General features: G+C 37.1%; 59 protein-coding genes (1 of these 59 only partly in view). 40 read left to right on the top strand and 19 right to left on the bottom strand.

Annotation, left to right across the window (positions count from 1 at the left end; translation table 11 throughout):
- Positions 1-177: 177 nt before the first annotated feature.
- Positions 178-480: a hypothetical protein gene (locus J576_RS06790; RefSeq protein ID WP_002049983.1), complete on the bottom strand. Its 303-nt coding sequence runs from the start codon at positions 478-480 to the stop codon at positions 178-180.
- A 190-nt stretch (positions 481-670) separates the two neighbouring features.
- Between J576_RS06790 and ybaK the strand changes: the two genes are divergently transcribed.
- The 8 genes from ybaK to J576_RS06830 all read left to right on the top strand — a co-directional run bounded on the left by ybaK (position 671) and on the right by J576_RS06830 (position 9,144).
- A complete protein-coding gene (gene ybaK, locus J576_RS06795) occupies positions 671-1,135 on the top strand; it encodes a Cys-tRNA(Pro) deacylase (RefSeq protein ID WP_002050177.1) in 465 nt (154 codons plus the stop codon).
- Positions 1,136-1,564: 429 nt separating this feature from the next.
- Positions 1,565-3,703: a bifunctional mannitol-1-phosphate dehydrogenase/phosphatase gene (mtlD, locus tag J576_RS06800; protein ID WP_031951103.1), complete on the top strand. Its 2,139-nt coding sequence runs from the start codon at positions 1,565-1,567 to the stop codon at positions 3,701-3,703.
- A gap of 113 nt (positions 3,704-3,816) precedes the next feature.
- The gene (locus J576_RS06805) at positions 3,817-4,443 is read left to right on the top strand and encodes a 2'-5' RNA ligase family protein (RefSeq protein ID WP_025467818.1); all 627 of its coding nucleotides are present in this window, start codon (positions 3,817-3,819) and stop codon (positions 4,441-4,443) included.
- Complete coding sequence (cobU, locus tag J576_RS06810) at positions 4,431-4,949, top strand: bifunctional adenosylcobinamide kinase/adenosylcobinamide-phosphate guanylyltransferase (protein WP_002050208.1); 519 nt, start codon at positions 4,431-4,433, stop codon at positions 4,947-4,949. The genes J576_RS06805 and cobU overlap by 13 nt, the downstream gene beginning before the upstream one ends.
- A 2-nt stretch (positions 4,950-4,951) precedes the next feature.
- On the top strand, positions 4,952-6,007 hold the full coding sequence (gene cobT / locus J576_RS06815) for a nicotinate-nucleotide--dimethylbenzimidazole phosphoribosyltransferase (protein ID WP_002050222.1): 1,056 nt from the start codon (positions 4,952-4,954) through the stop codon (positions 6,005-6,007).
- A complete protein-coding gene (locus J576_RS06820) occupies positions 6,000-6,599 on the top strand; it encodes a histidine phosphatase family protein (RefSeq protein WP_025467819.1) in 600 nt (199 codons plus the stop codon). The genes cobT and J576_RS06820 overlap by 8 nt, the downstream gene beginning before the upstream one ends.
- Positions 6,600-6,726: 127 nt before the next feature.
- A complete protein-coding gene (locus tag J576_RS06825) occupies positions 6,727-8,295 on the top strand; it encodes a histidine-type phosphatase (RefSeq protein WP_033855536.1) in 1,569 nt (522 codons plus the stop codon).
- Positions 8,296-8,403: 108 nt separating this feature from the next.
- On the top strand, positions 8,404-9,144 hold the full coding sequence (locus J576_RS06830) for an adenosylcobinamide-GDP ribazoletransferase (protein WP_002049817.1): 741 nt from the start codon (positions 8,404-8,406) through the stop codon (positions 9,142-9,144).
- A gap of 47 nt (positions 9,145-9,191) precedes the next feature.
- Here the strand turns inward: J576_RS06830 and J576_RS06835 are convergent, their stop codons facing one another.
- From J576_RS06835 to J576_RS06870, 8 genes are all read right to left on the bottom strand, one after another.
- Positions 9,192-11,312, bottom strand: coding sequence for a TonB-dependent receptor (locus tag J576_RS06835; RefSeq protein WP_002050135.1), 2,121 nt, complete (start codon positions 11,310-11,312; stop codon positions 9,192-9,194).
- Positions 11,313-11,378: 66 nt separating this feature from the next.
- Entirely contained in the window at positions 11,379-11,870 is a 492-nt protein-coding gene (locus J576_RS06840) for a hypothetical protein (protein WP_033855537.1), read from the bottom strand.
- A 136-nt stretch (positions 11,871-12,006) separates the two neighbouring features.
- Entirely contained in the window at positions 12,007-13,116 is a 1,110-nt protein-coding gene (locus tag J576_RS06845) for a 3-deoxy-7-phosphoheptulonate synthase (RefSeq protein ID WP_002049778.1), read from the bottom strand.
- A 96-nt stretch (positions 13,117-13,212) separates the two neighbouring features.
- Entirely contained in the window at positions 13,213-14,097 is an 885-nt protein-coding gene (locus J576_RS06850) for a sulfite exporter TauE/SafE family protein (RefSeq protein WP_002049910.1), read from the bottom strand.
- Between the two features lie 138 nt (positions 14,098-14,235).
- Complete coding sequence (locus J576_RS06855; protein ID WP_004709004.1) at positions 14,236-14,532, bottom strand: hypothetical protein; 297 nt, start codon at positions 14,530-14,532, stop codon at positions 14,236-14,238.
- On the bottom strand, positions 14,529-16,085 hold the full coding sequence (locus J576_RS06860) for a PepSY-associated TM helix domain-containing protein (protein ID WP_025467821.1): 1,557 nt from the start codon (positions 16,083-16,085) through the stop codon (positions 14,529-14,531). The genes J576_RS06855 and J576_RS06860 overlap by 4 nt, the downstream gene beginning before the upstream one ends.
- On the bottom strand, positions 16,078-16,377 hold the full coding sequence (locus tag J576_RS06865) for a hypothetical protein (RefSeq protein WP_025467822.1): 300 nt from the start codon (positions 16,375-16,377) through the stop codon (positions 16,078-16,080). The genes J576_RS06860 and J576_RS06865 overlap by 8 nt, the downstream gene beginning before the upstream one ends.
- A gap of 60 nt (positions 16,378-16,437) precedes the next feature.
- The gene (locus J576_RS06870) at positions 16,438-18,573 is read right to left on the bottom strand and encodes a TonB-dependent siderophore receptor (RefSeq protein WP_002050173.1); all 2,136 of its coding nucleotides are present in this window, start codon (positions 18,571-18,573) and stop codon (positions 16,438-16,440) included.
- 220 nt (positions 18,574-18,793) lie between these two features.
- Between J576_RS06870 and lpxB the strand changes: the two genes are divergently transcribed.
- Positions 18,794-19,969, top strand: a complete 1,176-nt coding sequence (gene lpxB, locus J576_RS06875) for a lipid-A-disaccharide synthase (RefSeq protein WP_002049887.1) — start codon at positions 18,794-18,796, stop codon at positions 19,967-19,969.
- A gap of 3 nt (positions 19,970-19,972) precedes the next feature.
- Here lpxB and eppR read toward each other — a convergent pair whose 3' ends face one another.
- Positions 19,973-20,614, bottom strand: a complete 642-nt coding sequence (gene eppR / locus J576_RS06880) for an error-prone polymerase regulator EppR (RefSeq protein ID WP_032047540.1) — start codon at positions 20,612-20,614, stop codon at positions 19,973-19,975.
- A gap of 116 nt (positions 20,615-20,730) precedes the next feature.
- Here eppR and J576_RS06885 point away from each other — a divergent pair, with 116 nt between their 5' ends.
- Genes J576_RS06885 through J576_RS06900 form a run of 4 tightly spaced genes read left to right on the top strand, consistent with a single transcriptional unit; the run spans position 20,731 to position 25,764 of the window.
- On the top strand, positions 20,731-21,750 hold the full coding sequence (locus tag J576_RS06885) for an HlyD family secretion protein (protein ID WP_002050169.1): 1,020 nt from the start codon (positions 20,731-20,733) through the stop codon (positions 21,748-21,750).
- On the top strand, positions 21,743-23,506 hold the full coding sequence (locus J576_RS06890) for an ATP-binding cassette domain-containing protein (RefSeq protein ID WP_002050036.1): 1,764 nt from the start codon (positions 21,743-21,745) through the stop codon (positions 23,504-23,506). The genes J576_RS06885 and J576_RS06890 overlap by 8 nt, the downstream gene beginning before the upstream one ends.
- Positions 23,507-23,516: 10 nt before the next feature.
- Positions 23,517-24,641, top strand: coding sequence for an ABC transporter permease (locus J576_RS06895; RefSeq protein ID WP_002049915.1), 1,125 nt, complete (start codon positions 23,517-23,519; stop codon positions 24,639-24,641).
- A 4-nt stretch (positions 24,642-24,645) separates the two neighbouring features.
- Positions 24,646-25,764: an ABC transporter permease gene (locus J576_RS06900; RefSeq protein ID WP_002049788.1), complete on the top strand. Its 1,119-nt coding sequence runs from the start codon at positions 24,646-24,648 to the stop codon at positions 25,762-25,764.
- Positions 25,765-25,808: 44 nt separating this feature from the next.
- On the opposite strand, the gene J576_RS06905 is transcribed toward J576_RS06900, so the two are convergent.
- The gene (locus tag J576_RS06905; RefSeq protein WP_002049907.1) at positions 25,809-26,678 is read right to left on the bottom strand and encodes a DUF2797 domain-containing protein; all 870 of its coding nucleotides are present in this window, start codon (positions 26,676-26,678) and stop codon (positions 25,809-25,811) included.
- 39 nt (positions 26,679-26,717) lie between these two features.
- Here J576_RS06905 and J576_RS06910 point away from each other — a divergent pair, with 39 nt between their 5' ends.
- Positions 26,718-27,179 (top strand): DUF6231 family protein, encoded by a 462-nt coding sequence (locus J576_RS06910; RefSeq protein WP_002049924.1) that lies wholly within the window; start codon positions 26,718-26,720, stop codon positions 27,177-27,179.
- 99 nt (positions 27,180-27,278) lie between these two features.
- Positions 27,279-27,869 carry a YidB family protein gene (locus J576_RS06915; RefSeq protein ID WP_002049833.1) on the top strand — a complete coding sequence of 197 codons (591 nt, stop codon included), beginning with the start codon at positions 27,279-27,281 and terminating at the stop codon, positions 27,867-27,869.
- Positions 27,870-27,973: 104 nt separating this feature from the next.
- Here the strand turns inward: J576_RS06915 and J576_RS06920 are convergent, their stop codons facing one another.
- The 3 genes from J576_RS06920 to J576_RS06930 form a co-directional block, all read right to left on the bottom strand.
- Entirely contained in the window at positions 27,974-29,035 is a 1,062-nt protein-coding gene (locus J576_RS06920; RefSeq protein WP_002050241.1) for a porin, read from the bottom strand.
- A 253-nt stretch (positions 29,036-29,288) separates the two neighbouring features.
- Positions 29,289-29,702, bottom strand: coding sequence for an HIT family protein (locus J576_RS06925; protein ID WP_000312749.1), 414 nt, complete (start codon positions 29,700-29,702; stop codon positions 29,289-29,291).
- 18 nt (positions 29,703-29,720) lie between these two features.
- Positions 29,721-29,990, bottom strand: a complete 270-nt coding sequence (locus tag J576_RS06930) for a YARHG domain-containing protein (RefSeq protein ID WP_002049864.1) — start codon at positions 29,988-29,990, stop codon at positions 29,721-29,723.
- Positions 29,991-30,254: 264 nt separating this feature from the next.
- On the opposite strand from J576_RS06930, the gene J576_RS06935 reads away from it, so the two are divergent.
- From J576_RS06935 to J576_RS06955, 5 genes are all read left to right on the top strand, one after another.
- Positions 30,255-30,680, top strand: coding sequence for a GFA family protein (locus J576_RS06935; protein WP_017392813.1), 426 nt, complete (start codon positions 30,255-30,257; stop codon positions 30,678-30,680).
- A 128-nt stretch (positions 30,681-30,808) separates the two neighbouring features.
- On the top strand, positions 30,809-31,009 hold the full coding sequence (locus J576_RS06940) for a hypothetical protein (protein ID WP_033855538.1): 201 nt from the start codon (positions 30,809-30,811) through the stop codon (positions 31,007-31,009).
- Between the two features lie 501 nt (positions 31,010-31,510).
- On the top strand, positions 31,511-31,735 hold the full coding sequence (locus J576_RS06945; protein WP_002049917.1) for a hypothetical protein: 225 nt from the start codon (positions 31,511-31,513) through the stop codon (positions 31,733-31,735).
- A gap of 177 nt (positions 31,736-31,912) precedes the next feature.
- Complete coding sequence (locus J576_RS06950; RefSeq protein ID WP_002050056.1) at positions 31,913-32,287, top strand: TonB C-terminal domain-containing protein; 375 nt, start codon at positions 31,913-31,915, stop codon at positions 32,285-32,287.
- Between the two features lie 241 nt (positions 32,288-32,528).
- Positions 32,529-33,296, top strand: coding sequence for a class I SAM-dependent methyltransferase (locus J576_RS06955; protein WP_002050163.1), 768 nt, complete (start codon positions 32,529-32,531; stop codon positions 33,294-33,296).
- 122 nt (positions 33,297-33,418) lie between these two features.
- Here J576_RS06955 and J576_RS06960 read toward each other — a convergent pair whose 3' ends face one another.
- A complete protein-coding gene (locus tag J576_RS06960) occupies positions 33,419-34,504 on the bottom strand; it encodes an alpha/beta fold hydrolase (protein WP_002050091.1) in 1,086 nt (361 codons plus the stop codon).
- Between the two features lie 134 nt (positions 34,505-34,638).
- On the opposite strand from J576_RS06960, the gene J576_RS06965 reads away from it, so the two are divergent.
- The 7 genes from J576_RS06965 (at position 34,639) to J576_RS06995 (ending at position 40,099) form a co-directional block, all read left to right on the top strand.
- Entirely contained in the window at positions 34,639-35,826 is a 1,188-nt protein-coding gene (locus J576_RS06965; protein WP_004887364.1) for an O-succinylhomoserine sulfhydrylase, read from the top strand.
- 178 nt (positions 35,827-36,004) lie between these two features.
- A complete protein-coding gene (locus tag J576_RS06970; protein ID WP_002050238.1) occupies positions 36,005-36,241 on the top strand; it encodes a hypothetical protein in 237 nt (78 codons plus the stop codon).
- A 256-nt stretch (positions 36,242-36,497) separates the two neighbouring features.
- Entirely contained in the window at positions 36,498-36,827 is a 330-nt protein-coding gene (locus tag J576_RS06975) for a YbaB/EbfC family nucleoid-associated protein (protein ID WP_001024697.1), read from the top strand.
- 9 nt (positions 36,828-36,836) lie between these two features.
- The gene (recR, locus tag J576_RS06980) at positions 36,837-37,433 is read left to right on the top strand and encodes a recombination mediator RecR (RefSeq protein WP_000490551.1); all 597 of its coding nucleotides are present in this window, start codon (positions 36,837-36,839) and stop codon (positions 37,431-37,433) included.
- 307 nt (positions 37,434-37,740) lie between these two features.
- Entirely contained in the window at positions 37,741-38,865 is a 1,125-nt protein-coding gene (locus J576_RS06985; RefSeq protein ID WP_002049871.1) for a ribonuclease D, read from the top strand.
- A gap of 496 nt (positions 38,866-39,361) precedes the next feature.
- Positions 39,362-39,628, top strand: a complete 267-nt coding sequence (locus J576_RS06990) for a hypothetical protein (RefSeq protein WP_002050225.1) — start codon at positions 39,362-39,364, stop codon at positions 39,626-39,628.
- 129 nt (positions 39,629-39,757) lie between these two features.
- The gene (locus J576_RS06995) at positions 39,758-40,099 is read left to right on the top strand and encodes a hypothetical protein (protein ID WP_025467823.1); all 342 of its coding nucleotides are present in this window, start codon (positions 39,758-39,760) and stop codon (positions 40,097-40,099) included.
- Positions 40,100-40,172: 73 nt separating this feature from the next.
- On the opposite strand, the gene J576_RS19610 is transcribed toward J576_RS06995, so the two are convergent.
- A complete protein-coding gene (locus tag J576_RS19610; RefSeq protein WP_000086293.1) occupies positions 40,173-40,337 on the bottom strand; it encodes a hypothetical protein in 165 nt (54 codons plus the stop codon).
- A 440-nt stretch (positions 40,338-40,777) separates the two neighbouring features.
- Here J576_RS19610 and J576_RS07005 point away from each other — a divergent pair, with 440 nt between their 5' ends.
- The 7 genes from J576_RS07005 to aroC all read left to right on the top strand — a co-directional run bounded on the left by J576_RS07005 (position 40,778) and on the right by aroC (position 47,132).
- Complete coding sequence (locus tag J576_RS07005; protein WP_002049830.1) at positions 40,778-41,083, top strand: YcgL domain-containing protein; 306 nt, start codon at positions 40,778-40,780, stop codon at positions 41,081-41,083.
- Positions 41,076-41,462 (top strand): hypothetical protein, encoded by a 387-nt coding sequence (locus J576_RS07010; protein WP_002050047.1) that lies wholly within the window; start codon positions 41,076-41,078, stop codon positions 41,460-41,462. Before J576_RS07005 ends, J576_RS07010 begins: the two co-directional genes overlap by 8 nt.
- A gap of 29 nt (positions 41,463-41,491) precedes the next feature.
- Positions 41,492-42,343: an AAA family ATPase gene (locus tag J576_RS07015; RefSeq protein WP_002049937.1), complete on the top strand. Its 852-nt coding sequence runs from the start codon at positions 41,492-41,494 to the stop codon at positions 42,341-42,343.
- 15 nt (positions 42,344-42,358) lie between these two features.
- Positions 42,359-43,546, top strand: a complete 1,188-nt coding sequence (locus J576_RS07020; protein ID WP_002049806.1) for a vWA domain-containing protein — start codon at positions 42,359-42,361, stop codon at positions 43,544-43,546.
- Positions 43,547-43,582: 36 nt separating this feature from the next.
- The gene (gene trpB / locus J576_RS07025; RefSeq protein ID WP_002049824.1) at positions 43,583-44,788 is read left to right on the top strand and encodes a tryptophan synthase subunit beta; all 1,206 of its coding nucleotides are present in this window, start codon (positions 43,583-43,585) and stop codon (positions 44,786-44,788) included.
- Positions 44,789-45,023: 235 nt separating this feature from the next.
- Positions 45,024-46,028, top strand: a complete 1,005-nt coding sequence (prmB, locus tag J576_RS07030) for a 50S ribosomal protein L3 N(5)-glutamine methyltransferase (RefSeq protein ID WP_002049811.1) — start codon at positions 45,024-45,026, stop codon at positions 46,026-46,028.
- A 12-nt stretch (positions 46,029-46,040) separates the two neighbouring features.
- Entirely contained in the window at positions 46,041-47,132 is a 1,092-nt protein-coding gene (gene aroC / locus J576_RS07035; RefSeq protein WP_002049848.1) for a chorismate synthase, read from the top strand.
- A 100-nt stretch (positions 47,133-47,232) separates the two neighbouring features.
- On the opposite strand, the gene J576_RS07040 is transcribed toward aroC, so the two are convergent.
- Positions 47,233-48,462, bottom strand: a complete 1,230-nt coding sequence (locus J576_RS07040; protein WP_002050016.1) for a GGDEF domain-containing protein — start codon at positions 48,460-48,462, stop codon at positions 47,233-47,235.
- 320 nt (positions 48,463-48,782) lie between these two features.
- On the opposite strand from J576_RS07040, the gene J576_RS07045 reads away from it, so the two are divergent.
- Positions 48,783-49,535, top strand: coding sequence for an iron-containing redox enzyme family protein (locus tag J576_RS07045; protein ID WP_002050092.1), 753 nt, complete (start codon positions 48,783-48,785; stop codon positions 49,533-49,535).
- Between the two features lie 47 nt (positions 49,536-49,582).
- On the opposite strand, the gene J576_RS07050 is transcribed toward J576_RS07045, so the two are convergent.
- Together J576_RS07050 and lipA are read right to left on the bottom strand one after the other, a co-directional pair.
- Positions 49,583-50,722 carry a helix-turn-helix domain-containing protein gene (locus J576_RS07050; protein WP_000367581.1) on the bottom strand — a complete coding sequence of 380 codons (1,140 nt, stop codon included), beginning with the start codon at positions 50,720-50,722 and terminating at the stop codon, positions 49,583-49,585.
- A 157-nt stretch (positions 50,723-50,879) separates the two neighbouring features.
- Positions 50,880-51,866 carry a lipoyl synthase gene (lipA, locus tag J576_RS07055; RefSeq protein ID WP_002049956.1) on the bottom strand — a complete coding sequence of 329 codons (987 nt, stop codon included), beginning with the start codon at positions 51,864-51,866 and terminating at the stop codon, positions 50,880-50,882.
- Between the two features lie 364 nt (positions 51,867-52,230).
- Between lipA and J576_RS07060 the strand changes: the two genes are divergently transcribed.
- The 5 genes in view from J576_RS07060 to J576_RS07080 are tightly spaced (at most 26 nt apart) and all read left to right on the top strand, a layout consistent with a single transcriptional unit that may run on beyond the window.
- Positions 52,231-53,193 (top strand): thiamine pyrophosphate-dependent dehydrogenase E1 component subunit alpha, encoded by a 963-nt coding sequence (locus J576_RS07060; protein WP_001177517.1) that lies wholly within the window; start codon positions 52,231-52,233, stop codon positions 53,191-53,193.
- A gap of 13 nt (positions 53,194-53,206) precedes the next feature.
- Positions 53,207-54,226, top strand: a complete 1,020-nt coding sequence (locus J576_RS07065) for an alpha-ketoacid dehydrogenase subunit beta (RefSeq protein WP_002050012.1) — start codon at positions 53,207-53,209, stop codon at positions 54,224-54,226.
- Between the two features lies 1 nt (position 54,227).
- Positions 54,228-55,754, top strand: coding sequence for a dihydrolipoamide acetyltransferase family protein (locus J576_RS07070; RefSeq protein ID WP_025467824.1), 1,527 nt, complete (start codon positions 54,228-54,230; stop codon positions 55,752-55,754).
- Positions 55,755-55,764: 10 nt separating this feature from the next.
- Complete coding sequence (gene lpdA, locus J576_RS07075; protein WP_002050226.1) at positions 55,765-57,168, top strand: dihydrolipoyl dehydrogenase; 1,404 nt, start codon at positions 55,765-55,767, stop codon at positions 57,166-57,168.
- A 26-nt stretch (positions 57,169-57,194) separates the two neighbouring features.
- Positions 57,195-57,671: the 5' portion of an acetoin reductase gene (locus J576_RS07080; RefSeq protein WP_002050086.1), read on the top strand. 309 nt of this gene lie beyond the right edge of the window; only the first 477 of its 786 coding nucleotides appear in the window; it begins with the start codon at positions 57,195-57,197; its stop codon lies beyond the right edge, outside the window.

Consider the following 57,671-nt stretch of genomic DNA (forward strand, 5'->3'; position numbering starts at 1 on the left):
TATTACATGTTTTGAACGTATTAAAATAGTTCCCTCAGACTGAATGGTGAGTTGAAAGTCTCATTTGGGATTTTAATTTTCTAAAAATAGCCTAAGCATTAATAAGAAAATCAAAATATCCGTCATTCAGAAAAAATAAACCACTATAAAACGCCGTATCAGATACTAACCGGCAAATTACATTTTAAACTGAATTTTCAATTCAGCCTTTTGCATTAAGTGCATACGATTAGCTTGAATATGTTGAATAACCATTTGCTTGACGGAATCATGCATAAAACCAAGTGCATGAGCCTTTACAATAATGATGCTAGGCAGTGTATAGAAAAAGTACTTAACATCATCAAAAGTCGCATTATTAAAAATGCCTTGTTCGATTAAGGTCTGCTGTAAAAATTGCTTTTCATTTAATACATGATCTGAAGCCTCATCCCAAAAACGGTGACGCATTGCCATCAGATTATTGTGTTTGTAACTCATAAATTCGCCAGTTCAGACTTTAAATCTCAACTAAATATATTGGAGTCATCTACCCAATATCAAGTTTAGATTGTTTTTTGTTCGGTGTTCGTTTGATTTTTCATGTAAAGGATGTAAATAGCCTAAGTAAATTTTAAACTTTTTTTAAAATAAATATAATCAAGCTCATTTCATTAAAATCTAAAATCCTATGACTCCTGCATGTAGATTGTTAAAAAGTAACAAAATCGAATTTTCTATCCATGAGTACGAACATGACGTAAATGCTAAAAGTTTTGGTTTGGAAGCCGCAGAAAAGTTAAACCTTGATGTAAACGAGGTATTTAAAACACTTCTTGTTACCGATGAGAAAAATTATTTTGTTGCGGTTATACCAGTTAACCATCAACTCAATTTAAAAAAAGTAGCTACGGCAGTGGGCTGTAAAAAATTACAGATGGCAAATCCTAAAGATGCCGAACGTTTGACAGGGTACTTAGTGGGTGGAATTAGTCCATTAGGTCAAAAGAAACGCTTAAAGACAGTGATTGATGCCTCTGCACAAGAGTTAAGCAAAATTTATGTAAGTGGTGGTAAAAGAGGGTTAGATATTGGTTTAAATCCTAAAGACTTGGCACACATATTAACGGCGCAATTTGTAGATGTACTTGATTGATTAAAAAAAGGGCATAGCAAGTTGACACATTAAATGAAAATGATTATCATTATTATGTATTGTTTAGTTCTACCAGAAAATAACAAAAATTATATGAGTTTCTGGTATTGGTAGACCTGCAAGACATAATAAAAACAATGCAGGTTTGTTTAGCAGTAAATGGACCTAAGAAAAATAAACATGATCAGCGCATAAAAAGAACAAGCAAAAGTAGTAAGCGAGGAAGGCTTGCTACTTTTGTGCTTAAACTCAGTTTCAGAATTATCTATATTGTTCAACCTTTTTGAGTGTTTAACTCTTCTCAGTAACAGATTACTTATATTTTTGATTAAAAAATAACCACTAATGTTTCATTTATTATCATCCTGCCTTTTTTAGCAATTTTTTGTATACCCTGAATAAAACATGATCAAAAAAAGAGGTAAAAACGTGCTTATTTTTCATGGAAAACCTGTTCATGGAGCTATCTTCGATATGGATGGGACAATGTTTGATACTGAAAGGTTACGGTTTCAAACATTGCAACAGGCATCTCAAGAACTCATTGGGCAGGAGTTTTCACACGAATATTTAATGCAATGTTTGGGGTTAAGTGCGACTACAGCGGAAAATCTTGCACAACGTTTATACGGAGTAGATGTTCCATATAAGGAAATTCGAAAACGTGCTGACGAAATGGAACTAGAACATATTCGAAAACACGGTGTGCCTATTAAAAAAGGTTTGGTTCAAGTTCTAGAGCGTTTAAGAAAATCTGGTTTAAGAATGGCGGTGGCTACTTCAAGCCGTAGAGCAATTGCCGAAGAATATTTAATTAATGCAAATGTATATAAATTTTTTGATGTTATTACTTGTGGGGATGAAGTAGAACAAGGGAAGCCACATCCAGAAATCTTTTTAAAAGCGGCTAGTCAACTTCATTTAGACGCTAACCAATGTTTAATGTTTGAAGATTCGGAAAATGGTTTAACTTCAGCTCATACATCGAAAGGACTAACAATTTTATTAAAAGATATTAAAGAACCCAATGACGAAATGCTGGAAAAAGCGCATTTTTATTATGACCAGATGTATGATTTTTTAACCGACCTCGACCAATTTATTCCTGTTATGGATATGCCTGAGATACAGGAACCTTTTCCGCAAAGTCTGAATCAGCTTACTGTTGGAATACATGGTTTTGGTGCTATTGGTGGCGGTTATATAGCGCAAATCTTGTCGCATTGGGATGGTTATACGAAACCAAAACGTATTATTGCGTCAACACGAAATAGTCTTTTCCGCGAAGCTGTAAATGCGTTTGGTACCTATAGTATTCGCTATGGGCAATTTTCTTATGATGAACGTATTGAGAATATGACCATTGTTGACTCTGACAATGAACAACAAATGTTAGAGATGTACACTCACTCAAGTTTGATTGCATTATGTTTGCCCGAGCAAGCAATTGAAACTGAATCAAAGATAATTGCAAAAGGGTTATATGCGCGTTTTAATTCGCAACTTGAAACATGTATACAACCGTTAACCTTTCTAATTATTTTAAATAAGGTTGGTGCGAAATATTTGGTGATGAAGCATCTTAAAGAAGCTATGCTCGAGTTAACTAACGATGAAGATGTCACCGAGCATATTTTAAAAGAGCATTACTTTTGCGACACCGTAGTTAATCGCATGGTTTCAAAACTTTCTAATCAGAATTTATATCGTCAACTTCGTATTAAACATAATTTTCTTGAACAGCATTTAGAAGATGTGGAGCAAGAAGATCAAACCGAAATTGAAGACTGTAATAAACTGACTCAAGATCAGCAAAATCAGGCTTCTATCTATGTTGATAATATGCGCCGTAATTTCCAGCCGGGACATATCTTACAAAGCATGGATTTAATTTTATTCCATAGTGAAACTGATATGCCAATCTATGTAGAGAAAGGCAGTCCTTTACTTGAAAAGTTACGTCAGGTGGTTTTGGTTGACCAAATTACTGACATTCAACTCATTAAAAACCGTTTATGGAATGGTGTACATGCGATGCTTGCTTGGTATGCATCTTTAATGGGTTATGAATCTATTGGCGTTGCCATGGGCGATCATTCAGTTAAAGCATTTGCAGAAAACTTAATTGCAGAAGTGAAGCAGGGACTTGCAATTGTATTACCTAACTATGCAAAAGATCTGGATCGAATGTCACAAAGTTTTCTAGACTCATGTGAATATGCATTTAAAGATCCTTGTCAACGCGTAGCTAGAGATCCACTACGTAAACTCAATCATAATGAACGTGTCATGGCATCAATTGCAGTGAATATTCGTCATGATTTGCCTTATAAAAATTTATTAAAAGGTGCTGCTTTAGGTTATGCCTATGCAATTCAATTTTTAGAAATTGAAGAGACTAAAGCAGTTGAACATCTGCAGCAGCAAATTCAGAACCTAGACTTGAGTACAACTCAAAGAAGACAGCTTGAAGTTAAGTTGGTTCAACTTATCCAATATTTGTTTTCTGAACAAGATAAACAACCTTTGGACATTAAGTTGAACAATGCCAAAACTACACTCACTTAATATGTTTGAGTTTGCTTATTGAATTAACCTCAACAATTGAAAGGCAAACATGTTTTAATACGAAATTTGAATGATTTTGAATTAAAACTGTGCTGTTAAAACCCTCCACACTCATGGTGCCGACGTCTATGCGGGATTATCCTGAATGGCACCTTGGGCGTCAAAGTTACGCTTTATGGTATCTAGAAATTAATGATCAGAAATTAGTTCATTATCTAGATCAATTGCGTGCGCATTTTTCAGAATTTCTAGTAGAGCCTAATCACCGTCAATATCATGTCACGCTGTTTATATGCGGTTTTTTGACTTATGAAACTAAAGTTCACTGTGATGATTTTAGTTTTACTGAATTTGAGCAGCATAAGAAAGTTCTAATACAAGAAAACTTTGTCCCATTTCAATTAAAAATTGGATCAGTTGATAGCTTTAGTAGTGCTTTATTTATAGAAGTCCAAGACACCGAAAATATCTTATCTCTCATACGGCAAAAATTAGGCACAGTTTCTAATGAAATTGCCGCTTTAGATTACTATCCGCACATTACATTGGGTTTGTATAAAAAAGACTATAGTAGTGATTTGATTTTACAAAAAATTTCTCAATTACCTGTACAATACGATCAGGCTGAATTTGATCTTAAAGTTGAGCATTTAACCTTTGGTTATTATGAGGCTCAAATTTTACAAGGGCAGCTGTATCCGTATCAGCATTTGTTTTTAGGTGAGCCATGTTGCAATTGATTTTAGGTGGTGCTCGTTCTGGTAAAAGCCGACTGGCTGAACAAACGGCCATATCTATGCAATTAGCTGTCACTTATGTGGCGACGGCGCAAGCACTTGACTCTGAAATGCAAAGTCGAATTGCACATCATCAAAATCAGCGACCTATTCACTGGGCATTGGTTGAGGAACCATTATTTTTAGCAAAAGCTCTGCAAGAAATTGATCGACCTAACCAAATTATTCTGGTGGATTGTTTAACACTTTGGCTAACCAATTTGTTACTTTTAGAAGATAAAAACGTTCAACAATTTGAGTGTGAACAGCTGTTAAAAGTTTTACCTACACTCCAGTCAGAAATTATTTTAGTAAGTAATGAAACGGGTTTAGGCATTGTGCCACTCGGTGAGATAAGCCGCCGTTTTGTCGACGAAGCAGGAAGGCTACATCAAGCCTTAGGGCAAATTGCAGATAAGGTTGTGTTTTGTGTGGCGGGGTTTCCAATGATTTTAAAAGGTGATAAATAAAAATGAACTGGTGGTTAGAATCTGTACAGAAACCTAATCTGGACGCAAAACAACAAGCGGAGCAACACCAACTCCAGCTTACTAAACCTACAGGTGCCTTAGGAGATTTAGAGCAGATTGCAATTACACTTGCTAGTTTACAGTCAAATGCACATCCACAAGTTAACCATCCCTGGATTACAATTTTTGCAGGTGATCATGGTGTAGTTGAAGAAAATATCTCTGCATACCCTCAAGCTGTTACCCGTCAAATGTTGCAAAATTTCACAACTGGCGGTGCAGCAATCAGTGTCATTGCTAAATATCATCAAGCCCATTTACAAGTCATTGACTGTGGCACAGTAGGCGAAACATACGAATATGCAGGTGTTGAACGTCACTGTATTCGTGCCGGCACAGCAAATTTTGCCAAACAAGCTGCAATGAATGCTGATGAGTGCCGTGCTGCCTTAGAGTTAGGGAAAAAAAGTGTAGATACTGCTAAAGCGAATGGTGCAGATATTTATATTGCGGGTGAAATGGGTATTGGAAATACCTGTTCAGCTTCTGCGTTAGCCTGTCTTTTACTAAATGATACGGCTGAGCAATTAACGGGAGTTGGTACAGGAATTGGTGCCGATCAGTTAAGACATAAAATTGAAGTAATTGAAAAGGCAATTGAACTTCACCATAAACATGTCATTGGTGATGTCTTTAAAACACTATGTGCTGTAGGTGGTTTGGAAATTGCGGCAATTACAGGTGCTTATATTCGCTGTGCGCAAGTGGGTTTACCTGTGATTGTGGATGGTTTTATTAGTTCTGTAGCCGCTTTATGTGCGGTACGAATGAACCCTAAAGTACGTGACTGGATGTTATTTGGTCATCAATCGGCTGAGTATGGACACCTACGTATTTTACAAGAACTTAATGCTGACCCGATTTTGAAGATGAACTTGCGTTTAGGCGAAGGTAGTGGGGCTGGTACTGCCTTGGCATTAGTTAACATGGCATGTGTCTTACATAACCAAATGGCTACCTTTGCTCAAGCTGCTGTAAGCGGGGATAAAATTGGGTAAATTTAGGATCGATTTGCTCAGACATGGTGAAAGTCAGTATAGCCATACTTTACGTGGGCATTTAGATGATGAGTTAACAGCAAAAGGTTGGCAGCAAATGCAGTCAACCATTGAGCAAGTCACAGACCAGTCATGGGAGATTATTGTAAGTTCCTCATTAAAACGATGTGCTTGTTTTGCTGAGGAACTTGCCAAAACAGCAGAACTCCCTTTACTTATAAATCATGACTTAAAAGAAATGTATTTTGGGGAATGGGAAGGTATCTCAACTCAGCAAATTTATGAAACTTCACCTGAATTACTTGCAAACTTTTGGCAAAAACCAAGTCAATATTGTCCACCTCGCGCTGAAACATTAAACCAGTTTCAAAAAAGGGTTCTGAAAGGGTTTCAGGATTTGGTTACGCATATGCAAAAACATAATTTACAGCATGCGTTAGTTGTTACTCATGGGGGGGTGATTAAACTATTGGCTTGTTTAGCCGAGCAGCAACCTTTAGATGACTTACTTAAAATATCGGCAGAGCTTGGGAAATTATATTCTTTTGAATTTTCTGAAGCAGATGGTCAATTAACTTTTATGTTGAGATAGATGAATTTTATATTTTTATACACTTGTAAGTTATTATTTTTATAAAGATATTTTAAACTATGTAATAGAACTGTCATTACTAAAAATTAAGCTATTGGCATTTATTAATTAATTACTTATTTGGCTTATGAATATTTTATTTAAAACTAGTGTGCTTGCAGCTTCATTATTGCTCGTGGCTTGTAATAATAATGATGATCAAGAAGTTCAAACTCCACCATCTACAAATTCATCAAAATATTATCAAACCAAAACACCTTATCAACCACAGCAAGATCTAAAAAATTATGAGCAAGCTCCAAATGGGTTCCAGCCAGTTTTTACAGAATTGGTTGCGCGACACGGTTCGAGAGGACTATCAAGTCTTAAATATGATTTAGCACTTTATAATTTATGGAAACAGGCGAAAACAGAAAATGCTTTAACGCCTTTGGGTGAGCAATTAGGTGCTGACTTGGAAGCCACGATGAAAGCCAATATTTTATTGGGCTATGGGGTTGAAGGTATTCGCCAATACGGTTATGGAAATGAAACCATGACCGGTATTTTAGAACACCGCGGGATTGCCGATCGCTTATTACAGCGCTTGCCAACACTTGTAAACTCTCAAGCATCTATATTGGTACAAAGTTCTGGGGTAGATCGCGCAGTGGATAGTGCTAAATTCTTCACTGCTGAACTGATAAAACAACAGCCTCAGCTGAAAGATAAAATTGTTCCTGTGTCTTATACCAATTTATCGAGTTCAAGTGTTCCTAGTCTTGTAGACGGGGGTGTTGATCGTTTTAAACTTTATTTTCATAGTCTAAATGCGACTGAAGATTTAACTCAACCACTTAGTGCTAGCCAACAAAAAATTTATGATGCTAGTCAGGCCTATCAAGATTTCGAAGCAAACAATAAAGATTTAGCCCAAAAGTTGAGTGAGTTATCGAAGAATACTCAAGCAGAAAAAATTGCCCAGTCCGTACTCACTCCGATTTCTAAAGCAGACTTTATTAAAAAACTTGGTACGACAGGTTATAGTTTTAGCAATAATGGGTCTTTTACAGTAACTTCACCAAAAGGTGAGCAAATTACAGAAAAAGGTAAGGGTAAAAATACCATTGCTAGTGCAGTAGATGCTGCGGCTTATGTTTATGAGCTTTATTCAATTTCTGGTGGTATGAAAGATGAGTTAAAAGGTGTTGATTTTGATAAATATATGCCTTTGGAAGCCGCAAAATTTTATGCTGAATTTAATGATGCCAATGATTTTTATGAAAAAGGTCCAAGTTTCACAGAGTCGAACCAAGTTACAAGTGAAATTGCTCAAGGACTCAAACAAGATTTATTCCAACAAGTTGATGCTATTGTAAATAAAGCTCAACCATATAAAGCAGTTTTACGTTTTGCCCATGCTGAAATTATTATTCCTCTGGCAACTAGCTTGGATTTGCATAATATGATGCAGCCTTTACCACTACGCCAGACTTATAACTATTCAACAAGTACATGGCGTGGTGAAATAGTTTCACCTATGGCAGCCAACATACAGTGGGATGTTTATCAAAATAGTCAAGGCTCGACTTTAGTGAAGATGCTTTATAACGAAAAAGAGACTTTATTTAAATCTGCGTGTAACTATGCGCGTTACACACCAACTAGTTTTTACTACGACTACATCAAATTAAAGCAGTGCTATCAAATACAGTAGTTTTTCACAGTTTTTGAAGTGTTTAATGGGAATAGGGATTGCTATTCCCATTTTTATTTCCTCATAATTCAGTTTGTTTTTATATATAGATCAGTTAGAGAGTGGGATATGACACCTTTTTGGATTGCATTGCAATTTTTAACTGTTCTACCTATTGAGTTAAAGACTAAACCAACGGCGCAACAAAATGCTCGGGCTATTTTGTTTTATCCACTGGTTGGGATGATTATTGGTGGCATACTTTTTCTTGTTGCCTGTCTTTTAGCCAAATTACCCGTTGTTTTACTTGCCGCAATTATACTTACTTTATGGATTTGGCTGACTGGGGGATTGCATCTAGATGGACTGGCCGACACAGCTGACGCTTGGGTAGGTGGCTTTGGGGATAAACAACGTACTTTACAAATCATGAAAGATCCGAGCTGCGGCCCAATTGGAGTGCTGAGCTTAGTTATCATTTGTTTGCTTAAGTTTGCTTTGGTCTTGGTATTGATTGAACAACATCAAACGCTATTCTTAGTATTTGTTCCTACACTTGGACGTGTGGTGCCATCTATTTTGTTTTTAACTACACCATATGTTCGCGAAAAAGGCTTAGGTCGTTCTTTGACAGACCATTTGCCTAAAACTGTTTCATGGATAGTAGCTGCATTAATTTTACTGTTACCTTTGTATTGGGAATGGCAAGGGCTGATAGCGGTAATTGGTTTTTTAATAAGCCTGATTTATTTAAGATATCTGTTTATAAAACGAATTGATGGCATTACGGGAGATACCGTGGGCGCTACGATTGAAATTAGTGAAACCGTTCTGCTTTTTACTTTTGTCTTAAGTTGTTTTTATTTATAGTTAAATTAAGCGTTTGTGGCCAGTTGTGACCACAAACTTAAATTTACTTAATTACCAAAATGATAGCGTAGACCTATTAAATATGTACGTGGAGCTGCCGGTGTATAGCTCACTTCATTATTACTAAAAGAAGTGCTTTCAGCATAATGTGTATCTGCCACATTTAAAATCTGACCATATATTTCATAGGCCTTTTTAAGATAGTTTGCACGCAGGTTGAGTACCGTATGACCATCATATTTTTGAGTATTGGCGTCATTAATCCAATATGAACCTACATATACACCTTCTGCTGAGAGTAATAATTCGGGGATTGGCTTAATTTGATATTCAAGCGTACCAAAAGTTTTTGGTGCGCTCGGCATATCATTTCCACTGTAGTCAATAGTAGCTGACGGCTGGAATTGTTCATAACGATGGCGAGCCCAGCTACCTGAAATTTTCAATTTTTGGTCAAACTGATCGGAAATTTGCCAAGTTCCACCGACTTCAATACCTTCATGAAGAGTTTTACCTGCATTACGTGGTTCACGGGTATTATCGGGTTTAGTATAACTAATTACTTCATCTTCGCCATTTAAACGATAAAGCGTAATTTCACCATCTAATCGGTCATTGAATGTTTGAAAACGGACACCTGCATCAATATTGGTAAAAGTTGCTTCAGTTAAATTCGGAGTAACTAAATTTGCGCCGTAAAGGCTACTGACCTCTGGTGGAACAAAGCCTTGTGACCAGTTTGTATAGAAGTCGATTTGAGGAGTAATATTCCAAATTGCTCCTAATTTTGGACTAGCCTTATGAAAATTTCTTGTTTCATCTGGAGCGCCAGTAACATTAGAAGGGGTTAGATTATTCTGATAGTCATAACGAATCCAATCATAACGTGTGCCGCCGACTAAGTTTAAGTTAGGCAAAGCTTGCCAATTTACTTGAGCATAGATCGCTTCATTATCAACGTCGACATCAAAATCACGTAAAAGCTTTCGCTGTTTAAAACTCGTATAAATACGTGTAACAGGATCTCGAAAAACTTCAATATCATTAGTTCTGCCCTGAGTCGGTGAGTGCTCAGCCATACTACCTACGACTAACTTGAATTGGCCTAAAGTTGCTGAGTGTTGTAGGTTGACTCCATAGGACTGAAAACTATTATAAGTGGTCTGCCCGCTGTAAGTTCCTGTTGCAACTCCATCTTTCTTGTCAGTTTTTATGTTATAGCTTGGATTTTGCTCGGTTGTATTATCCCGATAATATAAAGTGATTTGACTTTGCTGTTGATCATTCCAGTCATGACTTAGTTGGGAGGATATACGTGTTGCATCTACTTCCCGGTAAGTAAATGTCTGATAGCTATAGCCAGGCCGTTGGCTATAATCTTCAGTATTTAAGCTACCCGTCATATCTACATATAAGTGGTTATAGGTAAATATATTTTTCAGTTTAGTTGAATCAGAAATTTGCCAGTCATGACGTGCTGTAATGCTTTGTTTATCCGCTTCGGCATGATCTTGCCAGCTATCACCACGATCACTGGCATAGGCAGAAACTCTTAACCCATGGGTGCCAGTACGAGTATCAAAGGTATCAGAAGCTCCCACGTCAACACGGCGATAACCTTCACTACTTGCGCTCAGACTAATATCTGCTGTTGGTGTGGCACTCGGCGCCTTGGTTAAAAAGTTGAGGGTTCCGCCAATTGCATTACTTCCATAAACACTACTTGCTGGTCCACGTAAAATCTCAATATTGTCTACACCCGCCATATTCATCTCATACAGGGCATTATGGTTAAACACACCTACAGGTCGAATTGAAAGGCCATCTTCTAGATATTGATAAACAGCAGCAGTAGTCATGGGTTGGCGTATAGACATCATGTGCTGTTCATTACCAAGATCATTCATCAAGACTCCTGGTGTTTGGTTTACAAGTTGTCCAATAAAAGTGGCATGTTTATTCTCTATTTGCTCACTATTGATTTGGCTAATTGCAGCTGGAGTTTTATTCAGTATTTCACCTTCGCGACTTGCCGTAACCACAATAGTCGCTAAGGTTTTTGTGTCATTGTTTGCTGGTGTTAAGTCTTCAGCAAAAACTAGAGAGCTAGATGAAGCAGATAAGCATGCTGCGCTTAAAACAGATAAGCGAAATTTGAGGGATGACATAGAATGACCCTATAAAAAGCAATAAATTTTGAATCCCTGCAAATAGGGATGAGAAAAGTTATGGTTTTATAGAGCAGTTGGTGGGGCGTGTTTAATCGGTAAAATATAGAAAGTAAGAGGAAGTTCTAGTTGTATGGTCCACGTATGGCACAGACATCGTACACGGTTAAACCAGCGTAAAATTAAAACAAAAATCAAAGCAATGAGTGGAATTAAAATTGCTGCATCTAGGCCATGCGTACATAACGGGCAATGCTTCATGATTTGAGTAGCTAACGCGAAAACCTCTTGAGCATGCTTGGTATGAAATTTATTCTGAATAGATTCCATATGATGATGAGCATGTGAAGGGTGATGCTGCTCCATATTAAAATTTTGCTGGTGGGTTGAATGCTCTAATACAACTGATTGGCAGTGACTAGGCATAGTATACAACTCAGGTACGATGCCAATTTGCACAAGAGTAGGCAAAAAAATGTGCCATAGTAAACACAGCAAAGTGATAGCACTTAAAAGCGTGCGCCACTTCAGCAAATGTTGACGGAAACTCAGCACCATATTTTAGGCGGTCGTAGTGGAAAAACTCGTCGAAGTATAATCAAAAACGAATAGCTGTCATAGCTGAATTCCGACCAAACAAAATAAAAAAAACCCTCAAAAATGAGGGTTTAATCTTCAATCTTTAAAAGATGAATTAACGGTTAGGTAAAACATCTTTTAAAGCTTCATGCATTTCAAGCAATGTCTTTTCGGTAGTTTCCCAGTCAATACAACCATCAGTGACTGATTTACCATATTCAAGGTCGCAAAGTTTTTCAGGAATATCTTGACGGCCGCCTTTTAAATGGCTTTCGACCATAATACCTACGATAGACTTATTACCATCTAAAATTTGTTCAGTAATATTTTTAAGAACGAGCGGTTGTAAGTACGGGTCTTTATTTGAGTTTGCGTGGCTCGCATCAATCATGATTTTATTGCTAACTTTTGCTTTTGCTAAAGCATTTTCTGCTTCTGCAACAGAGCCAGCATCGTAGTTTGGCTTACCATTACCGCCACGTAATACTACGTGTGCATAAGGATTACCATTTGTATTAATAATTGAAACCTGACCGTCTTCGTTAAGACCTAAGAAACTGTGACCATATTTAACAGACTGCATGGCATTGGTTGCGACAGTTAAACCACCGTCTGTACCATTTTTAAAACCTACTGGTGATGATAAGCCAGAAGACATTTCACGGTGAGTTTGGCTCTCGGTTGTACGTGCACCAATCGCAGACCATGAAATTAAATCTTGGTAGTACTGTGGAGAGTTAGGGTCAAGTGCTTCAGTTGCACAAGGTAAACCTTTTTCATTTAACTCAAGTAAAAGTTTACGACCAATACGTAGACCTTTCTCAATGTTAAATGAGTCATTCATATCTGGATCGTTAATTAAGCCTTTCCAGCCAATTGTTGTACGTGGTTTTTCAAAATAAACACGCATAACTAGATATAGAGTATCTTTAACCTTTTCGCTTAATGCTTTTAAGCGGTCAGCATATTCGTGAGCAGCTTTTGGATCATGGATAGAGCAAGGACCAATAACGACAAATAAACGTTTATCTGAGCCATCTAAAATATTACGAATAGTTTCGCGGCCTTTTAGAACAGTTTGGGAAGCAACATCAGATAATGGAAGTTCTGACTTAAGCTCAGCGGGTGTTACAAGAGTTTGGATACTTTTAATGTTAACGTCGTCGATATCTGGCTTTGAAACGGAATTTGAATGTGTAGTCATTGCTGTCACTGGTTCGATCATACTAAAGGTTGTTTTGTGTACTGAATATACCATGAAATAATTATGAAAATACTACATCTCATGGCAATTCAGTTTGGAAAAATCCTATTGATTTTACTATCTTTCAGTCGAGTTGCCTGTTTTTTCAGCAACTACTGCTTGTTGTACCACAGCTGCTTTTGGTTTGGCTTTGACTGGGTGGACCATAAAGTTAACACCAAGAGCAAATAGAGTAATACCCAAAATTTTACGGATTAAACGTTCCGGCATACGTGAGCTAATTAATGTGCCAATAATAATTGCCGGAATAGAACCTACCAACAACCACATAAGTAGCATAAAGTCGACGTTACCGGCACTCATATGTCCAAGACCGGCAACTAAGGTTAGTAATACTGCATGTACGACATCTGATCCAATAATTCGAATCATTGGTAAGTTCGGAAACATAATCACGAGTGCCATAATTCCAAAGGCACCAGCACCAACAGATGATAACGTTACGAATACACCTAGAATAATGCCCATAATCACAATATAGGTGCGTTTATTTTGAACAGCTAATTGCTCATTTTCAGTTTGGGTATTCTCTTTATTTCGGAATTTATTAAAGAACTTTTCAATACGAGTACGGAAAATAATAGAAACACCAGTCAAGGTCAGCATAAAGCCTAATACCATTGTTAAAACAGCTTTATAGTGTGTTGACTGACTTAAATAATGTTCCAATACCCAAGCAGTACCGAAAGACGCAGGAATACTACCCACTGCTAGCCATAAAACGATAGGCCACACGATATTGAGTTTTTTTGCGTGAACCATTGATCCACAAAACTTTGAAATTGCGGCATAAAGTAAATCGGTACCAATTGCGATATGCGGTTCAATTCTAAAAAGACCAATTAAAATTGGTGTCATTAATGACCCACCACCAACTCCTGTAATACCTACACAGAAGCCAACTAACATACCCGCTAAGATAAATTCAAAAGCACCAGACATCTTTATCGCCACTTATCACGAAACGCAGATATCTTATTCCTTTTAGAGATAAACAGTTGTCATGAATAATGATTTACTTATGCAAAAAAACGCTAAGCAATTAAAAAAATGCCTATTTTGATGGAATTTTATTCAATTTCATGACTTGGATGATGATTTGAAAGCTCTCAAAGGGTTAAGCCAAAGTATGAGTAAAAAGGTAAGAGGTGTTGCAAAGATCCACCAGCTGACAAAACCAATTGAAAAACCATATTTTTTGATGAGAATAAACCCGCTTAACGCAAATAGTAAAAAGGCCAATATCCTCAACAATGAATAATATTTTTGAGCTAAAGATTTGAAATGACCAGTTGATTTAGGTGAGCGATATTTTTCAGTCGATATGAATAGTAAATACATGCCTAGTAAAGTCAGGATAAACACAAAGAACATCATGAATTCACCTCAATATTTAACTTATTCAGCTTTTTTTGAATTTTTTCTATGGCTTTATGTTGAATCGGTTTAATTTTAAAAAATATGAAAAGGGCTAAGGCTGCAAATAACCAGAAAAAAATGTCTATGCGTGCAAAATCCCAATAAGCATTAAAGTTTTGGACATAATGATTTTTTAGCAAATAACTTATATTCAAGAGAGGAAGTGCTATACAAAGCAAAATGAAGATGCCAAGTTGAGTTCGCCACAAATATTGTTTTTTAGTGATGAGTGCAATAATCAAGCTTATTAGCCACACCAAGAAGAAGCTATAAATTTCATAATTGATAGTAGTTGTCGTGACTGTAAACAATCGATTTGCATATAAATAAGCAAGTGTTGCACAAGGCAAACCTATAAATGTAGCAACATTTAAACGATCAACTAAATAATGCCCAAAATGAAACTTACTAGTTTTCTTTTGAAGTTGACGTTTTAGGCTCCAAAGTAACAAGCCAGATGCAATCATTACACATCCTAAAATACCAGAGAAAAACAACCCTAAGCGAAGTAAAGGCTGAGCAAAAGTTGCCATATGTAAGCCATATACTCCAGCATAAAGTGTAGCAATAGGACTATGATTACGTGTATCACCCAAGACTCTGCCAGTTGACGCGTCTAGTGTGATTTGTGCTTGATTACGGGTAATAGAACGGTCTTCTTGCTGAATAAATGTAATTTGAGCCTGATTCGTATTTGGGTTTTTAACACTCATAGTTGCTAAAGTTTGATTTCCCCAACGTTGTTCTAGTTGAGCTAATAACTTTTCAACTGGTAAATTCTGTGCAGGATGCGGCGCTGTACTTTCTGTGACTGTTTTTGTACGAATTTCGGTAAAATATTGATATGGATTCTCTGGATAGAATTTTTGCATTCCCCAAGGAAGATATAAATAGAAGAAAATAGCCAAGCCTGTAAAAGTAATAGTCAAAAAGAAGGGCAGTGCAAGAACAGATGAAACATTATGAAAATCTAACCATGAGCGCTGAGACTTAAAGGTCCGTAAAGTAAAAAAGTCGCTAAAAATTTTTTTATGGGTAATAATGCCTGAGATTAAGGCAATTAACATAATAAAAGCCGCTAAAGATACAACGAGCCGTCCAATTAATATCGGAATACCAAAAAGTTGATAGTGAAAACGATAGAAGAAGTCACCACCTTCAGTTGCTGAAAGTTTTAGTTCTTGACCAGTATTTGCATCAAGTGTTGCATTTCCATAACCACCGTCTGGTTTTTCCCAATACATGGTGTTAGCAGGACTTTCTGCGGTAGCAATAGTTAAATACCAAGATTTGGCATCTGGAGCGTTTTTTTGTAAGTACTGATATGCTGTTTTAATTGCTACATCTTGTTTTATTTCATACTGTGCAAGTGCTGGTTGCATCCACAAATTAATTTCATGGCGGTAATACGACAAACTCCCCATTAAAAAAATAGTAAATACGAGCCATCCAAAAATTAATCCAGTCCATGAATGCAGCCATGCCATAGATTGGCGTATACCTTTATGCATAACTCACCATCCGTGTCACAATAAAGAAAAGGGTAAATAGCATGATTGATAGCCCAGTCACTTTCCATAATGATTGAATGCAAAAACCTACCATCACAAAAAATACATAAAACAAAATAGAGATAAATGCTGCCAAATAAATGGCTTCAGGTTTATCTAGAGTCAAATGAAAGATACCAGTAAGCCCAAGACTTAAATAAGCCATACAGGCATAACCCATACCGAAAACGACTAAAAATCGATAGAAAACTTTTATACGATATGACATAGGGAGATTTAATGTTTTGGACATCTTTACTGGCACATAAAAAATAAAAGAAAGCCAACACCTAAAGTGGAGTTGGCTACGCGTTTAATATTTAAACTTTACAGCAACCGTATAGTTGGCTGAGGGTCCATAAAAGCCTTGACCATTAGGGAAACTATACAAATATTTCTTATCGAAAATATTATTTCCATTCGCTTGGAGCGTAATATGATCATTCACTTCATAGCTCGCCATTAAATTTACTAAGGCATAAGCATCTTGCTTGATGGTGCTGTTTGCTGTCGAGTCGTATAGCTTCACGGCATCTTGCCATTGTAGCCCTGCGCCAACTTTCAGTTTAGGTAAAACTGATGGTGTATAGGTAGTCAGCAAATTAAGGGTTTGGTTCGGATTATACGTTCTCGCTTCGCCACCATTTTTAATATCTTTAATACTAAATTGAGCATAGCCAAAAACAAGATTGACGTTATCAGTGATTTGACCAGATAACCCGACTTCGACACCTTGTGATTCTAAATCACTGGTTGGCACTTTTCGATTAAGTGGATTTCCGTCCGAGTTACGTAGTGGGTAATTGTTTTGTTCGGTTTTGAATACTGAAAGCGTCCCAGTTAAACGGTCATCTAGCCATGAGCTTTTTACACCCATTTCATAGCTTTTACCTTCAATTGGTTTTAAAGCTTGATTGGTATCTTGATCAATACCAGTTTGTGGACGGAAAATTGAGGTATAGCTCATATAACCTGTATATTCAGGTGTGAAGTTATAAGTTAAGCCCGCATACGGTGAAACTTTACTTTCACTATATTCCATAGGCGAACCATAGCTTTCGCCTTTACTCTCGGCTTTCACATAGTTTGCGCCAAGCAAGAGTTTTAAATCTTCATTGAGATGTAAACGTGTAGCTGCATAAATTGAATCTATATTTTGCGTATAGTTCGCTGCTTCAGAGAAATCTGACCACGTTATAGATTGAGGTGTCCAACTTGCCCAGTTTGTAGTGGTCGAATTGATAACATTACTATCGTTAATTGTTCCCGTAGATTGTTTATCGTGTTGACGACTACGTACATAGTTATAACCTAACGTTGCTTCATGCTCTTGGTTAAAGAGCTTATAAGTTCCCTCAAGGTTAAAATCTACAGCATGTTGTTCTTGATGCTCTTGGCCACCCCATGGTGTCAAAGACACTCCTGAACCATCAGCTTTTGGATAACCATAATAGTAAAGGAGGCGACTGTTATGCTTGTTATCAAGATAGTTATAAGTCAGCTTAGCTGACCATTGATCATTAATTTTCTGTTTTAATTCAACAAAAGCATTCTGTGTTTCATTATCCCAATGCGCCCAGTCAGGGTTTGGGTTATAGGAGCGATCATAAGAAATTTGTTTGCCATTGGCATCAAGCAAGGGTAGAGCACCCCAGTTGTTTGCATTCGGTTTATTTTTTTCTTGGTTATAACCTACGGTAAGTAATGTTGTATCTGTTAAATCAGCTTCAACAATACCAGCGAACCCATTTTTTTCTGAAGAATATCGGTCAAGGTATGAGTCACCAGTTTGCTCATAGCCCATAATACGACCACGGACTTTTCCACTTGGTAGAATTGAGCCAGATACGTCAGCCTCATAACGCTGAGTATCCCAAGACCCGTAACTTATACCTCCGCTTGCTTGAAATTCTTGGGTTGGGCGTTTTCGAATATTATTGATGGTTGCACTTGGGTCACCAAATGCATTCGTTAAAGAATCAGCACCTTTAATGACTTCTACACGATCATAAAAATAAGTATCAGGATTAGTATTGTTATAGTTATAACCTGAGAGGGGAAAACCTACGCCGTCAGTTAAAATATTTGAAATTTCAAAACCACGAGCCATATAAGTAGTTCGCTCGGTTTCCTGATTGGTTACTGTGACCCCAGGTGTATTGTTTAGAACATCTCGGGTGCTAGTAAGCCCAAAATCTTCAATTTGTTGACGAGTAACGACATTAATAGTTTGAGGCGTTTCTTTAGCCTCAATGTTAAGCTTAGTTGCACTGCTAGAGTTCTTAACATTATAGGCTTTGGTTTGTTCAGAAGACTGCTCTGTACTTGTAGCTTTAACTTGAATCGTCTGCAAAGCTTGTATATCTGCATCTTGAGCATAAGTGAGATTTGCATAACAAATCGCGCAGGCGATTACAGAAAGTTTAAATGGTCGAGGTGGGATGGTCATAATAGTAAAGATAATGTAAATAATTCTCATTTATTTTATTGTTTGTAAATGTAAGCTACAATTCAAATCGCATTGTTAATTTTGATTAAAAGATAGTGCATGAGTGTAATTTTAGATTGTGGTGTGCTTCTGCTGGCTTTAGCCATATGTATTTAGCAAGTTCAAGATTAATAAGCCTCTATGCTAGAATGCATTATTTCAAATTTTTGGGTAACTCGCCTTGGCAAATCGAAAACTTAAAATAGGCATTGTGGTTGGGGAAGTTTCTGGAGATACACTGGGTGTGAAACTCATGCGTAGCTTCCGTGAGCAAGGAATCGATGCTGAGTTTGAGGGAATCGGTGGACCCCAAATGATTGCTGAAGGTTTTAACAGTTATTACCCAATGGAAACTCTGTCTGTAATGGGGATTGTTGAGGTATTAAAAGATTTAAAAAAGCTATTCGCCGTTCGAGATGGTTTAATTAACCAATGGACTCAGCATCCGGTTGATATATTTATTGGTATTGATGCACCAGATTTTAACCTCCGACTTTCGAAAAGTATTAAAGAAAAGAGCCTTCCAATAAAAACAGTTCAATATGTCAGTCCGTCTGTTTGGGCGTGGCGCCAAGGGCGTGTACATGGCATTAAGCAGAGCATAGATTTAGTACTTTGCTTATTTCCTTTTGAAAAAGTTTTCTATGAACGATATGAAGTTCCAGCAGCATTTGTAGGACATCCGCTAGCTAAACAATTACCACTCGAAAATCCAATTCAAATTGCTAAACAGCAATTGGGTCTTAATGAAAATCAGAAGTATATTGCTTTATTACCAGGTAGCCGAAAAGGTGAAGTAGAGCGACTTCTTCCTATGTTACTGGGTGCTGCTAATATTTTGCATACCAAATATCCAGATATCCAATTCTTGATTCCGGCCATTAATGATGCCCGTAAGCAACAGATTGAGCAGGGTGTTCAACAACTAGCACCTCATTTAAAGGCTTGCATTAATATTTTAGAAAATACAGATAGCGAATCGAAAATTGGCCGTATGGTCATGAATGCAAGTGATATTATTGCTTTAGCTTCTGGGACTGCGACATTAGAAGCAATGTTAATGCATAGACCGATGGTCACTTTCTATAAATTGCATTGGCTGACCTATATAATTGCTAAGCTTTTGGTCAAAATTCCTTATTATTCTTTACCGAATATTATTGCGGGTAAAAAAGTTATTGAAGAGCTGATTCAGGCAGATGCTACGCCAGAAAATTTAGCAGCTGAAATAGAAAAACTAATGAATGTTGAAACGGCGCAAATTCAAGTAATGCAACATTTAACCATGCATAAACAACTTATTTCTGGAAATACGGAAGATCCTGTTCAGGCTATTTTGAAATGTCTGAATAGCTAACCTTTAGGATTTTGATTGGCTAATTGCTTTTAATCCTGCTAATGAAAATTTTTTGAAATGTTCAATTAAATCATGCAATGGCATCTGAGCAATATTTTTAAGAGGCTCAGGTGCTTGAGTATTTGGTCCAGCAATAATGAGCATCATACAAGGTGTCATCACGCTTAAAATACATGGTAAAACCGCTGGATCATTTTCCTCTAAACCTGCAACTTGACTAATTAACTTACGAATAAGAAAAAATTTTCTCATACCTGTAAGTTCAATAAAACTTAATAAATGCTCAGAAGGTGAAAACAGTTCACGAATAAAAACTTTGCCATGCCAGACATCTTTTTCTGTCAATTTATGCAGTAAAGTTTCAAGTAGTAAACTCAATTTTTCTTCAGGAGAGTAAGTGCTTTCGACAAGTTCTAGTAAGTATTGTTCATCTAGATAGTGGGCATGTGCTTCCACCAAAACTGCTTGATATAAACCATCTCGACCATCAAAGTGATAGTTAATTGCAGCTAAATCGACATTAGCAGCGTTAGCAATTGTTTTGTTCGCTGTTTTTGCAAAACCATACTGGGCAATTAATGGTCCTGCTGCCTCAATAATTTTAGTCTTTGTTAAGTCACCATCACTTCGTCTAGATCTGGACATGTTTAAACCTAATTTTCATTCACCATAAAAGTATATCTTTTATTCAAAGATTGGAGTAATTTAAATTTAAATTGAATTTAAACTAAGAAAATTTGAATTTAATAAAGGATAATAAGATGAATAAAAAAGTGATTGCCATAGTCCTAGTTATTATAGCTCTGGTTGTCATCGGTTTTTGGGTGTGGGGATATAAGACTAAGAATCAAGAAGATAGTAATTTGACTCTATATGGAAACGTGGATATACGCCAAGTTTCACTTGCATTTGAACAGTCGGGCCGTATTGAAAAACTCTTAGTTCAAGAGGGCGATAAAGTTAAAGCCGGTCAAGTATTAGCAACTCTGAATACTAATGCATTACAAATTCAGGCAAAGCAAGCCCAAGCACAACTCAAAGCTCAACAAGAAGCTATCGTTAAACAACAAGTCGGAGCTCGCCCTGAAGAAATCACCCAAGCAAAAGCACAACTCGCTTCTGCTCAAGCTGATTTAGATAAAGCCAGTAAAAACCTGCAAAGGTTACAAGTATTGGTGAGTAGTACGGATGGTCGGGCAATTAGCCAACAAGAACTCGACTATGCCAAAAGTAATCAACATAGTGCTGAAGCAGCGGTCCGTGAAAGACAAGCTAATTTAGAATTGGTCATTAAAGGCGCTAGACAAGAGGATCGAGAAGCAACCAAAGCACAATATGACGCAACCAAAGCGAATTTAGATCTAATCAACTATAACCTTACTCAAGCTGTACTAAAGTCTCCTGTAAATGCAGTTGTGAGAGCGCGACTACAAGAAGTTGGAGATATGACCACTGCGCAAAAGGCAGTTTATACATTGGCCTTGACCGATCCAAAATGGGTTCGTGTATATGCAAATGAAAAAGATTTGAGTTCCATTCATATGGGTGGTACGGCACAGGTCATTCGAGATGCTGATCCGAATCAACCTATCAATGGAAAAATTGGCTATATATCTTCTGTGGCTGAGTTCACGCCTAAAACTGTACAGACTGATGAGATAAGAACAACTCTAGTTTATGAAGTCCGGGTTTATGTAAATGACCCGAATGATCAATTGAAAATGGGTCAACCAGTGACTGTAAAAGTACCACTTGTTTCAGGTGAGAAAGCTCATGACTGATAATAATGTAGTGGTTCAAGCCCATCATTTATCGATGATTTTTAAAGGTGAAAATAAAAAGTTAACAGATACTAAGGCAATTGATGATTTGGATATGCAAATCAATAAAGGAGAACTTACTGCTTTAGTTGGCCCAGATGGCGCAGGAAAAACAACTTTATTAAGATTAGTTGCTGGACTATATAAAGCTACTTCAGGTTCTCTGAATGTGCTTGGGTTTGATATCGATAAAAATCCTCAAGCTGTGCAAGACCGTATTAGTTATATACCACAACGTTTCGGTCTATATGAAGACTTAAGTCTACAAGAAAATTTAAATTTATATGCCGATTTACATGGCGTTCCCAAAGATGTACGCAGTCAAAGATTTAAACGGTTATTAGAAATAACGGATCTTACTCAATTCATTCAACGCCCAGCAGGGAAACTTTCTGGTGGAATGAAACAAAAGCTAGGACTGGCATGTACGTTAGTTCGTTCCCCAGAATTACTATTGCTTGATGAGCCTAGTGTTGGAGTAGATCCTTTATCAAGACGAGATTTATGGACTATTATTGAACAGCTTGTTCAAGAAGAAAATTTAAGCGTTATTATAAGTACTGCTTATATGGATGAAGCAGAAAAGTGTGACTATGTATATATCATGTATGAGGGCAAAATTTTAAAGCAAGGCTCACCTGAGCAATTAAAAGAAATAGCACATGGACAAACATGGAAAGTAAAACTTTCAGAGCAAATTAAGGCACGGACTTTACAAGCCCAATTGCTTGGAAATTCTGTTGACATTATTGATGCTGTTCCAAAGGGTGAACAGGTAAACTTTATCAGTCGCCAAAAAGAATTATCAACAGATATTTTACCTCAGGGGCTAGTCGCTCATAGGCGATCAGCCGAACTTGAAGATGCGTTTATGATGTTGTTGCAGCAGACTCAAAAGCAAAGAAAACATGTATCTGTTCCTGAGCAGAATTTTCAATTAGAACAAAACAATAATTTAAAATCACAACAACCCGTCATTGTTGTTAAAGATTTAGTCAGAACCTTTGGCGATTTTACTGCCGTTGCCAATACATCATTTGATGTAAAGCGAGGCGAAATATTTGGATTACTTGGCCCAAATGGTGCGGGTAAAACCACAACATTTCGGATGTTATGTGGATTGTTACCAGCAAGTAGTGGTTATCTAGAAGTTGCTGGTAAAAACTTACGCACAGCTCGTGCTGAGGCACGAGGCAAAGTGGGGTATGTCTCTCAGAAATTTGCACTGTATAGCAATTTAACTGTTTTAGAAAATTTGAAGTTTTTTGGTGGGGCCTATGGTCTAACAGGCAAAAAACTAAATCAACAAATTGATAATGCATTAGAGCAATACGATTTAAAACCTCATATTAAAAGTGGTGATTTACCCGGTGGTTATAAACAACGACTATCTATGGCTGCAGCACTGTTGCATGAACCAGAAATTTTATTTTTAGATGAACCTACGAGCGGGATAGATCCTCTTGCACGGCGTTCATTTTGGTACAGCATTGGCGAGCTAGCAAATCAGGGAATTACCATCATTATTACGACTCATTTTATGGAGGAGGCGGAATATTGTGACCGCATCGCCATACAAGATGCTGGAAAGTTATTGGCCTTAGGCTCACCCCAACAAGTACGCGATTTAGCCAGTCGAGATAAGTATATTGGTGATATGAATGAGGCTTTTATAGCAATTGTAGAGCAAGCCCGTGCTTTAAGGCATGCTGTTTAGGAGGTCTACAATGAGCTTTGGATTTTTGAATCGATTGACAGCGTTAGTGAGGAAAGAAACTAAGCAGCTCATTCGTGACAAAAGCAGCCTCGGGATTGGTCTGGTTTTGCCTGTTATTTTAATTTTATTGTTTGGTTATGGACTTTCCTTTGACTTAAATCAGGCACGAGTTGGTGTCGTAGTTGATCAGTCCTCACCACAGATCAATCAGGTTTTAGCGGGTTTAAAGGGTTCGCGATATTTAGCAAGTCAAGAGTTTCCTAGTTTATCTAAAGCAGAACAGGCCATTCGAGATGGAGAAATTGATGCCATTTTGCACTTTCCTTCAGATTTTACGAGTCAGATACAACAAGGTAATGCAAAGGCTCAACTACTATTAAATGGTACATCCACCACCATAGCAACAGCTTTGGAGGGCTATATTACAGGGGCTTTGGCTACCGCGGCGTCTATACAAGTTGATCGTGGTCAAATATTAGCAACGTCAAGTGCCATTAATGTTGAACAACGAATATGGTTTAACGAATCTGCTAATAGTACTTGGTTTTTAGTCCCAGGCTTAATGGTATTAATTTTAACTTTAATCGGTGCATTTTTAACTGGTTTACTTATTGCTCGTGAAAGGGAGCGGGGAACACTAGAGGCCTTATTTGTCACACCTGTAAGACCATTCGAAATTGTATTAGCAAAGCTCATTCCTTATGTTGTTGTCGGCATGATTGATATCGTAATCTGTATTATTGCTGCCTATTTTATTTTTGAAGTACCCATGCGCGGTTCATTATTCTCAGTTTTATCGGCTTCATTTCTCTATTTAGTTGTTTCTTTATTACTTGGTTTAACCATATCGGGTTTTGCTCAAAGTCAGTTTCAGGCAAGTCAAATTGCTTTATTGGCAAGTTTTATGCCCGCACTTATGCTTTCAGGATTTGTTTTCGATACACGTAACTTACCTTTAGTGGTGCAAATTATTAGCCAGTTACTACCAGCTACGCATTTTATGATTTTAATTAAAACCTTATTTATGGGAGGTGATGACTGGAAGTTATGGCTTAAAGAATGCGGTTTTTTACTGGGGTATATTATTGTTTTGATATGTGCCGTGAACTTTTCACTAAAAAAACGGTTGAGATAAAGTTATGTGGCAAAAATTAATCACGTGGCTGAAGCACTTAAGTTTTTTAGTCAAAAAAGAATTCTTAACTATTTTTAGTGACCCTGCAAATAGAGTCATTCTATTTGTACCAGCACTGATGCAAGCACTTTTGTTTGGTTACGCCGCAACTTATGATGTTAACCGTGTGGATTATGCAATTCTAGATCAGAGCAATGGCCAAGTCTCACATGAACTCATCTCAAAATTAGATGGCTCTGGTATTTTTAAGCGTGTTGCAACACTTCAATATACTGAACAAATCAAACAGGAGATTGATAGCCGTCAGGTATTGCTTGTAATCACGATTCCGTCAGACTTCGAGAGCAAATTAAATAATAACCAAAACTCTCCTATACAGGTGATTGTTGACGGCAGGAACTCATCAACGGCAGTTGTGGCAGGGTCATATCTAAACAAAATAGTTGGACAGTTTAATCAGCAAAAATTTAACTCAGCTTTACCTATTAGCCTTGAAACAAGAACATGGTATAACCCAAATCAAGAGTCTCGATGGAGCTTAATGCCTTCATTAATTGCGGCATTAAGTATGATGCAGACACTACTTTTATCTGCCTTGTCAGTCGCACGTGAACGTGAGCAGGGAACATTTGATCAGTTATTAGTGACACCGTATACGCCATTACAAATTATGATTGGTAAAGCTTTGCCGCCAATTTTTGTAGGACTGATGCAGTCAACTATTATTTTATTGATTATTTTGTTCTGGTTTAAAATTCCCCTGAATGGCTCTATTGGGCTGCTTTATTTTGGTTTATTGAGTTTTAACGTGGCTATAGTTGGAGTGGGCTTATCAATTTCTGCATTATCATTAAATATGCAACAAGCCATGCTATTTACGTTTCTACTAATTATGCCTTTGATGTTGCTTTCAGGCTTACTGACACCTGTAGAAAATATGCCAAAAGCACTTGAAATAGCAACTTACGTAAATCCTTTAAGGTTTGGAATTAATTTGGTACAACGGGTGTATTTGGAAGGTGCAAACTTTACACAAGTTCAATTTAATTTTATTCCAATGATCATACTTGGACTGATCACTTTACCTTTAGCAGCTTGGCTATTTAGGAATAGATTATCTTAATCGTATTAATGAAAAGCCCCATTTTAGGGGCTTTTTAAATTTACTTATGCACGTACGATCAGTTCGTAACCCGTATATTTACGAATGTTGATAACACCAATATCAAAAATTAAATATTGGCCTTTAATACCTTGTAATACACCACGAATTTTTGGTGTTTTATCTAAGTTTAGAGACTTAATTTTTTCAGGATATTGTTCAACAGGATAAACAAACTCACGCGGTAACTCATTTTCTAGTAATTCAACTGTCTCGTTAAATTCAAGATTTTGGCTAAACTCTTCACGTATAGTTTGAATTTTAGGTGCAAACTCTTCAATTAATTGATCACGTTGTTCAACCATATTTAGAGGTTCAGCTTCACCCTTAAGAAGTTTACGCCAGTCAGTTTTATCAGCAATTAGGGAACCAAACATGGTTTCAAGTTGACCAGATAAACGACGTGATCCAACTTTTAAAATAGGTAAAGCCTGAGTTGCTCCCTGATCTAGCCAGCGACCTGGCATATGGCTAACACGGGTAATTCCTACTTTTAAAGCACTTGAATTTGCCAAATACACAATATGTGGTTGGAAGCATACACTGTGGGCAAAGTCATCTTCACGACATGTACCTAAATGATAGTGACATGTTTCAGGTTTCATAATGCAAAGATCACACTCAGCTTTCGTTTTAAAACATTTAAAACAGTGACCTTGAGAATAGGACTTCGGTGTTTTGGCGCCACAAGATGTGCAATAAATATTACCTGTCCATTCGATTTCTAGTTCTTGTCCTAAATTAAAAGGAAGATCAATTTCTGAACGGTCTAATACAAATTTGTATTCAACATTTGCCTTGGTTGTCTGTTGATCAGTTACACTAGCATCTTTTAGGCCTGCATGCATTTTATGGCAAATGCCTTGTAGTTCCATAAAGTTTAAACTCACATCTTTCAATTAAGGGTTGCAGTTATGGCTGAACAAAATGTCATCACTTCTATGCTAGACGATTTATCAAACGAACAGCCCATTCATACTGCACTTTGTATTGGCCAGAAAATTGACCAGAATAACGCAATTCAATGGCACTATTTTACCGTAACTGAGCTTTTAAGTCTGCCTTTTACTCAGCGTTATGATTTAGGTTTTGTATTGTTTGATACAGATGAAATGCAAAGCGTTAGCGATGTACATAAATCACAATTATTAGTGAAGTTAAGAGATTTATTAGCAAAACGAATTGTTGTGGTAAGCAAACGCAGTGATGAACAGCTATTACGTTCTTTGGGGTTCACGCAACTCATCGATAAAACTTCACATGATAGTGATTTCGCTTTATGGCAATTTAATATCTTGACCTATAAACATGTTCCAGACTGGTTTAATTCTAAATTTTGGGCAAACCCGGAAAACTGGAATAAATTCCGTTGGTAAAAGACTATTTAATCTCTTTCAAAATTTAACAATTTCGCTTTTGCTGTCTTAACAAAAAAACGCGTATGCTCCTGTATAAACCATACATAAGAGTTACTCATGACAAATTTAAGCAATATTGTAGAAGTTTTGGCTCAGCAAGCTTTAGGTGGGAACCAGCAAGCATCAGGTCAAGGTGGTTTAGGTGGAATTTTAGGTTCTGTATTGGGACAAATGGGTGGTAATACTTCTTCTGGTACTCAAGGTGGTCTAGGTGGAGTATTAGGTTCGGTATTAGGTCAAGTGACTGGAAATAACAATACACCTCAAGCTGGTGGCGGTGTACAAAGTTTATTAATTGCTGTAGTACCTTTAATCTTAGGCTGGGTTCAACAACAAGGTGGTTTACAGGCTGCTTTAGAAAAGTTAAAAGGTGCCGGTTTAGGTAGTCAAGTTCAAAGTTGGGTTGATCCAAATCAAAGTAATAGTGAAGTTCCAACTCAGCAACTGCAAAGTTTATTTAACCCTGCAGATGTTGAACAAGTTGCCCAACAGACTCAAGCGCCAAAAGAGCAAGTTTACGGGGCGATCGCGTCTGTGTTACCTCAGGTTATTGATTCTTTAACACCACAGGGTGAAAGTACAGATCATCAAGAAGCGAATCAAGACATTCAAAACGTGATGAATCTTGTGAGCAGTTTCTTAAAATAAGATTGAGATTAAAAAAAGCCGATATAAAAATTATCGGCTTTTTTGTTGGTACAATAAAATAAAAGGGCACAAGCCCTTTTATTTTATGCAAGATGGTTAATAACTTAGAAGTTATATTCCATACCAGCACCTACAACAGTACGTTTGTCATCTTGAGCAAGCCAGTCACGTTTTTGTTGAGCAACAATACCGTAGAAACGTGCTTGTTTATTAATTTTGTAGTCTAAGCCCACACCGTATTGATCAATTTTACGATCTTGTTGACCATCTACAGAAGCTTTAGATGATTGGTATTGGCCTTTTACTACAAAAGGTGTTTCACCAATTCTGTAAGTTACAGCACCAACCCATGCATCTTCTTGTAAGCCTTTATATTTAGTTAGCTCATCAGTTGGTTCAGCATGTTGCCATAAACCACCTAATACAAGTCCAGTTGCGCCAAGTTTACTAAAATCGTAAGAACCAGTTACACGGTAAGCATCAGAGAAAATATTGCTAAGGCCATAGGCATTATATTTACCTTGTACGCTGTAGTTAGCAGCAGCAGCTAATGCTAAACCAATATCTTTGTTTTCGTAGCCGATAGAACCTGAAACTGAGTCACCAAAACCGTTACGTTTGTCATCGTTACCAGATGTACCAGGTGTTGGATCAGCAGGAGTTTCACCTTGTTGGAACATTACATTGAATGTTACACCAGCAAGAAGTTTAGGATCAGATTCAAAACCAATAACGTTATTTAGACGTTCTTCACCATACATTGTGTTGGTAATATCTAAAATAGTGTGGTCGTTATAGATGTCTTGGTAGTTGCCAGCAGCATTTTTAAAGTAAGAGTCAAATTTACCAACTTTTAATGTACCAACATTATTTGATTTGATACCGATATAACGGTTACGTTGACCAAGATCTGTACCATCACCATCAGCATTAATTTGCCATTCAGCTAAATAAACTGCTGATAAATTATCAGTCAATTTCTCTTCGCCTTTTACCCCAATACGAGACGCGTTAGAGTTAACTTCGGTAACGTCACTTTTACCATCGAAATTTTTGTTGTCAACTTGGTCAATGGTAACATTGAGTTTACCGTACAAAGTTGGCGCTGCTTGCACCGCGTTTACGCTTAGAGTTGCAACTGCGGCAGCGAGAAGCAATTTCTTCATTGAGATTTCTCCAAAAGGTATTTTTAAATGGCGTATGCCTAGCTAACTTTTATTTTTTAGTTGGCTTATGTACAAAAAGTTACAGAAGCTCACCAACTTGCTAAGAAGTATCTGTAAACTTTGTGACAGTGGAGTGAAGAAGAAATGACAGTTTTATGACAAATAAAAATTAGAAATACTTTATTTTCTTTTGATTTTATTACACTTTTTAAATAAAAAAGCGGAGCCTAAGCTCCGCTTTTATCTCTTCAAATCAAAGAGCTGCTTTAATTTTTTCAGCTAAGGCCTTGATTTTATCTTGATCTCCCAATTGCGCAGCATGTTTACCAAGTTGGTGAACATTTGTTGGAATTAGGTGAAAATGAACATGAGGGACGGTTTGTCCAGCAGCGGCGCCAGATAATTGCATAAGAACAATTCCATCAAGATTTAATGCTGTTTCCATTGCCTTCGCAATTTTTTGCACGATCTGAATGGTATAAGCTGCCGCTTCAGGCGGTAAATCAAGTAAAGTTACTGCAGGAGTTTTTGGAATAACTAATGCATGACCATCGGCTTGGGGCATAATATCCATAAAAGCTAGAACTTGATCATCTTCATAGAGTTTTATCGCTGGAAGTTCTCCACGTAAAATTTTTGCGAAGATATTTTGATCATCATATGCCATGTATTATTCCTTTAAATACTATTTACACTTCAATTCTTTTTGACGTTCTTTAATTGCATCTAGACGTTGCTGCTCTTTATCAGAGAATTTTGGCTTAGTCGTATGACAATTTTCATTACCATATTTTTCTTTAGCATCTTGGTCTTTAAAACAAAAACCTTTTGATGCATAAATTAAATTGTAATCGTCTTGCAATTTTTGACATTCTTGCTCAGGTGTTGCAGCTTGAGCACTGAAACCGGCAAGGGTTACCATTCCAGTGAATACTGCAACCAATAATTTATTCATGAGCTTTTCCTCAGTTAAAGGTATGAACCTGTACTCAATATAAGGTTTATTCCCAATATTTCAATGACTATTAATTACTCAAGTGTTATTAAAAATCACATTTGATCTTATAATACAAAAAAGCTTTAGATATCAATATCTTTTTTTAAATTTATTTTAAATCAATTGGTTAGGTTTTGTTTTAAATTAAACAATAAAAATATGTACATAATCAATATTTAAAGTCATTATAAAAATTTCATAGTGATGAATTAAATACATTATATGAGTAACATTGGTTCTTGTTTATGTAATCAAGTAAAATTCTCTATAACTCGTGAAATAAAAACGGTTTATTACTGTCATTGCAGTTTATGCCGAAAACAAACGGGTACAGGAGCGAATGCGGCTACTTTGGTCAAAGAAAGCCAATTTAATTGGCTATTTGGAAGTGAACATATTTCTACCTATAAAAAAGAGACTGGTTTTACCTCATCGTTTTGTAATAAATGTGGTTCACCCGTACCCAATAAAATTAATGGTACAAATTATATATGGATACCATTAGGGCTTTTGGAACACTCATTTAATCCAGACTTAAAGCTTAATTTTTGTATAGAGTCAAAACATGAATGGGTCGTGCTAGAAGATGCTCATAAAAGTTTTGTCCATTTACCTGTTCTTGAAGAGTTCTTAAAATACTTTGAATAACAGCCTTTAGTTTTTATATCTTTAATACTTCTTAAGTATTCTTTACATAAATGATGTGTGTTCACTGTTGAATATATCTTTCATTTAATTAAGCATGAAGTGGCATAACTTAAAAAAGGATGAATCACATGATAGATGAAGAAAAGCCTTTAAATTTTGAAGATGATGACGAGCCTCTTGATTTTGAAGATGAAGAATTCACAGATGATAAAAAAGAGGATGAAATGTATAACTCGATCAATAAGGATGGATCTAGTGTTGATCCTGCTGATGACGGCACACGACATATTCGTCCAGAAGATGGTGATCCGATAGAACTTGATGAATAAGTGCATCAGTTTAAAAAAGATTAGTCTTTTTAATCTTTAAGTATAAGTGTAATATCCGAGCGCTGTCACAAACAGCAAAAAAGTCCTGAATGATCAGCGCAAAAAATCAAAAGGGTAAAGCCTGCTTACAAAGCGGGCTTTTTTATTTTTATAAAATTTTAGAGGACTAAACTTGATCTATGGGTGCTGTAAAAGCTTATTATTTTAAAAAATATTTAGATATCTTTGATGAATGACTAATCAATGCTCCTATTGTTTGTAATGAGCATTTAAAAGAAGCACAAACGTAAATAATAAAAATAAAAAAAGTAGAAAGATCATGAGTTGAAACATATCATTAAATTATTTAGGTATTTTACACAATTTAACATTTTATGCAAATTAGTTTACATTTCATTAAGTTTTGTTAAAGCTTTGATTGAGGCTTAATCGTTTTGAAAATGTGACAATTGAAGGATAATTTGTTAGATTGTTTGATTTTTATTATAACAGGTGAGCCAGATGAAGAAATTTTTATTTGTCCTTATTGCTGGATTTGGGATAGAAGGTTGCACATCATTGACGCAAAAAGCTGATGAAAATTATATTACCAAGTCTCCCATTACGCCGGTTAATACTGCATTTAATGGGACAAAAGTACTTGAGCATGGAATTTTTACTGAGCAGGATATTGCTGATATGCCTGAGCATTCAAATATCAATTCACGTTACAAAATATCATTTTAAGTCACTACTTAAAAATTAAAATTGAATAGTTAGGCTAAACAATCGAGTAAATTAGCTGAAATATAAAGTTTACTAAGATTGTATTTAATAATGACTATTCAATATAAACTATCAGCTTGGTAGTTTTTAAAAAGATAAAATGTTAAATCTTAATCATTGAAAAAATTGGTTTTATAAATGAAAAATATCATTATTTTAACTTCAATATTGTTATTAACTGGGTGTGCTATTAACTCTAAATCATTATCGCCAGTGAAAAGCGGTGATGATAAAACTATTGTAGAGGCTGAAAAATATAAGCAACAATATCAAAAAAAGATATTTAAAATTTGGGATGTCCCACCATCTTCTGTAGGTATGAGCGCTAGCGTTAAAGTGTTTTTAAGTGATAGTGGTGAGATTGAGCAAATTATTTTTCTAGATAAAGAAGATCCAAAGTTCAAATCAAGTATTGAAAAGGCAATATGGCGTGCAAGTCCATTTGTTTTGCCTTCTAATCCTGAGGTAAGAAAACAGGTAAGAAAGTTCAACATCAAGTTTGTGGCAAAGTAAATTTTAAAAACACAAATTTGACTTTTTATTTATAGAAAACCACCAATTGGTGGTTTTCTATTTTTGGGATGTAAAATTATAAACAAGATAACTATTAACCAATCTCACTTTAATTACTCTATCCTCATATTCTTTAAAAGATAAATTTATAACTTTATTTTATTAATTATTTAAAAACTAATCATTATTTTTTATTCACTTTTTCTTTTATGGTTAATTCATCAAAGAAGAGGAATGAGCCATGTTGAATCAACATGAGATAAATTTAAAACAGTATCAAAATAAATCTTTAAGTTATTTGAACAGCACAGCTCACTCTGAAGGGATTGAGTTTGATAAGTTCATTAAAGAGATTGAGAAATATTCAAATGCTGTCGTTTTAGATTTAGGTTGTGGTGGTGGCCATGTGGCTTATAACGTTGCTAATCATGCCGATTTAGTTTTTGCTTACGACTTATCTCATGAAATGCTTGATACTGTCTCAAAAGCTGCCAATGATCGAAAAATAAAAAATATTTTTGTACAACAAGGTATAGCCGAAGATATGCCGTTTACTGATGAACAGTTTGATGTAGTGATTAGCCGCTATTCTGCCCATCACTGGCAACATGTACCAACGGCGATGAAAGAAATAAATCGTGTTTTAAAACCTAATGGTACCGTTATTTTTGTTGATATTATCAGCTCAAGTTTTCCCATTTTAGATACGTTTTTACAGACTATAGAGGTTATTCGAGACCCAAGTCATGTAAGAAACTATAGTATTAAAGAATGGGTTTACTTTATAGAAGATGCTGGTTTTGAGTTAACTACCTTAGATAAACAGTCACTCATGCTAGATTTTGATAGCTGGGTGCAGCGTATGAAAACTCCTGAAGACCAAATAAAAACACTTAAGTATCTACAAGAGAATGCATCAGATATGGTCAAAAAATATTTTAATATTCAAAAAGACGGGAGTTTTGAAAGCAAAGTCGGGTACTTCGTATTTAAAAAAATATCTTTCTAGTCTGCTTTTAGGGGCAATGTTTAAAACATTACAAATCTTCAAAACTAATCAAACTTATACTTGTGTTTTAAAACTAAGTATAAAAAAGCCCTTTATGTAAGGGCTTTTTCCTTTTTTAAAGATCAAATTTTCGTTGAACGTTCCCTTAGCCATGCTTCTAACTTTGGCCAAAACTCTTGAGAACTTGCTTGGCTTGAAATTAGTCCCAAATGACCACCTGGAATAAGAGTAAAAGTAACATCTGGGCTACTAGTTAAATAGCTTAATGGTTGAGCTGCATCCGCCGTAACCAATTGATCGCTACGGCCTGCACCAACCAAGAGAGAACAGTCGATATTTTTTAACTCAATTTTTTTATCTTTTAATAAAATAGAACCTTGCTTCAAAGGATTTTGTAGCCAAACATTGAATAACATGTCCTGATTAATCCCTCCTGGATAATCAATCATATTATTTAAAAAACTACTTAAAGTTGCATGTTCTTGTACAAACTGAAGGTCATCAAGGTTTTTCAGTAATTGAACATGGCCATCGAGCCAACCTTTAGGATCAAGAATTTTAAATCCTAGAGAATTTAAAATACCAGGTGTATGAATCAAACGCTTTGGTAAACCTGAGTAGATACGCTCCTGTAGCTTCTTATTGCGAGCAATAGTGTTATTTATGGTTCGGTAGAGTTTTCCAATATAACCAGAAGCATAACTATCAATTGGACTACCTAATACTATAAGGTTTTTGACATAGTTTGGTTGATTATGCGCTGTATATAAAGTAACGAATATACCTGCCATGCTCCATCCGTGTAGAGAAATTTGGTCACTGCCTGAATGGGTGCGAACAAGTTCTATAGCTTTAGGAATAAAATCTTCTATAAATGATAAAAAGTTAAGATGTCTATCTTTAAAGCCCAAACGTCCCCAATCGACTAGATATACGTCAAAACCTGCATTTTGAAAATATTTTACAAGCGAACGATAAGGATATAAATCATAGATCGCCATATTAATTGCTAGCGGAGCAACAAATACTAATGGTTCTTTAAAACGCTTCTGGGTAGCCGCATAGTAACGAACGCGGGTTTGATTGAATTCACCAATTACTTCAAACGGAGTGCTTTGTGACAATACTAATGTTTGAGGACGAAATAGTCGGGTAGAGAGGTGCTTGATTTGACTTTGTTCTGGGACAAGGGACTTTAAGCGTTTCATCTTGTTTTACCAACTATACTAAAGATTGATTGAAGTCTAAGCGAAAATTTTCAGGTTTACCTTGACCTTAAATACCTTAGGCACTCAAAATGATGATAGTTTTTTAGTACATGACCAGTAAAGGCGCACATTTAATGAACCAGTCTGATGATTTAGAATACCAACTTGATACTTTAGCCATTCGTACCGGACATACTCGTAGTTTTGAAGGTGAGCATGGCGAACCAATTTTTTTGACTTCATCTTTTGTATATGAAAACGCTGCTGAAGCAGCTGCAAAATTTTCTGGTCAAGTTCAAGGAAATATCTATTCTCGTTTTACCAATCCGACTGTATCAATGTTTGAAAAACGCCTAGCAGCTTTAGACGGGGCTGAGCGAGCGGTTGCAACAAGTTCTGGAATGGGCGCGATTTTGTCAGTTGCAATGGCATATTTAAAAGCGGGTGATCATGTTATTTGCTCAAGAGCAGTATTTGGTTCAGTCGTTGCCTTGTTTGAAAAATATATTGCCAAGTTCGGTGTAGATATTACATTTGTTGATTTATGTGATTTGGATGCATGGAAAAATGCAGTACGTCCAGAAACTAAACTTTTATTTGTTGAGTCGCCATCGAATCCATTAGCTGAGATTGCGGATATTCAAGCACTTGCAGATATTGCCCATGCGCATGGTGCCTTACTTGCAGTTGATAATAGTTTTTGTACGCCAGTTTTACAGCAACCATTAAAATTTGGTGCAGACCTTGTGATTTACTCTGCAACTAAATATTTAGATGGACAAGGGCGCGCATTAGGTGGGGCTGTTGTCGGTAATCATCAATTGCTAGAAGAAGTTTTTGGTGTTGTTCGTACACTTGGACCTTCTATGAGTCCGTTTAATGCGTGGGTGTTCCTAAAAGGTCTAGAAACTTTACGCTTACGTATGAAAGCACACTGTGAGAGTGCTCAAATTCTTGCAGAATGGTTATCTACTCATGAAAAAATAGAAAAAGTTTACTATGCAGGCCTTTCAGCTCATGAAGGACATGAACTTGCTGCAAAACAGCAAAAAGGTTTTGGGGGGATTGTTTCTTTCGTAGTTAAAGGTGAGCGTGAAGGCGCTTGGAAAGTAATTGATAACACCAAATTTATTTCTATTACCGGTAATTTAGGTGATGTGAAATCAACGATTACCCATCCTGCGACCACAACGCACGGCAAACTTTCTGCTGAAGCAAAACAAGCAGCAGGTATTCAAGAAGGTCTAATCCGTGTTTCGGTTGGTTTAGAAGATATTAACGATATTATTGGTGATATCTCACGTGGATTAGATTTAATCTAATTAATTTATATATTTAAGACTAAGCCATACTTATTTTAGTGTGGCTTTTTATTCATAGCGTTGTTACTTACATACAACGAATGAAATAAAAAGACTACATTTTGTTATAAATGACTCTAAAATCACAACGTATAAAAGTTCTAAATTTAATAAAAATAACAAAGTGAGTTTTTTAACCATGCTTAAACCTATAATTATATTAGTCGCTATAGGGGCAATTGGTTTGGTTGGATACAAAGTATTTGCCCAAAAGGACGAACCGACTCAGATTAGCGAAACTGTATTGTTAATTAATGATGCGAACAAATCAGTTGAAGATGCAGATCATTCCATAGAAAAGGCAAATGCCTCTTTTCAAAAAATGCCTTTAAATGAATACAAACCGGACAATAAAAACCTTCAAGCTTCACAATAGTTTCACTTAAATTTTAGAACTGGCTCTAAGCGTAAAAAGTTTTACACAGAAAACTTTAAACAGATAAGTTAGCGAAAATAGTTTCATAGATAGCAATAGAAAACATTAATTTATTGTGTCAGAATTACAGATTAATTTTGATTTAAACGTAATGACCTCAATGATCTTTGTGATGAGTTGAGTGACTAAAAGAGTTTAAGTTCTGAAGTGTTATGTGACTATCAATTATATTTGATAGAGATACGGAGTTAGGTTTATGAATATCAATATGCTCATGCAGCAAGCGCAGCGCATGCAAAAAGATATGGAATCAAATATAAAAAAGGCCAAAGAAGAGCTTGCTCAAACTGAAGTACACGCTGAAGCGGGTGGTGGTTTGGTTAAAGTAACCATGACTGGTCGTTATATCGTAAAACGTATCGAAATTAATCCAGAATTGCTTCAAGATGAACCAGACATGATTGAAGACTTAATCGCAGCTGCGGTGAATGATGCTGTGCGTCAAGCTGAAGTAGTTTCTGAAGAAAAAATGCAAAAAGCTAACTCTGGTATGGGTTTACCTCCTGGTTTAGCGGGCATGTTCTAAGGAAATTCAGTGTTTAGTGATAGATTTGAACAACTCGTTCAAGCTTTACGTATTTTGCCTAGCGTTGGACCGAAGTCGGCTCAACGTATGGCTTTACATCTTTTGATGAAAAATCGTGAAGGTGCATTTGCTTTAGCGCATGCTCTACATGAAGCATCAAGTTATATTCATGAATGTAGTGTTTGCCACTCTTTAACTGAGCACGAAATTTGTGATATTTGCGCTTCAACAGAAAGAGATGATCAACTGCTATGTGTGGTTGAATCTCCGGCAGATGTTATGGCAATTGAACAAAGTGGTAGTTTCCGTGGTAAATACCATGTATTGGGTGGGCATCTTTCTCCATTAGATGGGATTGGGCCAGAGGAAATAGGTATTCCTTACCTAATTCAACGCTTAAGCCAAGGCACTATCGAAGAAGTCATTTTGGCAACTAACGCCACTGTAGAAGGTCAGGCGACAGCGCACTATTTGGTTGAAGCGACGAAACATTTACCTATTCATATGACACGTATTGCTCAAGGTGTACCTCAAGGTGGTGAGCTTGAATATGTTGATAGTCATACATTAAGTCAAGCGGTGCATAACCGTATGCGTATGAAATAAGTACTTCGGTGCTTATTTCAAAGATTTTTTAAAATAAAAATTTTATTATTAAAAAATCTTTTTAAAAGACAAAAACATATTTTTAAAAAATTACTGAGTGAATATATAAATTAAAAAAAGCCGTTAGTAAAAATAAATTTTTATAAGGATTTTAAATTGAAAAATTTAAAATAATGATCAAAAAATTATCTCTTTTTTGGAAAATTGTTCAAAAATAGATTATTCATCATGGATTCAGTAGCATTTTTCTATTGCTATGTTATATATACCAGAGTTTAAAGCACTCTTTGCAGTTACTTGAGAAAGCATGTTTCAGTTTATCCAACAGCAAACCGAATTGGTTGATGTCCTTCAACAAATGGATCAATGTTCAACGTACGGACTTGATACAGAATTTATTAAGGTTGATACCCTTTGGCCTAAACTTGGAGTATGTCAAGTTAATGTTAACGGAAATGTATATTTGCTGGATGGCGTGTCGTTAGACTTAAGAGATTTTTGGAAAAAAATCTTTGTTGCTCAACAAAATATTTTTCATGCATGCGGTGAGGATATTGATTTAATCTATCATTATGCCGATGAACAAAATCTATTAAATGTTTTTGATACCCAAGTTGGACTTTCTTTTTTAGGGCATGGTTTACAAGTCAGTTATCAAGGTGCTTTAAAGCTTTGTTTAGAAATCGACATTGAAAAAGATCAAACTCGATCAGATTGGTTAGCAAGACCTTTGTCACCTCAACAGTTATGTTATGCTGCAAATGATGTCCTATACCTTATGCAGTTAGCAAACCATATTAAGGACCAGCTTAAGCAAAAAGGTCTTTATGAGTGTGTTCTTGAAGACTGCCGCAGTTTAACCAAAGAAATTATTAGTGAAACACCAACACCATTACTCTATACAGATGTAGGTAATTATCGACACTCACGCCGTCAATTAATGCAATTGCAAAATTTAAGTGAATGGCGTGAACATATAGTTAAAGCAACCAATCAACCACGTAGTTTTATCCTTAGAAATTCTACAATGATTGATTTGGTTGAAAAAAATCCACGTAATAATTTCCAGTTATCACAAGTAAGAGATATCCGTCCCAATGTTGTTCGTGAATATGGCAAAATTATTCTGGATCTTTTGAAGGATTTACCAGTAGAAGGGCAATGGCCAGCTAAAATTGCTAAACCTTTTAAAATTACATCAAAAGAAACATTAGATAAAATGGATGCATTAATTGCAAACGCAATAGAGCAGACTTCCATTCCGAAAGAAGTTTTACTTCGTAAGAAATGGTTAAATGCAATTCATCAACATGTACTTTCTAAAGGTGATGAACAAGACTTACCTGACTATTTGTTAGGTTGGCGCTATGAATTACTCACTAAACCTCTTATTGAGCTATTTACAGAAGAGAAAGCAAGTCTCTTATTTTAAATTTAAATAGGTGTTTTTAGTTTAAATGCACTTTGTATTTAAAAAATATTTTATTTGATTAATATTTATTCAACTTCTTGTATTTAATCTTGCTTTAAAAATAAGCCTTTTTATAAGGCTATCTTTATAAACTTAAATTTTTGTTTAGTTATACTTTATATATTTAGGTTGTTTTGAAGTTTAAATACTATAAATATGAGTTCATCTTAATTTTATATGATTATGCTGAATTAAATTAACTTTATGCGTGAGAAAAATTCAATTGCGTATATATACAGGTCTGTATATTCTTAGCTACAAGAAAAACAATTTCAAAATAAACAATATATAACTATAAGTTTGTTTCGGTGCAGAAATATAGAGGCCTTCTCGGGGAGAGGAGGCCTCTAATTTTATATATAAAGTCTTAAAAAGTTTTTAAAATCAATAATAAGTTAATATTTAGATTAATTTTTTATGTTATAAATGAAAGTTACTAATAACTAGAGAGATAAACATGACTAATAATTTTAATGCTGAACAGGCAAGAAAAAATGCTAAAGATGTCAAAATAGACCAAGCAATATTGTTGGAAAAAATCTTATCTGGAACTGAGCAAGTCTCGAAAGAAGGTAAACGTCGAGCAGTGTTTCAATTTCCAATAGATGCTTTGCATCCTGAACATATTACGCAAGTAGAGGAAGAGCTAAAGACACGAGGTTTCAACGTTTCAACCAATATTGATCAGTCTGGTACAACCGTCAATATTGAAGTCAGTTTCTAAGCTTTAATCTATTCAAACGCCCATAGATTAGGGCGTTTCTTATAATTTTTTACAATCTAAATTTATAAAAATCAATATATTGTTTGACAGGTTTATGCTTCTTCTGTAGCTTTACTTTTTGAGTGGAATATGGATATGAACTTCCAAACAATACTTTCATCTTTCAAAAATCAAGCGACTGGTACAGATGCATTTAAAAACTTAAAAAATGCGTGTGAGCAGTATCTTAAGCAATCTTCAAATTTAAATGAAAAAGCCGCAGCTTATCTTATTTATGGGTTTGCTCGTAGTTATGTCATTTTATATGAAGATGAAGCGGTAACTACTGAGTTTGCACAAGCTTCTAAAGAAACATTAATGAATTACATGAATCATTTAAATGAAGCCTTACTTACTGAAAACCACAGCACAATTTTGTGTGCCTTAAATCAGGTGAGTAATGACTATATGCAGGGCTCAAGAGTCTTTTAAAACTTTTGATTAACTTATTGATAAGATACTTCTTTAGTCCTTAACTTAACTAAAGAAGTATCCAGTAATAATTTTAATGTGATTTTTTCTTGCCGCCACCATCTTGTTTATTGACAGTAGACCATGCGATACGTTCAGCTTCTTCTTGAGAATGACCTCTATCTACTTCACTCTCAACAATATGTTTAGCCTGACGCTTTTGTTTTGCTGTGTAAGATGATTTGTCGCCACGAGACATAGCAAAGACCTCCATATTTTCTTTTAAGATCTTTTATTATTGAAACACATTCGAATTTAAAATCGGTTAAATAATGTCTTATCGTGTATGCATACTTTGAATCTTTTTTAAATCTTATTTTAACTTTTATTGAAAAAAATTTATTATTTTCAATTCTTTAAGATAATTTTAATTTGTTTAAGACTAAGTTTATTGTTTTCAAAATGTAATTTTTTCATTTTATAAAAGTTGATAAAAAGCTTTTTTATGTAAAATTAATACGTTAATAAAGGTTGGAAAATTTAAAACTTTAGAAAATTAAAAGTTATTTATCGACCTTAATGATTGTTGTGGGTTAATATTTCGCGAGAAAAGAAAAAACGACTGATGCGTAAACAAACCTACGTGTGTCTGTTGTTTTTTTTCATGTATGCTGTCCTTAGTTCAAGAGTTGATTTGAAATGCACTGTGATATTTATAGATCGAGCAAAAAAGATGAAATGTACATTTATATTGCTCGTCCAAACTATCCTGATGATGCGGAGCAAGCTGATCCGTTTGAAAAAGTTCCAGAAGCTGTTTTACAAGCATTTGGTCGTGCAACGTTTGTCATGCATTTAGAATTGGCTCCAACACGTAAATTAGCGCGTGTAAATGTTTTACATGTTCTAGACTCATTACAAACAAAAGGTTTCTTTATTCAGATGCCGCCAGAAGGGTTAATTAACCCAAATGCAGTTGAACCAGAGGGCTTACGTGGTGCGTGAAGATCAAGCTGGAGTTCTAAATCAATTACTTTCTTCTCTCGATGCAGTTCCTGAGGAGATCATTGCTTTAACAGCTTATGGCGTTGGCGCTATTATTGCTTTGTGGTGTTGGTGGCGTTTAATGCGCCGCCTACCTGCTACTTTTGGCGCAATAAGCTGGTTAGTTGTTTTTGCCATTTTGGTGACACCAACCGTTTCGGAAGGACCTAATGCATCTGTAGCCCCAGCTATTTTTGGGCTATTGTTTGGTGTGTTAACTAAAGACAGTCCTTTAATCTGGTCAAATTTATCCTTAATTCTGTTTGTAATCGGTCTAGGTTTGCTTATTGGCTATTGTTGGTCAAAATATACAACAAACAAAAGCATGCGTTCCATCTAACCATTGAAATAGAAAAATAAGGTCTCTACATGTCTGCTGATACCCAACATTTTACCGGTACAGATCAATATATCGCGACTGATAGTCTTAAACTTGCTGTAAAAGCAGCCCGCGCTTTGCAAAAGCCTTTATTGGTTAAAGGTGAGCCAGGTACAGGTAAAACTTTACTTGCTGAGCAAGTGGCACAAAGCCTCGGTTTAAAACTCATTACTTGGCATATCAAGTCAACAACTAAGGCACAGCAAGGCTTATACGAATACGATGCTGTGTCTCGCTTGCGTGATAGTCAACTGGGTGATGATCGTGTTTACGATATTAAGAACTATATTAAGCCCGGTAAACTGTGGGAAGCTTTCACCAGTGAAGAGCGCTGTGTGCTTTTAATTGATGAAATTGATAAGGCAGATATTGAGTTTCCAAATGACTTGTTACATGAACTTGATAAGATGTCTTTTTATGTTTATGAAACAGGCGAAACAATTACGGCGACTCAACGTCCAATCGTAATTATTACTTCAAATAATGAAAAAGAATTACCAGATGCGTTCTTGCGTCGCTGCTTCTTCCACTATATTGAGTTTCCAGATGAAGCAACGATGCGCGAAATTATCTCGGTACATTTCCCAAATATCTCTGCGACTTTGGTAAATGAAGCTCTGCAAGTTTTCTTCAAACTCCGCGAAATTCCTAACTTGAAGAAACCCCCATCTACATCTGAACTGATCGATTGGTTGAGTCTGCTTATGGCAGATGATATGCCAGAAGATGTACTACGTAATCGAGATACATCAAAAGCTATTCCACCTTTGTATGGCGCACTCATTAAAAACGAACAAGATGTGCAACTGCTTGAACGTTTGGCTTTCATGTCGCGACGTTAAAGGAGGGAATAACCCATGTTTGTGCGGTTATTTTACACCTTACGAAAATATGGTGTTCCAGTCACGACCCGTGAATTGATTGACTTAAATCGTGCGGTGAGTGAAGGTTTAGTTTTTGCCGATCAAGAAGAGTTCTATCAACTTGCTAAAACAATTTTAGTTAAAGATGAACGCTTTTTTGATAAGTTCGATCGTGCCATGAAAGATTACTTTGATGGCATAGAAACCTTTGATATCGATGAATTACTCAAGCAAGTCCATAAACTACCAAAAGACTGGTTCGATTTAGAGCTTTTAGAAAAGCATTTAACACCAGAGCAAAGAGCTGAGCTTCAAAAAGCAGGTTCTTTAGAAGAACTGATGAAAATGCTAGAAGAGCGTTTACGTGAACAGCATAAAAAACACCAAGGTGGTAACCGTATGGTTGGCACAGGTGGAACTTCACCTTTTGGTGCTTTTGGTGACCATCCGGAAGGCGTCAGAATTGGTGGGCCGGGCCGTAAACGTTCGGCGGTTAAAGTTTGGGAACAGCGTAAATACCAAAATCTAGATGATGACCAAGTTCTTGGTACTCGCCAAATGCAAATTGCTTTACGACGTTTACGCAAATTTGCCCGGCAAGGCGCTGCCGAAGAGCTAGACGTTGATGGAACAATTCGAGAAACAGCCAAGCAAGGTATCTTGGATGTTCAAATGGTGCCAGAGCGCCGTAATCGAATTAAAGTACTGATGTTGTTTGATGTCGGCGGTTCGATGGATGCGCACATTGCCCAATGTGAAAAGTTATTCAGCGCAGCTAAAACAGAATTTAAAACACTTGAATACTTTTATTTCCATAATTGTCTTTATGACTACGTTTGGAAAGATAACTACCGAAGAACAGCGACTCGCATGAACACATGGGACTTGTTTCATACCTATGGACGTGACTATCGTGTAATTGTCGTAGGTGATGCCAGTATGGCACCGTATGAGCTGAAATCGGTAGGTGGCTCGGTTGAGTATATGAATGATGAAGCAGGTGAAGTTTGGTTACGTCGTCTTCGTCAGCATTTTGATAAAACAGCATGGTTAAACCCTGAAACAGAAGGGTATTGGCATTACACCCAAACAATTGGTTGGATTAAAGAGATTTTTGAAAGCCACATGTACCCAATGACTCTAAAAGGCATTGAGGATTTGACGCGTTACCTTTCTCGATAAACTTGATAACTTTAATAATTTAAAAAGAGGGATGATATGCAACATCAAATTAATGGTATTGCTTTACCAAATGAGCAAGGATTTTTTGGTGAGTATGGAGGGCAATTTATTCCTCCACATTTAAAAGAAGCAATGGATGAAATTAATGTTGCTTATGAAGAAATCCGCCATACACCAGAGTTTCAAAATGAATTATCAGATCTCTTTGCAAATTATGTAGGTCGTCCAAGTCCTTTATTTCATGCAAAACGCCTTTCAGAACAGTTAGGTGGTGCACAAATTTATTTAAAGCGTGAAGACTTAAACCATACGGGTGCTCATAAAATTAATCACTGTTTAGGTGAGGCTCTTCTTGCTAAGTATATGGGCAAAAAGAAAGTGATTGCCGAGACGGGTGCGGGTCAGCATGGGGTTGCTTTGGCAACAGCATGTGCTTTAGTGGGTATTCCATGTGAAATCCACATGGGTCAAGTCGATATTGAAAAAGAACACCCAAATGTGGTCAAAATGAAAATTTTGGGTGCTCATTTGGTATCGGTAACTCGTGGTACAGCAACCTTAAAAGATGCTGTAGATAGCGCATTTGAAGAATATTTAAAAGACCCTAAAAACTTTATTTATGCCATTGGTTCTGTGGTTGGGCCACATCCATTTCCAAAAATGGTTCGTGATTTTCAATCAATTATCGGTAATGAAATTAAAGAACAGACGCATCAACGCTTTGGTAAAAATCCAGATTATGTGGTGGCATGTGTGGGTGGTGGTTCAAATGCAATCGGTGCTTTCACAGCATTTTTAAATGATCCAGATGTAAAACTTGTTGGAGTTGAACCCGCTGGACATGGGCTAGATACAAACATGCATTCCGCAACCCTAACCTTAGGTAAACCAAGTCAAATTCATGGTATGGCGTGTTATGTACTTGAAAATGAGGCTGGTGAACCTTTGCCGGTGCATTCTATCGCTTCAGGATTGGACTATCCTGGTGTTGGGCCACAACATAGTTTCTTAAAAGATTTAGGACGTGTGGAATATAGCACTGCAACAGATCAAGAATGTTTAGATGCGTTTATGACCCTATCACGAGTTGAAGGTATTGTTCCTGCACTCGAAAGCTCACATGCTGTGGCATGGGCAATACGTGAAGCGCCAAAGCTGCTGAAAGAAACCATGATTGTGGTTAATCTTTCTGGTCGCGGAGACAAAGATTCAGACTATGTTGCAGAAAAGCTTAAGCTTTAAGTCAACTAAACAAGAAAAGCGGTCAATCATAATGGCCGCTTTTTTGTTTTAGAGACTACAATACTGCTACTTATAAACTTCATTATTTCTTAACTAAAACAAAGTATTCTAATTTTAAGTTGAGATTATTACAGATTGAGATGTAAAACACTGGTTCACAAGGCAAAGCGTTGCGTTGCTTTGTCTCACTCAGTAGAATAGTCACTTTGCAAAATTTGCCTTTGGAGACGCCTAAGTGGAGCGACCGACGATTAGCCCTGAACATTTACAGGAAGCTGCTGAAAATTTATCAACAATTCGAGATTTTATTCGTTTTGGGGTATCAGCATTACGTCAACATGATGCACATTTAGGACAAGGCACTGAAGATTATTTTGCAGAAAGTTCTGCATTAGTTTTACAAACCTTATCTCTTGAATGGTCAGCAGATTCAGAGATTTTAGATGCTAAACTTTTACCAAGTGAAAAAGCAGAATTCTTAAGCTTGTTGGAGCGTCGTATTAATGAGCGTATTCCAACTTCTTATTTGTTAAATTTAGCTTACTTCTTCAATAAGCCATTTTATGTCGATGAGCGTGTGCTTATTCCTCGTTCACCAATTGCAGAATTAATTGAGCAACGTTTTGCACCATATTGCTTAGATGAAAATGGTCAAATGCGTGAAGCACTTAACAACTTACCAGAAAATAGCAAGCCTAAGACACCGCAACGTATTTTAGACATGTGTACGGGTTCTGGTTGTATTGCAGTAGCTTTAGCTTATGCTTATCCAGATGCAGAAGTCGATGCAACCGACATTTCTAAAGAAGCTTTAGAAGTAGCATCAATTAACGTTGAACATCACAATAAACAATATCAAGTTGCGTTACTTGAATCTGACTTGTTTGCAAAAATCCCAGCTGAAAATCAGTACGATTTAATTGTAAGTAACCCGCCGTACGTTGATGCCGAAGATATGGCTGACTTACCGGAAGAGTTTTTACATGAGCCTGAACTTGCATTAGCAGCAGGTCAAGATGGTTTAGACTTGGTTCGTAAAATGTTAGCTCAAGCGGCAGATTATTTAACAGAAGATGGTTTAATTGTAATTGAAGTGGGCAACTCTGAATGGGCAATGCGTCAAAACTTCAATACAGTTGAGTTTAACTGGCTGACTTTCCAAAAAGGTGGTTCAGGTATTTTTGCGTTGACTGCTGAACAATGTCGTCGTTATAGAAAACTATTTGCAGAACAAGCTTAAGGAGTTGTACGTATGGCAGGGAACACTATTGGACAACTCTTTCGTGTGACTACATGCGGTGAATCGCATGGGGTTGGTTTAATGGCAATTGTTGATGGCGTGCCGCCAGGTCTTGCATTAACCGAAGAAGATCTGCAAATAGATTTGGACCGTCGTAAGCCGGGTACATCAAAATTTGCGACTCAGCGTAAAGAGCCTGATCAGGTTGAAATCATTTCAGGTGTATTTGAAGGTAAGACGACTGGTACTCCAATTGGTTTACTTATTCGTAATACTGACCAAAAATCGAAAGATTATGGAAATATTGCGCAAACCTTTAGACCAGGTCATGCGGATTATACTTATACACAAAAGTATGGTTTCCGTGATTATCGTGGTGGTGGTCGTTCAAGTGCTCGTGAAACTGCTATGCGTGTTGCAGCGGGTGCTATTGCAAAGAAATATTTAGCAGAAAAATTTGGTGTCTTGATTCGTGGTCATGTGACTCAAATTGGTAATGAAGTTGCTGAAAACTTAGATTGGAATGAAGTTCCAAATAATCCTTTTTTCTGTGGCGATGTAGATGCTGTTCCTCGTTTTGAAGCATTGGTTATGTCTTTACGTGAACAAGGTACAAGCTGTGGCGCTAAGCTAGAAATTTTAGCTGAGAAAGTTCCTGTAGGTTGGGGCGAGCCTGTTTTTGACCGTTTAGACGCTGATATTGCACATGCAATGATGAGTATTAATGCAGTTAAAGGCGTTGAAATCGGCGATGGTTTTGCTGTAGCGGGACAGTTCGGACATGAAACACGTGACGAATTGACTAGTCATGGCTTTCTAGCGAATCATGCTGGTGGTATTTTAGGTGGTATTTCAAGTGGTCAAACCATTCGTGTAGCAATTGCACTAAAACCGACTGCAAGTATTACAACTCCTGGTAAAACGATTAATTTAAATCGTGAAGATACCGATGTGTTAACTAAAGGCCGTCATGATCCGTGCGTGGGCGTTCGAGCAACTCCGATTGCGGAAGCAATGTTAGCAATTGTGCTAATGGATCATTTTTTACGTCATCGTGCTCAAAACGCGGATGTTGTTCCTCCATTTGCACCAATTGAACCATAGTTCTAGCTCTCGTTAACTAAAAAAAGCCACATAATTTAAAGTATGTGGCTTTTTTATTGAGAGCAATTTTTTAATTAAATATATATCTTTTAACTAATTATCAGGTTAAATCTACAATTTGTTCTTGATTTACAGCAATTTGATACTGATTACGGCCATTTGTTTTTGCCTGATAGAGCGCATGATCAGCACGACTAACAAAAGCAGAAATTGAATCATTTAAACGTGGAATTGTTGTTGCCACACCCGCACTAATGGTTACGTATGGTGAAACACTGCTACATGGATGAACAATGGCGATTTTTTTAATTGCATTCATTAATCTTTCGACTTGAATTTGAGCTTGTTGTGCATTCGTCATAGGGAAGAGCAGTAAGAACTCTTCGCCGCCATAGCGAGCAACTAAATCTCCACTACGAGCAGCAATTGAAGAAATAGCAGTCGCAATATCTTTTAAACACTGATCGCCTTTAAGATGTCCTAATGTATCGTTATAGGGTTTAAAGAAATCAATATCAACCATCATAATCGTGAGTGGTGTTTCATGGCGCAGTGCACGACGCCACTCATTGTCAAGTGTTTCATCAAGATAACGTCGGTTAGCAAGTCCAGTTAAAGCATCTTGCTGTGAAAGCAAAGACAACTGCTGCGCTTGTTGCATGAGTTCAATACGGTTGAGCTCAATCATACAGTTTTGTAAATAGTTTTCACGGTGCTGACGGTCTGTAGCGTAGGCAAGAGTCATGCCTAAGAAACTACTAAACGTATATGTGCGGTTCAAAAACGTCCAATCTATATCGCCTTTTACATAGGTACTGACTAAAATACCAACAAGGCCACCGACCCATCCTGCAATGATTGCAGTATAAAAGCGCATACCTACCGCCCCGTAGATAATCACAATTGCATACATCATTGCTGCATGAAAAAGAACATTATCTTGGCCATTTTCTAAAACGTTAATTAAAATAAATGTTATGGCAACTGCAGCAGCAGATCCAATTCCGACGTAATAATCAAACCACTGATTTAATTTTTTAATAAATGATAAAATCCATGCGATTAAAACAATTATGCCTACCCAAGAATAATAGCTTAACCAGGATAAAACTTGGTCGGTTGGTAAAACTTGATATATACCAAAGCTTAAAAATAAATATAATATTAAAATAATAGGTGCTCTATAGCGAAACTCATAGGCTGCACCATTTTGATATTGAAAACGATAGATCGTTTCAAGTTGCTTTGGAAACCATACGAAATTCAATCCGCGTGTGGTTAATAAATCTATTTGTTCCTGTCCCAATATATTGGAACCTTGCAACTTCATAATTAATGCTCTCTATATTGGAAGTTGGCATAAAATGCGACTTGTTTTATTAAAGTTCCATCTAAAAGTATTGGTTATATAATGTGTGGTTTATTCAAAATAATAATACAGATTTTTTAAAAAAGTAATGATTTTTATAGGCCCTTATTGTGATAAAAATCACGACATTTCAATGATTAGCGTCACAATTATCTAAAGATTCAAAACCTTTGAGAAAAAATTACAAATGGTCGATTAAAGATTGTATCTTTATCATTTTCGGATAGACTTATAGCCGTGAAGTACAGATGATTGCTGTCATATAAATAGGAAAATTAGCAATGACTGCTCTAAATCAATATGGAATGAGTTTAGAAATTACGCCGCATAATGGATGGTCTCAGCGGTTTTGGGAGGATCTTTTACCAGTGAAGGAACGGGTGAGTAAACATCCGTTTTTTACTGAAATGGCCAATGGGGGATTGAGCCTAGAAAGTTTCCGTTATGCTTTACTTAATTTCTATCCATTGGTAGCGCATTTCCCGTCATATATGGCTGGTGCGTTAGCTAAAGCAACTGCTTTTGCAGAACCAGGTGTAACAGAAACACGAGACTGGTTAATTCAAAATATTAAGGTCGAAGAGCGCCATCTACAGTGGTATCGTGATTGGGCTAAAGGTTTTGGATTAACTGTAGAACAGCTTGATAGCGTGCGCCCCCCAGCTGCAATGAATGCTGTGAATCACTTTTTATGGAATATGAGTCATCGCGGTAACTTGGCTGAATGTTTGGCTGCGACCAATTTGGCAATTGAATGGGCGACAGGTGATTGGTCTATTCAAGTTTATAAAGGTATTCACGCTTATACAGAGCATCCTGAGGTCACTATTGATAAACGCTCTTTAGCATGGTTACGTGCTCATGCTCATTATGATGATTTACATCCTTATGAAGCCATGGAGTTGATTAAGCGGTTGTCAAATGACCGACCTGATTGGCAGCAAAAAGCATTTCATGCGGCGGAAGAAGGGCTGCGATATTATGAATTAGCTTTAGATGATTGCTATAGAGTACAGCTGCAAGCCTCTGCTTGATCTCATTTAAAAGAGGGAGAATATTGTTAGATATTCTCCCTTTTATTTTATTCAAGCAATTTTAAGAGCTTTGCCCGATAAGGTGTTTCTTCAGGCAGAAGCTCAAGTAAGCGTTCAACAGCATCAACACGGTCGGGAACGCGGCTAACCACACGTAATAGTTGGTCTACATCATCAATTTGATAGATAACATGACTCAAGCGGGCATCAAAGCAATCTCTCCAAGCACACAAAAATGGACTTTCTGATTTGGCTAAAAAACTACCTCTATACAGTGTTAAAGTGGTTGCAGTAAAACCTAAGTTTAGTGCTTGTTCAGCCATGAGAAAGTCACATTGAATTTCACAGTTAAGTCTATATGGTCGTGACTCGATAACATCGGGAATCAGGTTTCGAAGCTGTGAAAGTTCAGCTTTTAGTGTAGTGGTACTCACTGGTCGATCGCCATATAAAGCATAGTGAAGCTCTTCTAGGTTTATGCCTTCCGGGCATAAAGCAAGGATACATAAAATTTCGATTTGGCGCTGCGTGAGTGTTAAGCCATGTTGATTGTATTGAACTTTAGGTGTGCCTAGCGCCTTAATATATAAAATGTTTTTTTGATGAAGTTGAATGGCTTGTTTTACAATATCGGCACAGCGTTCAACCGCTAAAATTCCAAGTGAGTTATGCTTTTGATATTTAGTTGATAAGTTCATAATGCCATAAAACTGACCTGTATTTGCATCGGTGATAGGCGCTGCATAACATACCCAATCTCTAACGCTGTTCATCTGATTTTCATGTGAATAAACACAACTTGCTGAATGTGTATTTAGGGCAAGACCAATTGCATTTTGACCAACCGCTTGAGTTGACCATTGTCCACCTTCAACAAAATGGACTTGTTCAGCAGATGAACGCATAGGTGTACTACTCCATGTCCAGAGTAAAGTACCATGAGGGTCAGTTACCCCAATTGCCATATCTGCATCTTCAGCAATATGCATCAAATTTCTATGGCACTCTTGGATTGAACGACCAAATAAGGAATGTTGCCATTCGTGATCTAGATCAAATATAGGAGCCGCATCTAGATCGAGTGACGGCTTTTTTCCTAAACAAGGTGTTTCCGAGATTGTTTCCGGTCTAAAGAAAGACGGAAGGTTGTCTGTAGAAGGTAATAATAATTGTTTTGACATATCCATATCGAAGTTCCTTTATCGTTGAAATGGCGTATCCGTGGCCGCTCAACAGGTTTAGCTTTCTTATTGTGACTATTTCCTCGTTATTTCATTTACCTTAAATAATTTTAAACAGTTTGACTATTATCCTATTGGGTAAGTTTTGTTATTTCGCCTCGTCCTATGACAAAACGTCCTCTCTTGAAAATGGTTTTGGTGCAGATTCACCGAAATATTGTCGATCGGCAAAATAGCTAGAACGGACCATTGGCGCACTCCAGATATTTTTAAAGCCTAAACGCTTGCCATGCAGTGTGTATCTTTCAAATTCTTGTAAATTCACAAACCGGTGAATAGGTGCATGTGATTTAGAGGGCTGCAAATATTGTCCAATAGTCACTAAATCTACATCATGATCTTTTAAATCGTTGAGTAGAGCAATAACCTCAGCTTCAATTTCTCCTAACCCTACCATTAGGCCGCATTTAGTTTTGATATCAGGACAGTATTTTTTAAAACGTTTTAATAAATTTAACGAATGCTGATAGTCCGAACCGGGGCGCATCGCTTTATATAAACGCGGCACTGTCTCAATATTATGATTAAACACATCTGGTGGTGATAAGCTTAATGTAGAGAGTGCTGTTTCTAAACGGCCACGAAAGTCCGGAACTAAAATTTCAATCAGCGTATCTGGACAACGGTTTCTGATTTCTTCAATACACTTCACAAAATGTGCTGCACCACCATCGTGTAGATCATCACGGTCTACAGAGGTAATGACTACATATTTTAAGTTTAGGTTAGCGACCGTCTCAGCTAGATGTTTAGGTTCATTTTCATCTAAAGGCATTGGACGACCATGTGCTACATCGCAGAAAGGGCAACGTCTTGTACAAATATCTCCCATAATCATAAATGTTGCCGTACCACCGCCAAAACATTCAGGTAGATTTGGACATGCGGCCTCTTCACAAACACTATGTAGCTTTTGTTGGCGTAATAAATTTTTGATACGTTGAATTTCTTCGAAATCAGTTATTTTTGCTCGAATCCATTCAGGTTTTTTAGGTAGTTCTTCGGTAGGTAAAATTTTAATAGGAATACGAGAAACTTTATCTATTCCTCTTAACTTAATACCTGTCTCTATTTGCCTTTTTAAGTCCATATATAAAATTCCATTTTATATTAAATAAATTTGCAACTAGACTAGTTATAATAAAAAACCTTATTTCTATAAATAAGAAATAAAGAATTCATTAATGCGTATAGTGCACAGCAAATATTATAAATTAATAAAGGTTGGTTAAAGGTTTGTTTTGCAATCATATGAAATTTATTAAAATATTTTAATTTTATTTTTGCGGTGTAAGTTAGTGAAAAATAAAAAATAATAGCTAAAAAACTTATTTTAAACTTTTTAGTCTAATAGCATATTAAATTAAATTGAGCTTTATTATTTATAGCGAAATATATAGAACTCGCTGAAACTTGGTTGATTTTTAATAATCAAGATAATAAAGGAAAAGGATATGCAATTAACGGAAGAGCAATTACTCGCAGCATATAAACGCATGCGTGATATTCGTGAATTTGAAGATCGACTTCATGAAGAAAATACCAATGGTGATATTCCCGGCTTTATTCACTTATATAGCGGAGAAGAAGCTGTTGCAGTCGGTATTTGTGAAAATCTAACCGACAAAGACTATATCACTTCAACACACCGTGGACATGGACACTGTATTGCAAAAGGCTGCGACATTCACGCCATGATGCTGGAAATTTTTGGTAAAGATGACGGGCTGTGCCGCGGAAAAGGCGGTTCTATGCATATTGCCGATTTAGATAAAGGTATGCTCGGTGCCAACGGGATTGTGGGTGGTGGACCTCCTTTAGCAATTGGTGCAGCTTTGACAGCGAAAACCTTAAAGACTGGTGGCGTCGGACTGTCTTTTACAGGTGATGGTGGTTCAAACCAAGGCCTTACTTTTGAAGCGATGAACATGGCTGTTGTTCTTAAACTTCCAGTAATTTTTGTTTTTGAAAATAACGGTTTTGGTGAGGGGACTGGTCATGATTACGCAGTAGGAAGCAAAGATATTGCTGGTCGTGCAGCAGGCTTTGGTTTACCGGCAGTTAAAGTTGACGGTACAGACTTCTTTGCTGTCTATGAAGCCGCACAAACTGCCATTGAACGTGCACGCCGTGGTGAAGGTCCAAGTGTGATTGAAACCATTACAAACCGCTTTTACGGTCACTTCGAAGGTGATCCTGGCTTGATTCGTTCTAAAGAAGAAGTCGAGTTCATTAAAGAAAATAAAGATCCTTTGAAAATTTTCCGTGAGAAAGTCAAAGGCAAAATTGATGAAGCCAAACTAGACGAGATTGATGCAGCTTCAAAGGCAAATGTTGATGATGCCGTTGCAAAAGCTCGTGCTGCGGCATATCCGAAACCAGAACAACTCCTTACTGACGTCTATGTCTCTTACTAAAGGAATAGTAAAGATGCCAAATAAAAGTTTTCGTAATGCAATTAAAGAAGCCATTGAATCAGAAATGCGCCGTGATCCAACCGTATTTGTTGTTGGTGAAGATGTTCGCGGTGGGCACGGTGGTAAAAACACTGAAGAAAACCAGTTAGAAGGTTTCGGTGGTGTATTGGGCGTAACCAAAGGTTTATGGACAGAATTTGGTTCGGAACGTGTTATTGATACGCCAATTACCGAGTCTGCAATTATCGGTATGGCCGCTGGTGCTGCTGCAACAGGTTTACGTCCTGTTGCCGATTTAATGTTTATGGATTTCTACGGCGTGTGTCATGACATGCTCTATAACCAAGCCGCTAAATTCCGTTATATGTTCGGTGGAAAAGCAAAAGCACCCATGGTTGTACGTGGCATGATCGGCGCGGGTTTCTCTGCAGCAGCTCAGCATTCTCAGTCACCGTATAACGTATTTGCTGCGGTTCCGGGCTTAAAAGTTGTAGTTCCATCTAGCCCATATGATGTGAAAGGGCTGTTAATTCAGGCTATTCGTGATGATGACCCTGTAGTGTTCTGTGAACATAAAATGCTCTATGACATTAAAGGCGAAGTTCCAGATGATGCCTATACCATTCCTTTTGGTGTAGCAAATTACACCCGTGAAGGGACAGACGTGACCATTATTGCTTTAGGCCTGATGGTACACCGTGCCAATGAGGTTGCAGACAAACTGGCAAAAGATGGTATTTCGGTTGAAGTCGTAGATCCTCGAACAATTTCACCTCTAGATGAAGAAGGAATTTTAGAGTCTGTCGCATCGACTGGGCGTGTGGTTATTGTGGATGAATCAGCAGCACGCTGTGGCTTTGGTCATGATGTTGCTGCCCTGATCGCCCAAAAAGGTTTCCACTATTTGAAAGCACCTGTTGAACTCGTAACGCCACCACATACGCCTGTTCCATTCTCTCCAGTTTTAGAAAAAGAATGGATTCCAAGTCTAGAGCGTATTGAGCAAGCTGTGCGAAAAACATTGGAGGCTTAGGATGAGCGAAATTAAAACGCTGGAGATCCCAAAATGGGGATTATCCATGGAAGAAGGCACGATCGCCCAATGGTTGATTAAAGAGGGTGATAGCTTTAATAAAGGCGATGAAATTTGTGAAATTGAAACCACAAAAATCGTCAATGTGTTAGAAGCACCTTTTGCTGGAACGCTCCGTAAAATTTTAGCGAAAGATGGTGACACTTTACCTGTTGGTGGTCTTATTGCCGTATGTGCTGAAAGCCAAGTTTCTGATGCAGAAATTGAAAAGTTTATCGCATCACTAGGTGGTTCAGCAGCTCAAGCACCTTCGGAGCAAAATAAAGCGGAAACATCTGCACCTGTTGCTGAAAAAGCCGAACAACCACAGTCTGTAGCTGCAAGTGCTCCAGCTCCTGCAAAGGTAGCTAAAGGTGACTACGATGTACCGGAATCATTGCAAGGCTATCAAACATCTGATGAGTTGTTTACAACACCGCATGCCTTAAAGCTTGCAGAAAAGCACAATGTGAACTTAGCGAAAGTCACAGGTTCTGGTCGTGAAAGCCGCATTAGTGTTCAAGACATCCAGAAGGCTGTACAGGCTGCTGGTGGTCAATGGCCTGATGTTAAGCAGCAAACTCAAGCTAAAGTGGTTAAATCTACGGCCGATGATAGCCAAGTTTTAGCGACGCCTGTAGCACGTCGTTTAGCAAAGCAGTGGGGCATTAACCTAAATGACTGTCGTGTTTCAGGTACTCGTGGTCGTGTTTGTAAAGAAGATGTTGAGGCAGTTTACTATCGTAATAACCCAACATCGGTAAATGAACAACCTGTGCAATGTGCAACTCAACCACAATCAACCGTTACGACGGTGGCGATGAATGGGATGCGTAAAGCGATTGCTTCACGGTTACAGGCGGCAAAACGTAACGCACCGCATTTCCGCTTAGTGGTCGATCTTAACGTAGAGGCTTTGCAAAAACTACGTAAGCAGATTAATGAGACTGTTCCACAAGTGAAACTTTCTATTAATGACATGCTAATTAAGGCGGCGGCGGCGGCACTGATTAAAGTACCTGAGGTGAATGTTCAATTTGATGAGGCGACTCAATCAATTTTACAGTTCTCTCAAGCGGATATTTCAGTGGCCGTAGCGATTCCAAACGGTTTAATTACACCTATTGTAAAAGCAGCAAATCAGAAGTCTTTAGCACAGATTTCCGATGACATGCGTGATTTGGCAACGCGTGCCAAGACTGGCAAGTTACAACCTGATGAGTTTCAGGGAGGTAGCTTTAGCATTTCAAATTTAGGAATGTTAGGCATTAAACAGTTCGATGCCATTATCAACCCACCGCAAGGTGCAATTATGGCATTAGGTGCTTCTGAATCACGTGCTGTTGTTGAAAATGGCAATGTAGTGGTTCGTGAGATTGTTACAGCGACGTTGTCATGCGATCACCGAGTCATTGATGGTGCAGTTGGGGCGAAATTCTTGGCCAGCTTTAAGCAGTTTGTTGAAAACCCTGCTTTAATTTTGGTGTAGGAGAACCCCCATGTCAGAAGCTCAATTTGATTTAATTGTGATTGGCGCGGGACCGGGTGGGTATGTGGCTGCAATTCGTGCAGCCCAGCTCGGATTAAAAACCGCAATTGTAGAAGAGCAACATTTAGGCGGAATTTGTCTAAATTGGGGCTGTATTCCAACCAAAGCTTTGCTTGCAGGGGCAGAGCTCGCAACCCAGTTTAAACATGCCGGACAGTTTGGTTTTCAGGTATCCCAACTCGATTTTGATATTCAAAAGCTTGTGCAACATAGCCGACAAGTGTCAGCTCAATTAGTACAAGGTATTGATTACTTGCTTAAAAAGAATCAGGTGACGGTTTTTAATGGTCGTGCTCAGCTTATGGCAAAAGAAAAACTTGAAGTGACAGATGCTCAAGGAAACAGTCAAGCTTTAAGTGCACCGCATATTATTTTGGCAACTGGAGCTAAAGCTCGACATGTTCCTCAACTTCCTGTCGATGGAACATATGTCTGGAGCTATAAAGAAGCGCTTGTTCCAGAGCAGTTACCAAAAAGTTTACTGGTTGTAGGTTCAGGTGCAATTGGTAGTGAGTTTGCTAGCCTTTATCAAGATTTGGGATGTCAGGTAACATTAATTGATTTGGCTAAACAAATTTTACCGACCGAAGATGCAGAAATTGCCCAATTTGTCAGAAAACAATTTGAACAAAAAGGAATGAAAGTCTTAACCGATGCTGTCGTTCAAAGTATTCAAATTGAAAATGGTCAAGTTCACTGTGTAGTTGAAACGGCAAATGATGTTCAAACGCTTGTTTTTGAGCGTGTACTTTCGGCAATTGGTGTACAGCCGAATACCACGGGGCTAGGACTAGAACGTTTAGGTGTAGAACTCAATCCACAAGGATTTGTGGCAATTGATGACTATTGTAAAACCAACGTAGCAGGACTTTATGCCATTGGTGATGTTGCTGGAGCACCGTGTCTCGCTCATAAAGCAAGCCATGAAGCCATGATATGTGTCGAGAAAATTGCTGGTGTAGCAAACGTCCATTCACTCGATCGTAGCCAGATTCCGGGTTGTATTTTTACTCATCCACAAGTGGCGAGCATTGGTTTAACAGAAAATGTAGCAAAAGCTCAGAACTTACCTGTACGAATCGGCAAATTTTCTTTAACTGCAAATGGCAAAGCTTTGGCAATTGGAGATGCGTCAGGTTTCGTTAAAACGGTGGTACATGCAGAGACGGGTGAATTACTTGGTGCACATATGGTCGGCCATGAAGTGACCGAACATATCCAAGGATTTGCGATTGCCAAATACCTAGAAGCAACTGATGAAAGTTTAGCTCAAGTGATTTTCCCGCATCCAACATTATCAGAAGCCATGCATGAATCCATTTTGGCTTCAATGCAACGAGCGATTCATATGTAGAAATTCTATATTTACAGGAGTTGAACATGGTTAAGGGATTAAAAAATAAAGTCGCTTTAGTAACTGGGGCAGCTCAAGGCATTGGCCGTGGGATTGCCCTGCGCTTGGCGCAAGAAGGGGCACATATTGCATTAGTGGATATGAAACAAGATCGACTAAACGATGTGCAGCAGGAAATTCAGGCTTTAGATGTAAATGCGAGCACATTTATTGCTGATGTAAGTGACCGCGAGCAAGTGTATGCCGCTATAAATCATGCTGAGCAGACTCTTGGTGGGTTTGATGTCATGATTAATAACGCTGGAATTGCACAAGTCCAAGCGATTGCTGATGTCACACCCGACGAATTCCAAAAAATTGTTGATATTAATATTGGTGGAGTGCTGTGGGGAATACAGGCTGCTGCTGCAAAATTTAAACAACGCGAACATAAAGGTAAAATCATTAATGCTTGCTCAATTGCAGGCCACGACGGGTTTGCTTTACTCGGTATTTACTCGGCA

The sequence above is a fragment of the Acinetobacter sp. 766875 genome, assembly GCF_000582055.1.
GTDB lineage: Bacteria > Pseudomonadota > Gammaproteobacteria > Pseudomonadales > Moraxellaceae > Acinetobacter > Acinetobacter nosocomialis.

What these genes read in the sequence shown, in the direction of transcription:
- J576_RS06790 (WP_002049983.1), bottom strand. Translation starts at nt 480, where the DNA reads ATGAGTTACAAACACAATAATCTGATGGCAATGCGTCACCGTTTTTGG.
- ybaK (WP_002050177.1), top strand. Translation starts at nt 671, where the DNA reads ATGACTCCTGCATGTAGATTGTTAAAAAGTAACAAAATCGAATTTTCT.
- J576_RS06805 (WP_025467818.1), top strand. Translation starts at nt 3,817, where the DNA reads ATGGTGCCGACGTCTATGCGGGATTATCCTGAATGGCACCTTGGGCGT.
- cobU (WP_002050208.1), top strand. Translation starts at nt 4,431, where the DNA reads ATGTTGCAATTGATTTTAGGTGGTGCTCGTTCTGGTAAAAGCCGACTG.
- cobT (WP_002050222.1), top strand. Translation starts at nt 4,952, where the DNA reads ATGAACTGGTGGTTAGAATCTGTACAGAAACCTAATCTGGACGCAAAA.
- J576_RS06825 (WP_033855536.1), top strand. Translation starts at nt 6,727, where the DNA reads ATGAATATTTTATTTAAAACTAGTGTGCTTGCAGCTTCATTATTGCTC.
- J576_RS06830 (WP_002049817.1), top strand. Translation starts at nt 8,404, where the DNA reads ATGACACCTTTTTGGATTGCATTGCAATTTTTAACTGTTCTACCTATT.
- J576_RS06835 (WP_002050135.1), bottom strand. Translation starts at nt 11,312, where the DNA reads ATGTCATCCCTCAAATTTCGCTTATCTGTTTTAAGCGCAGCATGCTTA.
- J576_RS06840 (WP_033855537.1), bottom strand. Translation starts at nt 11,870, where the DNA reads ATGGTGCTGAGTTTCCGTCAACATTTGCTGAAGTGGCGCACGCTTTTA.
- J576_RS06845 (WP_002049778.1), bottom strand. Translation starts at nt 13,116, where the DNA reads ATGATCGAACCAGTGACAGCAATGACTACACATTCAAATTCCGTTTCA.
- J576_RS06850 (WP_002049910.1), bottom strand. Translation starts at nt 14,097, where the DNA reads ATGTCTGGTGCTTTTGAATTTATCTTAGCGGGTATGTTAGTTGGCTTC.
- J576_RS06855 (WP_004709004.1), bottom strand. Translation starts at nt 14,532, where the DNA reads ATGATGTTCTTTGTGTTTATCCTGACTTTACTAGGCATGTATTTACTA.
- J576_RS06860 (WP_025467821.1), bottom strand. Translation starts at nt 16,085, where the DNA reads ATGCATAAAGGTATACGCCAATCTATGGCATGGCTGCATTCATGGACT.
- J576_RS06865 (WP_025467822.1), bottom strand. Translation starts at nt 16,377, where the DNA reads ATGTCCAAAACATTAAATCTCCCTATGTCATATCGTATAAAAGTTTTC.
- J576_RS06870 (WP_002050173.1), bottom strand. Translation starts at nt 18,573, where the DNA reads ATGACCATCCCACCTCGACCATTTAAACTTTCTGTAATCGCCTGCGCG.
- eppR (WP_032047540.1), bottom strand. Translation starts at nt 20,614, where the DNA reads ATGTCCAGATCTAGACGAAGTGATGGTGACTTAACAAAGACTAAAATT.
- J576_RS06885 (WP_002050169.1), top strand. Translation starts at nt 20,731, where the DNA reads ATGAATAAAAAAGTGATTGCCATAGTCCTAGTTATTATAGCTCTGGTT.
- J576_RS06890 (WP_002050036.1), top strand. Translation starts at nt 21,743, where the DNA reads ATGACTGATAATAATGTAGTGGTTCAAGCCCATCATTTATCGATGATT.
- J576_RS06895 (WP_002049915.1), top strand. Translation starts at nt 23,517, where the DNA reads ATGAGCTTTGGATTTTTGAATCGATTGACAGCGTTAGTGAGGAAAGAA.
- J576_RS06900 (WP_002049788.1), top strand. Translation starts at nt 24,646, where the DNA reads ATGTGGCAAAAATTAATCACGTGGCTGAAGCACTTAAGTTTTTTAGTC.
- J576_RS06905 (WP_002049907.1), bottom strand. Translation starts at nt 26,678, where the DNA reads ATGGAACTACAAGGCATTTGCCATAAAATGCATGCAGGCCTAAAAGAT.
- J576_RS06910 (WP_002049924.1), top strand. Translation starts at nt 26,718, where the DNA reads ATGGCTGAACAAAATGTCATCACTTCTATGCTAGACGATTTATCAAAC.
- J576_RS06915 (WP_002049833.1), top strand. Translation starts at nt 27,279, where the DNA reads ATGACAAATTTAAGCAATATTGTAGAAGTTTTGGCTCAGCAAGCTTTA.
- J576_RS06920 (WP_002050241.1), bottom strand. Translation starts at nt 29,035, where the DNA reads ATGAAGAAATTGCTTCTCGCTGCCGCAGTTGCAACTCTAAGCGTAAAC.
- J576_RS06925 (WP_000312749.1), bottom strand. Translation starts at nt 29,702, where the DNA reads ATGGCATATGATGATCAAAATATCTTCGCAAAAATTTTACGTGGAGAA.
- J576_RS06930 (WP_002049864.1), bottom strand. Translation starts at nt 29,990, where the DNA reads ATGAATAAATTATTGGTTGCAGTATTCACTGGAATGGTAACCCTTGCC.
- J576_RS06935 (WP_017392813.1), top strand. Translation starts at nt 30,255, where the DNA reads ATGAGTAACATTGGTTCTTGTTTATGTAATCAAGTAAAATTCTCTATA.
- J576_RS06940 (WP_033855538.1), top strand. Translation starts at nt 30,809, where the DNA reads ATGATAGATGAAGAAAAGCCTTTAAATTTTGAAGATGATGACGAGCCT.
- J576_RS06945 (WP_002049917.1), top strand. Translation starts at nt 31,511, where the DNA reads ATGAAGAAATTTTTATTTGTCCTTATTGCTGGATTTGGGATAGAAGGT.
- J576_RS06950 (WP_002050056.1), top strand. Translation starts at nt 31,913, where the DNA reads ATGAAAAATATCATTATTTTAACTTCAATATTGTTATTAACTGGGTGT.
- J576_RS06955 (WP_002050163.1), top strand. Translation starts at nt 32,529, where the DNA reads ATGTTGAATCAACATGAGATAAATTTAAAACAGTATCAAAATAAATCT.
- J576_RS06960 (WP_002050091.1), bottom strand. Translation starts at nt 34,504, where the DNA reads ATGAAACGCTTAAAGTCCCTTGTCCCAGAACAAAGTCAAATCAAGCAC.
- J576_RS06965 (WP_004887364.1), top strand. Translation starts at nt 34,639, where the DNA reads ATGAACCAGTCTGATGATTTAGAATACCAACTTGATACTTTAGCCATT.
- J576_RS06970 (WP_002050238.1), top strand. Translation starts at nt 36,005, where the DNA reads ATGCTTAAACCTATAATTATATTAGTCGCTATAGGGGCAATTGGTTTG.
- J576_RS06975 (WP_001024697.1), top strand. Translation starts at nt 36,498, where the DNA reads ATGAATATCAATATGCTCATGCAGCAAGCGCAGCGCATGCAAAAAGAT.
- J576_RS06985 (WP_002049871.1), top strand. Translation starts at nt 37,741, where the DNA reads ATGTTTCAGTTTATCCAACAGCAAACCGAATTGGTTGATGTCCTTCAA.
- J576_RS06990 (WP_002050225.1), top strand. Translation starts at nt 39,362, where the DNA reads ATGACTAATAATTTTAATGCTGAACAGGCAAGAAAAAATGCTAAAGAT.
- J576_RS06995 (WP_025467823.1), top strand. Translation starts at nt 39,758, where the DNA reads ATGGATATGAACTTCCAAACAATACTTTCATCTTTCAAAAATCAAGCG.
- J576_RS19610 (WP_000086293.1), bottom strand. Translation starts at nt 40,337, where the DNA reads ATGTCTCGTGGCGACAAATCATCTTACACAGCAAAACAAAAGCGTCAG.
- J576_RS07005 (WP_002049830.1), top strand. Translation starts at nt 40,778, where the DNA reads ATGCACTGTGATATTTATAGATCGAGCAAAAAAGATGAAATGTACATT.
- J576_RS07015 (WP_002049937.1), top strand. Translation starts at nt 41,492, where the DNA reads ATGTCTGCTGATACCCAACATTTTACCGGTACAGATCAATATATCGCG.
- J576_RS07020 (WP_002049806.1), top strand. Translation starts at nt 42,359, where the DNA reads ATGTTTGTGCGGTTATTTTACACCTTACGAAAATATGGTGTTCCAGTC.
- trpB (WP_002049824.1), top strand. Translation starts at nt 43,583, where the DNA reads ATGCAACATCAAATTAATGGTATTGCTTTACCAAATGAGCAAGGATTT.
- aroC (WP_002049848.1), top strand. Translation starts at nt 46,041, where the DNA reads ATGGCAGGGAACACTATTGGACAACTCTTTCGTGTGACTACATGCGGT.
- J576_RS07040 (WP_002050016.1), bottom strand. Translation starts at nt 48,462, where the DNA reads ATGAAGTTGCAAGGTTCCAATATATTGGGACAGGAACAAATAGATTTA.
- J576_RS07045 (WP_002050092.1), top strand. Translation starts at nt 48,783, where the DNA reads ATGACTGCTCTAAATCAATATGGAATGAGTTTAGAAATTACGCCGCAT.
- J576_RS07050 (WP_000367581.1), bottom strand. Translation starts at nt 50,722, where the DNA reads ATGGATATGTCAAAACAATTATTATTACCTTCTACAGACAACCTTCCG.
- lipA (WP_002049956.1), bottom strand. Translation starts at nt 51,866, where the DNA reads ATGGACTTAAAAAGGCAAATAGAGACAGGTATTAAGTTAAGAGGAATA.
- J576_RS07060 (WP_001177517.1), top strand. Translation starts at nt 52,231, where the DNA reads ATGCAATTAACGGAAGAGCAATTACTCGCAGCATATAAACGCATGCGT.
- J576_RS07065 (WP_002050012.1), top strand. Translation starts at nt 53,207, where the DNA reads ATGCCAAATAAAAGTTTTCGTAATGCAATTAAAGAAGCCATTGAATCA.
- J576_RS07070 (WP_025467824.1), top strand. Translation starts at nt 54,228, where the DNA reads ATGAGCGAAATTAAAACGCTGGAGATCCCAAAATGGGGATTATCCATG.
- lpdA (WP_002050226.1), top strand. Translation starts at nt 55,765, where the DNA reads ATGTCAGAAGCTCAATTTGATTTAATTGTGATTGGCGCGGGACCGGGT.